This window comes from Pantoea sp. S62 (genome assembly GCF_016658625.1).
Taxonomy (GTDB): domain Bacteria; phylum Pseudomonadota; class Gammaproteobacteria; order Enterobacterales; family Enterobacteriaceae; genus Pantoea; species Pantoea vagans.
This window is the reverse complement of the sequence record NZ_JACVVI010000012.1, coordinates 1-57,671: the sequence shown is the minus strand read 5'-3', so window position 1 is coordinate 57,671 and position 57,671 is coordinate 1. Positions and strand designations below refer to the sequence as shown.

Sequence of the window (57,671 nt, the reverse complement as noted above, 5' to 3'; positions counted from 1 at the left end):
CGGATGTCACATTATGCAGGGCAATGGCCTGTGCCGGCCACTGACACCAGCGGACTTTGAAGCAATGCTGTGCGGCGAGGAGCATTCTGCGCCTGCTGTTGCCAGCGGTTACGATGTCACATCACCCTGAACACTCTGACCCTGGCAGCAGAAGAGAGGGGACAATCGACGCCTGTCAGTCTGGCTGTCCGGGTCGGTAATCCTGTTTCAGCAATCCGAAAATCCAGTCATCGTGCCACTGGCCATCGAGGAAGAAATTCTGCCGCAGAGTGCCTTCCTGAATAAAGCCCGCGGAGATCAGCGTACGTCGCGAGGCGACATTGCCTGCCGTCACCGTTGCGGTCATTTTGCGGTAACCCTGTTGCTCAAAGCAGATGGCGATAGTGGCATGCAGCGACTCGCTGCCGTAGCCTTTGCCCTGCGCGTGGGCAGCCAGAATAAAACCAAATTCCGCAATGCCCTCTCCGCGATCAATAAACCCGCAGAAGCCAGCCGGAAGACCCGTCGCTTTTTCCTCAATGACCAGGCACAGCCAGTGTGTGCAGCCTTTGTACCAGGCTGGCAGGCGCACGTCGAATGACCGGGTTCGGATCTCTTCAGCGCTGCGCGGATCGCTGATGTAATTCATCACCGATCTGTCCTGACTGACCGCAAGATAAAAAGGCCAGTCTTCCTGACTCAGTGGCCGATAGGTCAGGCGCGGCGAGGTGACTTTAACGGGCATTTCTGGCCGGACTTCAGCGGGCTTTTCATCAGACATAGTGCCATTTCCTGCGGACAAGACGGTAAGGTGATGGCGCAAAAATAGCACAGAGCGGCAGACTGGCGGGACGCGCGTTCGCGACTTTGCGAGGCGTTCCGCAATCCCGCGACTGTCTCACTCTTCCGCGGTATCGCACGGCGAGTCGCGGATCATATTTCCCTGCCAGACCGGAGCTGACAGGCCATCTGCTCACATCATTGCTACGCTTTTAGCCAGATGGCTGACATTGTCCCTGATGAGAGTAATTTCCAATGGATCTGAAAACCTTTGAAACAGCCAGCTGGGCAGCACTGGCAGAGGCTGCCGCCGATCCGCAGGCCGGATTTCGTTATCTGACGCTCGCTACCGTGGATGCTGCACAACGGCCTCAGGCGCGCACGGTGGTCCTGCGCGAGTGCCATGACGTCCGCCGGATGCTGACCTTTCATACCGATGTGCGTAGTCCGAAGTGGCTTGAAATGGCGGCGAACCCCCAGGTTACCGTGCTGGGATATTGCCATGAGCGTCGCCTGCAGCTCCGGCTGGTGGGACAGGCTGAATGTTATGCCGCGGGAAGTGCAGTTACCCGTGACGCCTGGCGCGCGTTACCGCAGCACACGCGCCAGACGTACATCGGCGGGCCGCCAGGAGAAGCGCTGGCTCCCGCTCACGAGACACCGGACGCGACGGCAACAGAAGCGGGCGAATCGCGTTTTGGCGTAGTGATTGTGCAGGTCAGCGTGCTGGATGCGTATCAGCTTCAGCGCAATGAGAATCAGCGCGCACTGTTTCACTATTCCGCCCATGGAGCACGGCAGGAAAGCGGATGGATCAACCCGTGACATTAGGCACGTCAGGCGAGCTCACTGCCCGATCTCTTCTCTTTGACTCATCTGAAAACAGAGATTTCACTGCTATTCACCCTTTGATCCTCTTTTTATCTGCCGAATCGCTTATCCGATTTTAGCGCCATGTTATCTTCACATCGCGGCATATTTCTGCTTTTTTCTTTCCATTATCATTCTTTGTGCCAGGCTTTAACTAACCCAAAAGCAGTCACTTATGCTCAAGGCCAGGGAAAGTACCAATGATCGCTCTGTATCACAGGCAGGTTAACCATGAACAATCAACCTCCTGAAAAACCAGGGCCAGAGGGTAGCGAACAGGTCTTAAGTCTGGCGGAGGAAACCGTTGAGATCTCGAAACAGCGGGTCATCGACGGTCATGTCAGGGTTACCCGGCAGGTCACTGAACATCAGCAGCAAATTGCGCTGATGCTCCGGCAGCAGACGGCGGATATTCAACGCATTCCTAAATCGGAGCGGCTGACTGAGATGCCGGCGATTCGTGAAGAAAATGGCGTCCTGATTATTCCGATTGTCGAAGAAGAGGTCGAGATCGTCCGTCATCTGGTGCTGAAAGAGGAGTGGCACATTCGCAAAGTCGTCAGCGAGGTGGAGACAGAACAGATTGTCTCCCTGCGCCGACAGCAGGCTCATCTGACCCGAATACCCTATTCAGAGCCGTCCGAATCCATCACCGAGGAACACAACATGGCGCGTGAAACAATCGTAACAATGTTCAGCAATATCTCACTGGCAGAAGGTGCAAAGCGTAACCTGATTAAGGCCGGGTTCCTGGATGATGACATTGATATCATCTCCGGTGAACGGCTGCGTACTGAAGGTCATGAAGCCCGTCATCCGGGATTCTGGCAGCGCCTGTTTGGCAACACGCTGGAAGAGGATCAGGCCGAAGTCTATGAAGATGCGATGCGTACCGGCGGTGTGGTGCTGTCGCTGCGGGCCGATGAGGATGAGTTGCCGCGCGCACTGGGTATTCTGGATGCACATGAAGAGCTGACTGAACGCAGTGCCGCGCTGCCTGATGACTATGCGCCCGATGATGGTCTGACTGCGCCCGCCAGCGGTACGCTTCAGGAAAACGGTGCCATCGATCCGCTGCAAACCGATTCTGCCCATCGCGGCGCGGCGCGTACTGCCCTGACCGGTGATGAGAGTGACGAGGATGTGCTGCGTCTGGCCGAAGAGCGACTGGAAGTAGGTAAACGACTGGTCAGCGAAGGATCAACCCGCGTGCGCCGCTACACTGTTACGGATCGGGTGTCTGAAAACGTCTCTCTGCATGAGCAACATGCGGAAATATTCCGTCGTCCGGTGAGCGAAACGGGCTCACCGGACCAGGTTGACTGGTCCGAGAAAACGGTTGAAGTGGAAGAGACGCATGAGCAGCCGGTCGTCAATAAGACTGCGCAGATCATCGAAGAAGTGGTGCTGCGTAAAGAGGCAAGCGATCGGGTCGAAACCATCAATGACTCGGTGCGTCGTCAGGAAGTGGATATTGATCATGCTCGTGCCGACCATCTCAATGCAGATCCGGTGACCGGTAATCCTGCCGCGACCGATCCGCTGCTGGAAAGCACGCGTCAGGCGCGCGCTGACCACGACAGCCGTCCGGTAACGCCAGGCAGCGAACCCGCCCATAAAGAGGGTTTCGTGGAAAAAGCCGGCGATAAAATTGCTGAAGCAAAAGATAAGGTCGAAGACAAGTTTAAAAAGCCGTAACGCTGACTTTCATCTTTCAGGCCTGAAAAAACCCGTCGCTGACGGGTTTTTTTTTGCGTGCAGAGCACGTTTTGAATGAAATCTGCGGCGCGGGATCGCCTTTCAGTTTTTTTCGCCCGGAATGGCACTTATCTGTGCCGACCTGCCAGCGTAACGTTCATAAATGGATCTGAACACATGGACGCCATTTTTATGCTCATGTGCTTTGTTTCTGCTAAGCACGCAATGACATAGCCATCAACTTGAGATAAAACGACGTACGACAGGGTAAATGCAAATACGGTGGAAATGTGATGACTTATAAAATCAAACCGATTCACAGTGAAGCAGATTATCAAGCCGCCCTAACCGCCGTATCTCCCCTGTTCGACAATGAGCCAGAACCGGGAAGTGAAGCCGGTGACTTTCTGGAAGTCATGATCCTGCTTATTGAAAAATATGAACAGGAACATTATCCGATTGAGGCACCTGATCCGGTGGAGGCGATTAAATTCCGCATGGAGCAGATGGGGCTGACAGCGAAAGACCTGGTGCCGGCAATTGGACGCCCGAACCGCGTCTATGAGGTACTGAATCATAAGCGTGCGCTGACGCTGCCCATGATCCGGAACCTGCATAAAATGTTCAATATTCCGCTCGCATCACTCGTAGGTGCAGCTCAATCCGAAAGGATAAGCGCCCGGTAACTAAAGCCCACCTTGTGTGGGCTTTTTTATGTGCTGTTCTTTTTACTGTCCTGAATCAGCTGCCCCCGCGTTGTGCAGACTAAAATCCCTGACTACCCTTGCTGGTGTTTCTGTCCCGTAATGGGCCGGATAGCCCGAAAGCCGGGTCAGCCTCTGCAATTTTCAGTCATTAACGGCAGTTGATCGTTAATCTGCCGTGCATCATCAAACAGGGACATCATGACAGAACAAGATAACGCCCAAACTTATCGCGCTGATGAGCACATCGATCCTTATGTCTCGGTGCAGGGTGCAAGAACACATAATCTCAAAGATGTATCGCTGCGGTTTCCCCGTAATGCCATGGTGGTGTTCACCGGGGTTTCAGGGTCCGGGAAATCCTCACTCGCCTTTGATACGCTTTATGCAGAAGCCCAGCGCCGGTTTATTGAGTCGGTTTCACCCCATGCCCGTCGCCTGATCGATCAGGCCGCTGCGCCGGATGTGGATAACATTGACGGACTGCCGCCTGCGGTGGCGCTTCAGCAGAGCCGGGCTGGCGCGCAGGAGCGTTCAACGGTAGGCAGCCTGACCCGAATTTCCGTCACGCTGCGCCTGCTGTTTTCCCGTGCGGGCACAAGGCCTGACGGTGTGCCGTTTATGACCGCCGATTATTTCTCGCCTAACAATCCTGAAGGTGCCTGTCCGCATTGCCAGGGGCTGGGACGGGTCCATACCGTCAGAACCGAGGCGATGGTGCCGGACAGGTCACTGAGCATCCGGCAGGGCGCCATAGCTTCATGGCCGCGGGGCTGGCATAACAAAAATCTGCGCAGCATCCTTGAGACGCTCGGCTACGATGTCGATGCCCCCTGGGATACGCTTTCAGCCCGCGACCAGCAGTGGATACTGCTGACTGACGAGCAGCCATCAGTGCCGATTTTTATGGGTCTGAACGCTGAACAGCGTGAAAAAGCCCTGGCGGCTGGCGAAGAGCCCGCTTATACCGGCACCTACACCAGCGCAGCAAAAATCGTATTGCAGAGCTATTCCGGTGGCAGCGAGACGACGAAAAAACGGCTGGCGCGCTTTGTCACGGTCACGCCCTGTTCAGTGTGTCATGGCAAAAGGTTAAACCGGAACGCACTGTCCGTGACCTTTGCCGGTTATGACATTGCCAGTCTGAGTGAGCTGTCGGTTTCTGAACTTGCTGAACGGCTGAGGCCTTATGCAGACGGTTCATCATCAGATCTGCCTGCCGAGGCGGCGCTGCGGGAAGCCGTCATCCGGATGGCGTCAGATATCTGCATGCGGCTTGAACAGCTTGAGACGCTGGGACTTGGGCATCTGGCACCGGGACGCCGCACCACGCTGCTCTCCTCCGGCGAGTTGCAGCGCGTACGTCTGGCTACCCAGCTGATATCGCGGCTGTTTGGCGTGCTTTACGTGCTGGATGAGCCTTCAGCTGGTCTGCATCCTGAGGATGTCAAAGCGCTGCTCGCATCCCTCAGGAATCTTGTGCGTGCAGGTAACTCGCTGGTGGTCGTCGAACATAACCTCGACCTCATCGCCGAGGCTGACTGGCTCATCGAAGTCGGTCCCGGCCCGGGAACGCATGGCGGTGAGATCGTCTATAACGGTGAACCGGCAGGCCTTAAAGACGTCAGTGCCTCACCGACATCAGGCTATCTCTTCTCCCGCAGCTATACCGGGCTGCGCCAGCGCCAGCCCGCGGAGAGCTGGCTCAGGCTTGAGCAGGTCCATTGCAACAATATTACCGGCGTGGATATCGCCATCCCGCTGGCGAGAATGACGGCGGTTACCGGTGTTTCCGGCTCCGGCAAATCGACGCTGCTGAATCGCGTACTTCTGGAAATGCTCGGACGTTTTGACAAAACATCTGACAGTGAAGAGGGTGAGGAAGAGGACCTGGTGCCGGACGTTAAGGGTCAGGTTGTCAGCGGAAATGACGCCATTGGCCGTCTGGTCAGAATCGATCAGCGTCCTATCGGGCGGACGCCACGCTCCAATCTGGCCACCTATACCGGCTTTTTCGATATCGTCCGCCGGCTGTTTGCAGAGACCCCCAAGGCCAAAGCCCGAGGTTTCAGCGCCAGCCGGTTTTCCTTCAATCTGCCTGCGGGGCGCTGTCCTGCGTGCGAGGGACAGGGCCAGATTTCGATTGAGCTGCTCTTTATGCCCAGCGCCACCGCAACCTGCTCGGTCTGTGCGGGAAGCCGTTACAACCCCGAAACGCTGGAGGTGAAGTGGAACGACCTGACCATAGCGGATGTGCTTGATCTTACCGTAGATGATGCCACCAGGGTGTTTGACGGGTACGACGGGATCCAGCGTTCACTGTCGGCACTGCGATCTCTGGGGCTGGGATACCTGACGCTGGGTCAGCCCGCCACGGAGCTCTCTGGCGGTGAGTGTCAGCGCATCAAGCTCGCCTGGGAGCTGCAACGCGTCCAGCGCACAGCCACGCTCTATCTGCTTGATGAACCGTCAACCGGGTTGCACCCATCCGACATGGACAAACTGCTGATTGTGCTGAATGAACTGGTGACGCGCGGTCACACCGTCGTGCTGGCGGAACACACAATGCGCATTGTGGCAGAGGCGGACTGGGTGATTGATCTGGGGCCCGGTTCGGGGCTGAAGGGCGGAAGGATTGTTTCGTCCGGTACGCCGGAAGCGGTCAGCACATCCGCAGAGAGTCTGACTGCGCCATGGCTTTCCGCACAGCTTAAAAAGAGGGCGGGCGATCCGGCGTAACAGGATTGCGGTAGATGAAGCCGCCGCTGAAACAGGCGCACGATAAGGGCTCAGGGGTAAACTCCTGAGCCCGTCAATAATGATAGTGGCTTAAGGCGATTGACAGAGCATCCCCACTGACGGCACAGATCCGCCGGGCTTCTGCGGACCTGGACAGTTTTACGCAATCACATTCCTGTCAGTCCCGTCACCGCTTCGCAGGCTTTCGATAGCATCCATCAATCTGCGGGCATTCCTGGGCGATCGCAGTAGCCAGTCCGTCTCTTCCAGTGAGTTATATTCTTCAGTCGACATCAGCACGCAGGACTCACCGTTCCGGCGAATGATCATTACTGGCGCTTTATCTTCTGCCGTCTGAATCATCGTGGCAGAAAGATTCCGTCGGGCTTCGCCGAAAATGATGGCTTTCATAAAGACCTCCGCAGTGAATAAAACAAACCATTGTACAATGAAAAGCCGGGCTTTCGCTTTCACCCAGGCACGGGGAAAGGAAGAACGTCTATGCAGTTCCGGTCAGAGCAAACTGGCGCATCACATTCGGATTCACGAACGTCGACGCATTCATTCTCAACCTCGGGGGTTATCATTGATGGTAATGTTTAAACCGCCACACCCAGGCAGCCTGATAGCGGAATATCTGGAAGATAATGACATCAGTCTGCGCAGTCTGGCTAAACAGCTGGGCGTTTCGGCGGCATCGCTGAGCAAAGTGGCAGGCGGAAAAGCTTCCGTCAGCCCGGAAATGGCTGTATGTCTGGAAGCAGGCCTGGGTATTGCGGCGCGGCTCTGGTTATCCATGCAGGCTGCATGCTATCTGCACAAGACACGAGAAACGACAGACGTTTCCGGCGTGCCTCTGCATCCGGGGCTCGTGACGTTCCTGAGGCGCAACGGGACGGCTTAATCCTCGCTCTTAGGTGGCTGTCCTCATCACCATTACGGAGTTTATCGCATCAGCGCAGCGGCGCATTTACCTGCAACGCATCCAACTCGCGCGCATCGTGACTGCAGAAAAAGGTGATTTCGCCGCCGCGCTGGCAGGAGAGCTCGCGCAGTCGCTGCTGGTTGTGCCGTCTGGTCTCGTTATCCATGCCCATCATCCACTGGTAAAAGCGCAGTCCCGGCGTGCAGTGGCGCGTCGGCTGTCGCATTTCGCTGCGGTAAAACCAGGCGTCGCCGCCGTGCAGCAGCCAGCCATCGGGTTGCTGAATCGCAATGCCCGCGTGACCCGGCGTATGGCCCGCCAGCGGCACCAGCAAAATCTCCGGTGGTAAATCCCGCAGGCGATTTACCGCCTCAAAACCAAACCATGTTTCCCCCTGCGGCTGATAGGTTTCCCAGTTGCCGATCCCGCCCCATTGTCCGGGACGATAGCGCTCGCGCGACAGCCAGCTATGACGCTGGTGGGCGGTATCGACCTCCTGCTGCAACAGATGGATGCGCGCCTGCGGAAAATCGGTCAGTCCGCCAGCATGATCAAAATCAAGATGGGTCAGAATAATATGCCGCACATCGTCAGCCCGAAAGCCCAGTGCCTTCACCTGTGACAAGGCGGTGAGATCGTCACGCCACTGAATATTGTTTAAGGCGCGGAAAAAGCCCGAGAGGCGACTGCCGGGCGTATGGATATCCTGCCGCCCAAAGCCAGTATCGACCAGCACCAGCCCGTCGCGATCTGTCTCAATCAGCAGGCAGTGACAGACCAGGTGCGCTTTCAGGCCTTTACTGAATCCATCATAGAACGCGCCGCCCAGCGGGCACATACAGCCACAGTTAAGGTGGTGAATTTTCATCGGGCCTCCATAGGGTCATCGGCAAAATCTCTGAGAGACTACGGCCTGTCTGGCGCGCAGCACATCAGCCTGGCTATAGAGTGTAGAGCGGGTTGCAACAACAGGCGGAGCGGTGAAGCGGATAACCGGGCAAAAAAAGCCGGTTATCCGCCAGAAAGCAGAGAATTAACTGTGGAACAGCGGGAAAGCACCGGTCAGCAGACCGCCTGCCATCAATACCAGACTGACCAGAATGCCCCACTTGATGGCAAAACGCTGGTGGTCGCCGATATCGACTTTTGCCAGGCCCACCAGCAGGTAGACCGACGGCACCAGCGGGCTCAGCAGGTGGAACGGCTGACCGACAATGGAAGCACGGGCAATCTCTTCGGCGGTAATGCCGTAGCTGGCCGCCGTCTGCGCGATAACCGGCAGGATGCCGAAGTAAAACGCATCATTCGACATAAAGAAGGTGAACGGCAGGCTGACCAGCGCGGTAAACACCGCCAGGTAAGGTCCGAAGCTGGTTGGGATTACGGCCAGCAGACTCTTCGCCATGGCATCCACCATGCCGGTGCCGGAGAGAATACCGGTGAAGATACCGGCGGCAAAAATCAGCGCGGTCACCGCCAGCACGTTACCGGCATGCGAGCTGATACGCGCTTTCTGCTCTTCCAGCGTGGGATAGTTGAGCATCACCGCAATGGCAAACGCCAGCATAAACAGGATCTGAATCGGCATTAAACCAATTACCAGCAGCACCAGCAGCACGGTGGTCAGGATAAAGTTAGGCCAGAACATCTTCGGACGGCGGTTGGCAGCGCACTCTTCGGCATCGCCCAGACCCAGCTCGATGTTGTCGAGATGGTGATCTTTCATGGTCATCACGCCTAACCGTTTACGCTCACGCAGGCCAAACAGCACCGCCATCGCGACCAGGCTGACGCAGGCGAGCAGCATCGCGGGCAGCATCGGAATAAAGATGTCGAGCGCATCAATGCGCAGTGCCGCAGCGGCACGTGCCGTCGGGCCACCCCAGGGTGAAAGGTTCATGATGCCGCTGGCGAGGTTGACCAGACAGGTCATCATCAGCACGTTCATGCCCAGCCGATGGTAGAGCGGCAGGAACGCTGCGATAGCGATCATGTAAGTGGTGGAGCTGTCACCATCCAGCGAAACCAGCAGTGTCAGCACCGCGGTGCCGACCAGTACTTTCAGGGGATCGCCACGCACCAGCCGGAGAATAAAGCGTACCAGCGGATCAAACAGGCCGGCATCGATCATCAGACCAAAATAGAGAATGGAGAAGGTCAGCATCACACCGGTCGGAGCCAGCTTTTTGACGCCATCCAGCATCATGGCACCCAGTCCGGCATAAAATCCGCCAATCAGCGCAAATATGGTTGGTATCAGGATCAGCGCAATTAAGGCTGACATGCGTTTGGTCATGATCAGATACATGAAGCAAACAACCATGGAAAAACCCAGTATCGTCAGCAAAATAGCAGCCCTCACATTGGCGTAAAAGTAATGAAAAAGTTACATGAAGCCAGGAAAATTCAGGTAATTAGTTAGCGTGGTAACAATTAACCTGTTGTTTTATTTAACCCTGCACTGCAGGATGATAGTAAATAGTTGTCAGGATTTAGCATTTCTTTAACAAGGAAGGGTGATCGCGATCATCTTTAAACGAATCTTAAACGAGTTTGTGTGACTGGGATCAAAGGGTGACGAGGTGTAATCGCGAATGTCGGGCCAGCAGGGTGCGGAATCAGGCGGTTCAGATGGTGAAGAAACAGGATAAACGGCTGAGTCAGGATGCTCAGCCGGATAAGGTATTAGCTGCCTAATAGCTGGATGATCATTTCAGGTGTTTTGTTCGCCATTTTGCTGACGGCAGTCTGGCCCTGCTGAATAATCTGGCTGCGCGCCAGCTGACTCGCTTCTTCAGCATAGTCTGCATCCTGAATGCGGCTGCGAGCCGTAGAGGTATCCACACCCTGTTGTGACAGCACATTACGGTTTGACTCGTAACGATTTATCTTAGCGCCATAGAGCGACTGATAGCCGCTGATCTTCTCCAGCGCCTTATCCAGCGCCTTCATGGTGGTGGAGATGTCACCACTGGTCAGCAGGGTGGTGTTGTTCAGTCCCAGCGTTTTAGTATCTGACGGCGTAGCGGGGATGCTATCCGACTGTATCGGCTGACCATAGTCGGCGCTGGTGATCACTTCGAGAGGACGACTCTCATGTGGCGGCGTTGCAGGCACGCCCTTGGGCTCCGGCAGGATTCCCCAGGTCAGACTACCGGTGAAGGAGCCGTTGCCCACCACCACCACAATCAAATCTTCGCTGACGGTGTCCAGCGAGATGCGCTCCAGCCGGGTGCCGGTATTGGTGCCGTTATTGAAATCGCCGCTGGCGACATCTTCATAGCGGTCGCCGTCACCGCTGTAGGTGATGGTCATCCCGTTGTAGCTGCTGCTGTTACTGCCCGCCAGCGCCCAGCTCGGGCCGCCTTCCAGCAGCTGAGAGCTGTCATAAGTTGCGCCAGTAGCAAAACCGTTTTTACTGGTCAGCAGGCGCGAATCTGCGGTCGCTGCATCCGTAATGCCTTTGCTGGTCCAGGTGTAATCAGGTGCACTGCCGTCCAGCGGTGTTCCCGCCAGATGTTTACCGTCGCGGGTAAACAACTGGAGATCGTCATCCTGACCCAGTGAGTCAATGGTAATGCTTATCGATGTTGAGCCTGCCGGGATATAGGCCAGCGGTATCACACCCGAGGTAAACGAGTAACTCTTGCCCGGCACCGGGAACTTAACGTTGATAGGGTCAACGTTACCCAGTTTCGCAGGCGGCAGATCGGGATTATCCGTTGCCAGCGGGTAACGCCCGAAAATCTCGGTGTGATCCGCGACTTCGTTGATGCCGGCCAGAATCTGCTGATATGCACCGTTGACGCTCTGCCGATCCGCGTCTGACAGCGTGCCGTTAGCGGCCTGCACCGACAGCGTACGCGCCTGGATCAGCAGATCGACGATGGTGCCCAGACCGCCACTGGCAGTCTGGGAATAGCTGATGGCATCATTAAGGCCGCGTGCCACTACCGCGTCGGCGTTGACATTGGCCGTCATACGGTTGGCAATCGCCTGACCTGCCGCATCGTCTTTGGCACTGTTAATCCGCATCCCTGATGATAGCCGTTCAACCGTTCGTCCCAGAACGGAGTCAGTACCGTACCGCAATTTGTTCGTAATGGCGGCGGTTTCGTTATGGTTGATCGTTAACATGGTCGCTTCGAACAGGGAGAGGAGTCTCTGTTTTATCGGCAGGGTGATAAGCAGCTTTAATCTCTGCGGCGACAAAAACTGAGCAAAAACGGGGTCAGGAGGGCAACCGGCTGATGGGTAACCGCTTTTCAGATAAAATAAATTAACGGTTCAATCCGGTCTTGAGAAAAGCCTGCTGCGCAGAGACGCAGCAGGCGAGAGCAGATCAGTTAAATACCATGCCGCCGTCAATCAACAGAGACTGACCGGTCATATAATCGGAGTCGGGGCTGGCGAGGTAAGCGACGCAGGCGGCTACATCTTCCGGCTCGGAAAGCCGTCCGAGCGTAATGCGTTTTGCAAACTCTTCGGTGCCGTAACCGGCGGGTTTTCCGGCGGCTTCAGAGATCTGCCGGTCGATCTCTTCCCACATCGGGGTTCTGACAATGCCCGGGCAGAAAGCGTTGACCGTGATACCGGCGGGTGCCAGATCGCGCGCGGCGGTCTGCGTCAGACCGCGCACGGCAAACTTACTCGAGCTGTAAACCGCCAGCTCCGGATTGCCGACGTGACCCGCCTGTGAACAGGCGTTGATGATTTTGCCGCCGTGGCCTTCTGCAGCGAACGCTTTAATTGCGGCCTGCATGCCCCAGATGACCCCTTTGACATTGACGTTATAGACCTTGTCGACCACCGCTTCGGTGATCTCAGCAATCGGCGTGGAGGGTGCAATACCGGCGTTATTGACGATGACGTCAAAACCGCCCAGCGTACGACGCGCCTCTTCTACGACATCCATCACCTGATCGCGCTGTGAGACATCGACTTTCAGGGCAATCGCTTTGCCTCCCTGCTGGTTAATCTTCTCCGCAACCTGGCGGGCGGTCTCCTGATTGAAATCGGCGACGGCCACCGCCAGTCCATCTTTTGCCAGACGCAGGGCGATCGCTTCACCAATGCCCTGGCCTGCGCCGGTTACCAATGCCACTCTGTTTTTCATCATGATCTCCTTATTACGAAATTAAAGAAGCTGGCTCAGATGCAGCTGACCCATCAGCAGCGGGTTGTCGGCGTAATCGACCGGCACAGCCACCACGGCAGGACCCTGAACATCCATCGCTTTACGCAGCGTCGGCTCCAGCTCTGCCGCGCTGGTCACCGCAAAGCCCGCAGCGCCAAACGCTTCGGCGTAGGCTTTGAAATCGACCGGGCCAAAATTGACACCTGAGACGCGGTGATACTTTTTCTCTTCCTGCATTGCCACCATGTTGTAGGCGTTATCGACCCAGACGATGTGCAGGATATTGGCTTTTAACCGGACGGCTGTTTCCAGCTCCATGCTGGACTGCAGGAAGCCACCATCCCCTGAAACCGATACCACTTTGCGCTGCGGATCGACCAGCCAGGCACCAATCGCCCACGGCAGCGCCACGCCCATGGTCTGCTGACCGTTGGAGATCATGATCTGGCGGGCACGGAAGCTGTAAAGATAACGGGCGATCCAGATGTGGAAGCTGCCCATATCAACGGTGAGGCTGACGTCGCTGTTAATGATGTCCTGCATAGCGCGCACGATGCGCAGCGGATGCAGGGCAAACTGATTGAGACTGGCACCCTGCATCGCCAGCAGTTTGCGCTGCTGCTGACGATCGTCAAGAATGCTGGCGGCTTCCGCTGTCAGCTGCAGCGGCGCGGTAATGCGTGCTGCCAGTTTACGCACGGTTGCGGCGATATCGCCCACCAGCTCGGCGTCCGGCAGGTAGCGGTTGTCGGTCTCTGCCGGAATCACGTCGATGTGAATCAGGGTGGCGTTACCGCTGTTCCACATCGCCGGTTCATATTCTACCGGGCTATAACCGATGGTGATGATCAGGTCAGCCTGTTGCAGCAGCCGGTCACCCGCCTGGTTGTTAAACAGCCCGACGCGACCGGCGAAGCGTGAGAAGTGATCCTGTCTGATCGCGCCTGCAGCCTGATAGGTGCTGGTGACCGGAATATGACTGCGGCTCAGCAGATCGTGAATCGCTTCGCTGTTTTCCGGCTGGCTCGCCATTAATCCCAGCAGGATGACCGGATTTTTCGCCCCGGCAATCGCCTGGCTGACCGTGTCGATCATCGCGTCTGGCGCGGCACCCAGCACCGGACGGCCCTTGCTGCTCAGTGCTTTGCCGGTCACCGGCTGGTCGACAATATCCTGCGGCAGGCTGATAAAGGCGCCGCCGCCGCGGCCATGCTCGGCGTGACGAAAAGCATTCGACAGGCATTCAGAGAGCGCAGAGGGATCGGTCACTTCAACCGCATATTTGGTGACCGGGCGAAACATGGACACCGTATCCATGCTCTGGTGAACCTGCTTGGCGCTGTCCGAGCGTTTCACCTGACCGCCGATGGCGACCACCGGATCGCCTTCGCTGGTAGCGGTGGCCATGCCGGTGATCAGGTTAGAGCAGCCCGGCCCGGACGTAACCAGTGCCACACCGGCATTGCCGGTCAGCCGGCCCACTGCGGCGGCCATAAAGGCGGCATTGGCTTCATGACGAACCGGGATAGTCTGGATGGAGGAATCCAGCAGGGAGTCAAAAACCTTGTCGATCTTTGCGCCAGGGATGCCAAAAACATGCTGCACGCCCTGTGCCTCAAGCTGTGCGACCACCAGGTCAGCGCCGCAGGTCCAGAGTGTGGTATCGGTTGGAGTTTTCATCGTCATTCCTCTGATTAGCTTTCTACCGCACGGATCGCGGCGTCAAGATTGGCGGGGTTCAGGTCGGCATTGAGAAAGTCACTGTCCTGCGGTAAATCCACGACCAGCTTGCTGATGGCACCAAAGGTCAGGGTGCCCTGTTCCAGCGCATAATCGAGAATGTGGCCGCCGCCTTCGCGGTCGTCGGTAATAAAGTGTTCGTGATAGCCCGCTACGTTAATGCCCTGCATATACTGTGGCGTGCGGAAGCCAATCAGCTCGCCCGCGCGCTGGCTGAAGGCAAAGGTCGGCTGATCGCCCAGAACTTCCGGCATGGAGCGGTAGGGACGGCACTGACACGGCACGGTGCGGGTGTCGACGCGGCTGAAACGACCGCTGATGCGCAGCGCGCAGAACTGGTTATCGGAGGTGATTTCGCTGTCGATCACCCGATGGATATCCTCGCGCGACATGGGCCGGTCAAACTCAAACAGGTGCTGCGGCCTGAAAAAGGTCATCACCGCAAACGGGGTTTTCTGTGCCGGATCGGCCGGATGCGCGCTGCCATCTGAGTGCAGCTGATAGACCTTGCTGTCGAACGCAATCATCTCGCCATCCAGCCGGTTAAACGTGCCCAGGCCGAAATCCCCTTTGCGCAGCAGGTCGGCGATGCGGACGTTGCCGTCGTAGACGCCGCTCAGCAGCGCACTCATTAAAGAGGTCTGATAGATAACGCTTTCTGGTGCATCCTGGGAAAGCGTTAAGACAGTATGTTTTAGTTGATCCTCACAGGAACAATCAGTTACACAATTGCTCATTTCATGCCTCATCGATTAACCGTTAAGCCGTGTTAACCTAATGGTGAACCGATTCAGTCGGTGGGTCCAATAGCGAAACCTGTTAACTTTGAGACGTTTTTGATATGGAACTGCGCCACCTGCGTTATTTTGTTGCCGTAGCCGAGACGCTTCACTTCACCCGGGCCGCTGAAATGCTGGGGATTTCTCAGCCGCCGCTGAGCCAGCAGATACTGCGGCTGGAGCAGGAAATTGGCACACCGCTGCTGAAGCGACTGACGCGCGGCGTGGAACTTACTGAAGCGGGGGAAGCGTTTCTGGCCGATGCCCGGCAAATTGTCCAACTGGCCGATCAGGCACTGGAGAACGCGCGTGGGATTGCCCGCGGGATCAGTGGCCAGCTGTCGCTTGGGTTTGCCAGCTCGGTGGCGTTTAATCCGCGCATCTTCACCCTGATCCGTCAGTTTACGGAACGCTATCCGGCGATGGAGCTGCTGACGCGTGAAGAGAATATGTCGTTGCTGATGCAGGATCTGCAGGAGGGATTGCTGGATGCTGCCTTTATCCGGCTGCCGTGCGAAAGCAGCAAGGCGTTTAATCTGCGCGTGATCTCCACCGAAAAGATGCTGATTGCGCTGCCGCGCTGCCATCCCCTCAGCGGCACGCCGACAGTCTCGTTGTCCGCGCTGGCGGATGAAACCCTGATAATCTTCCCGCGCGACGTTTCGCCCAGTCTCTATGAGCTGATTGTTACGGCCTGTCTGCGGGCGGGCTTTTCACGCCACACCTTCCAGCAGGCGCCACAGATCACCACCTCATTGGGCATGGTGGCTGCAGGCTGCGGGATTGCGCTGGTGCCGGAGTCGCTGCGCTGCGTCGATAATCCCGAAGTCAGCTTCTGCGATATCGAGAACAACACGCTGTTTACCGACGTGGCGTTTGCCTGGCGTCGGCATCATCCATCAAAAGCGGTGCTGCATCTGCTGGCGCTGCTGGCCGACCCGCCTGCGACACCAGGCGAAGCGGGTTGATAAGCGCCAGCTATTGAACTGAAAACAACAACCAACTGGCGGCGGCGGGGCCGGGATGCCAATAATCACTGCATGACTACATACCGCGTAAGAGTCGGGTATCACAACCCGTCAGCCCTGACATTCAGGCAACTGGATGAAATTCTGGAGCCGCAGCGATTCTGGAGAACAGATTCGGCGGGCGGCCAGTTCCGCTATTTCATGGAGTATGAGTACCAGTCTGACGTGCGCGACCTCTGTTCGGTCTGCTCGCTGGCCTACAGTCAGGCCTGCAAAGTCAGAAAGTGCCCGCTGATTCTGGTCGAGGTGATGAACTGAACGCGTCCGGCGATCCCGCTGTTCTCAGCACGGGATCGCCGGGCGTTTTAATACGAACTGCTTTAACCTAAACGTCGCTGCATCAGCAGACTTAACGCGGCGGGCAGCACCGTGAGCGTCACCAGCGTGCCGCTGACCAGACCACCAATAATCGCCAGTGCCATCGGCCCCCAGAACACCTGATGGGCGATAGGGATCATGCCAAGTATCGCGGCACAGGCGGTCAGCAGGATGGGACGCGCCCGGTGATGGGCGGCCTGCCGTATAGCGTCACCGGCAGGCAGTCCGGCGCGGCTGTACGCATCCACTTCACTGATCATAATCACCGCGTTGCGGATGATGATCCCCGCCAGCGCAATAATCCCCAGCAGCGCCACAAACCCCAGCGGTGTGCCTGCCGGCAGCATCGCGGAGACGACGCCGGGCAGGCCAAACGGGGCCATGCTCAGCGCCAGCAGCATACCGAAGAAGCGTTGCAGCTGAATCATCAGCAGGACCAGCATGGCGCAGATCGTCACCGGCAGCAGAGCAAACACCGAACCATTGCCTTTGTCCGATTCCGCCACTACGCCACCTTCTTCAATACCGTACCCGGCAGGCAGTGAGGCGCGCAGGGCGGCGACATCAGGTGCGAGCTGTTGCGAGACCTGCTCAGCCCGCTGACCCGGCGCAATATCGGTCTGCACGGTAATGTATGAGAGTCGCTGACGGCGCCAGATCACCGGATCATCCACGCCCCAGTTCAGGGTCGCTACCTGGCGCAGCGGAATTTTCTGTCCGCTGGCATTGGTGATCATCAATCCTTCCAGCGTCTCCGTGTTCTGCCGCTCGGCGTCATTACTGCGTAGCACCACGTCAATCAGCCGGTTGCGATCGCGCAGAGTCGTCACCACGCTGCCGGACATCAGGGTGTTCAGCGCAGAGGCGATGGTGTCGGACGACAGTCCGGCGGCACGGGCGGCGGTCTGGTTTACGGCCAGCGTCATGACCCGTTCCGGCTCCCCGGCGGTGAGATTCACCTCGCGGGTCAGTGGAGAGCGGGCGATCAGCGCTGCCAGCTCACCGGCAGCCTGCCGCACCCGGCCATTGTCCGGGCCGGTGATACGATATTTCAGCGGCCAGCCCACCGGCGGACCCAGCTCCAGCGGCGAAACCCGCGTCGTGATATCACTGAAATCCGCGGCCAGTTTCTTCTCCAGCCTGCTGCGCAGCCGATCGCGTACCGCCAGATTCTTCGCCACCACCACCAGCTGTGCGATGTTTTCATTATCCAGCAATACATCCATCGGCAGATAGAAGCGTATTGCGCCAGAGCCGACGTAACTGGTGAAGTTCGCCACATCCCGATCGTTGCGCAGCATCTGTTCCAGCTGTGCGGTACGGCGCGTGGTTTCCGCCTGGGATGCGCTGGCGGGCAGCGTCAGGCTGACCAGCAGTTCAGGGCGGTCTGACGCCGGGAAAAATTCACCCTGCATAAAGGTGGTGGCGTACAGGCTGGCCAGCAGCACCGTCAGCGCTGCGCCAATCGTCATCAGCCGGTGGCGCAGAATGACCTCCAGCAGCCCATGATAGCCGCGCGTCAGTAAGCCCGGTGGCTGGTGGGCTTTGATGCGCTTCGCTGACAGCAGCCAGCAGCCGGTGAGCGGCGAGAAGATGACCGCCACCACCCATGAGCAGAGCAGCGCCAGCGTAATCACCACAAACAGTGAGTAGCAATACTCCCCGGCACTGGAGGCGGCGAATCCGACCGGGATGAACCCGGCGATCATCACCAGCGTACCGGTCAGCATCGGAAAGGCGGTGGTTCTGAATGCATACGTCGCGGCCTGCCACTTACTGTCGCCCGCTTCGAGCCGTGCGACCATCGCCTCGACGGTGATCATGGCGTCATCCACCAGCAGCCCGAGCGCAATAATCAGCGCGCCCAGTGAGATGCGCTGCAGTCCGATGTCCGCCAGCAACATGCCGGTAAAGGTCATCGCCAGTACCAGCGGAATAGCCGCCGCCACCACCAGACCGGCACGCAGTCCCAGCGAAACAAAGGAGACGGCTAACACGATGACAACCGCTTCGCCCAGTATCCGCACAAAGCCGCTGACCGCTTGTTTCACCACCGAAGATTGATCGGCGACGCGGGTCATGGTGATGCCGTGCGGTAACTGACCGGCCAGTATCTGCATGCGCTGGTTAAGCTGTTTACCGAAATCGAGCATGTTGCCGCTGGCGGCCATGGAGATTGCCAGCCCGATAGCTGGCACGCCGTTAACCCGAAAGGTGGGTGCCGGCGGTTCAGCAGGTTGCAGGCTGATGGTCGCCAGATCGGTCAGTGGGATGAAACGCTCCCCAATATGCAGGGTAATCGCCTGCAGGCTTTCGACCGAGGTCAGCGTACCGCTCACCCGCAGCGCGATATTTTCGCGGTCGGTGCGCAGGCTGCCAGCGGGCACCACATCGTTCTGCGCTTTGATGGCGTCGCTGACCTGCTGTAAATCGAGCCCCATGCCGTTCAGCTTGCGTGGGGAAAAGGCAATAACCACCTGCTGCTCCTGCACGCCCAGCAGACTGGTTTTACCAATGTCGGGCAGACTGGCCAGGCTGCGGCGCAGGTTATCAACCCGATCGCGCAGCTCTCTGGCGGTAAAGCCATCCGCCGTGAAGCCGTAAATTGTGCCGAAGGTGTCATCAAACTCGTCGTTAACCGCCGGACCCTGCACGCCCTGCGGCAGGGAAGACGTCACATCATGCATTTTTTTCCGCAGCTGATACCAGATACCGGCCACCTCAGAAGGTGGCGTGTCATCGCGCAGGTTGACATAAATGACCGTCTCTCCGGCGCGGGTTTCGCTCTCAACCGCATCCAGCGACGGGATCTCCTGCACCTTCTGTTCCAGCACGTCCGTCAGCAGTTGTACGGTGGAGTTTACGTCAGCTCCGGGCCACCGGGCAGAGATCACGGCGGTCTTGATGGTGAACGCCGGGTCTTCATTACGTGACAGGCGTTCATAACTCAGCACACCCGCCGCCATTACCAGCAGCATGAAAAAGATGACCAGCTGCTGATGCGCCAGCGCCCAGCCGGAAAGGTTAAAGCCAGTAATTTTTTTCATGAGCCCTCCTGCGCCAGTGTCACTTTTTCACCGGGTTGCAGGGTGCCGACACCGGCGGTAACCACGCGCTCGCCTGGCCGGATCCCGGCAGAGACAAAGATTTGCTGTGCGCTGAAGCGGGCCAGCACCACCGGACGAAGCTGTAAGCGTGATGCCGCATCAACCACCAGCAGCGCGGGCTTGTCTGCAAAGCGGGTCAGGGCGCTGGCGGGCAGGGCGATGACTGGCGGTTGCGCATCGGGAAGCGTGACGGTGACGGTGGCACCCAGTGCCATCGCCTCGGGTGGCTGATGAATTGAGATGCGCAGCCGCCAGGTACGGGTCTGTGAATCGGCCTGTGGGTTGATGTCACGTATCGTGCCACTGGCCTGGATGTCCGGGTCGGCGAGCAGCGTCACCTTCAGCGGAGTCTGGTCGTCAGCTCGCAGCAAAGCAGGCGTTGTCAGATCAAACACCGCATCGCGTGCATCACCGGCTGCCAGCGTCATCACAGTCTGTCCGGCGCTGACCACCTGGCCGGGCTGAACCGGGAGGGCGGTAATCCGGCCTGCGGCGGGCGCAGTGAGCCGGGTCCAGCTGAGATTATCCTGGGCATTTTTCAGTGCTGCTTCGCTGCTGAGACGGCGGGACTGCGCGCTCTGCCAGTCTCCCTCGGCACTGTCCAGCTGGCTGCGGGCGATGGCTCCGCCGGGCATCAGCAGCCGCATCCGGTGGAGGTTAAGCGCGGCGACGCGTTCGGCGGCGCGGGCGCTGTCGAGATCGGCTTGCGCGCTGCTCAGCTGATTACGTGACTGATCGTTTTCCAGCGCGGCCAGGGGTTGCCCGGCGGTGACGCGATCGCCCAGCTCAACCGCGCGGCTCACCACCCGGCCATCCAGCCTGAAGGCCAGTGCAACCTCTTCATGGGCGCGAATTTCACCGGTCAGCACGCGTGACGCGTCGCCGCTGAGCGGCGGGGCAATCACCGTTTTGACCGGGCGGAGTGGGGCGGCTGGCGGGGCAGCATTGTTGTCGCGGCAGCCGGTCATGATGAATACGCCGAGCAGCACGAACACGATCGGCGCGAAAATATGTACACTGAAGAGATGACGCCACACCTGGCGGGCAGCATCCGATAAGAAGTCTGTCATAACCGGGTTCCTTTAATGAGTTGTGCTCATTGAACCCGGCCTGTGTCCAGAAACGTTCCATGAACCATCAAGAAATGGTCAAGTCAGAACAATTTATCCTGCCGGTAGCGTTATCCCAATCAGCAGACCGCCGTCGGCAGGCAGCGTGGCGTGCAGCGACCCGCCGTGCGCCTCGATAATCGCTTTGGCGATCGACAGCCCCAGCCCGCTGCCGCCGGAGTGGCGAGCGCGTGAGGAGTCAGCCCGGGTAAAGCGGTCAAACAGCTGCGGCAGGAAGTCTGGCTCTACGCCCTGACCGTAATCACGGAAAGTCAGCGTGGTCGCCTTATCGTTCTGGCTGGCGGTGATCAACAATGCGCCACCATCGGCGGCGTAGCGCAGCGCATTTTCACAGATGATGGTTATGACCTGACCCAGGCGAAAGGTATCGGCGCAGAGCAGCAGATCGCCGGGTGCCATTACGCTGATGACGACACCCGACTCTTCTGCCTGTGGCAGCAGCCAGCCTGAACGCTCGCGCAGTAACTCAGAGAGATTAAATCGCTCGCGGTTGAGGGTAAGCTGCCCTGCATCTGCCAGTGACAGCAGATGCAGTTCATCGGTCAGTCGGCTAAGCTGTGTCAGTTGCTTCATGATCATCGCCAGCTGCTGCGGCTCGGCAGGGAAGACGCCGTCCAGAATGCCCTGCAGGCGGCCCATCGCTGCTGTCAATGGTGAGCGGAGTTCGTGTGCCATCGCCACATGCGAGGTGCGCAACTCACGATCGTAGCGCGCCAGCTGTTGTGTCATCTGGTTAAAATCTTCGGTAAAGCGCACCAGCTCCTGCGGGGCTTCTTTCACCACCGCCGCCGTCCGGCCAAATTCCCCTTTCGACACCGCACGCGCCGCCGTCGCCAGCTGGCTGAACTGCGCCGACAGCGGACGGGCGAAACGCAGCGCCATCATCACCATAAACGGGATGGTGACCACTACCAGGACCAGCACGGTCAGCCAGTCAGAGGATGCCAGCGAGGGATCGGAAAATTTGATCCCCCACCACTGATCGACAATCTGATGAAAGCGCGCCGGATCGCTGGCGGGATGATGGCGCAGCTGCGTGAACTCATCGAGCAGCGCATGCGGCATCCGGTAGTAGACCCAGAACGCCTGCACCGCAAAGCGCAGCCACATACAGGCGGCGATGAGGATCACGCTGCCGATAGCCAGTAACAGCACCCGGATGCAGATCCAGCGCCACAGTGAAGTGTGCGTATCGTTCTTCATGGCTGTCTGAACCGGTAACCGACGCTGCGTACTGCCGGTAAGACGTCAGAGATGCCTGCAGCCTCCAGTTTACGGCGCAGGTTATAGACGTGGGTATCGACTACACGCTCCAGAGCATCGCTTTCCGGCAGGCAGTGCTCCAGCAAAAACAGGCGGGTAAAAGGCCGCGTCGGGGCACGCATCAGCGTGACCAGCAGAGAAAATTCGGTGGGCGTCAGATCCAGGCGGCGCGGTGCATCACTGTCACTATCAACCACGGCGGTAAGTGCCAGTGGATCAACCACCAGACCCGCCCAGCGCAGCGATTCTGCGGCGGGCGCGTGACTCTGGCTGCGGCGCAGCACGGCCTGAACGCGCGCCACGACTTCGCCCGGATGGTAGGGTTTGACCACGTAGTCATCAGCACCATAACGTAGCGCGCCGATGCGGTCCGGCGCGTCACCCATCGCCGTCACCATAATTACCGGGGTATCGTCACGCCGACGCAGCGCGGCCAGCACTTCGGTGCCGTTCATGCCAGGCAGCATGATGTCCAGCAGGATCAGATCGGGCTGCCAGCGTCCTGCGGTTTCCAGCCCGCTGGATCCGTCACCGGCAATCATGACCTCATAATTTTCACGTTTCAGGTAGGCCTCAAGTACACCCGCCGCATCTGCGTCATCTTCAATAATCAGTACACGTTTTGACTGCATTTTCGGATCACCTTGACTGTTTCTTCATAAATCCCTGGTCGTTCATTGACACTCGCCTCGCATACTCCGGCCAGTGACGCGGCACTGAATCCCTCAGCTCCGCACCTGATGTGATAATGAGGAAACGTGATGATAACCGGAAAAATAACGCTTCACATGGTCTGTTTTTCGCTGGGGTTGAGTGCCGCTGCTGCTATGGCTGATGAGAGTGCCACGCCACCGCCCAGCCTGACGCTGGGCATTGCGGGCATTAATGCCCCACGCTACAGCGGCGCAGATAAGCAGCACTGGCAGCTGATGCCGGTTATTCAGGCGCGCGACGGAGCATTCTTTTTCGACTCGCAAAAAGGCATTGGTTATGACCTGCAGGCGAATAACGGGCTGTATCTGGAACATACGCTGGGCTATGGGCTGGGCCGCTCTGACCGTAACTCATCGTGGCGCGACGGTGATGACCGGCTCAGAGGCATGGGGAATATCGACGCAACGGTTAACACCGCGCTGGCGGTGGGCTGGTCGGTTACCCCGTGGTTTGTGGTTGAGGAGAAAGCGACGCTGCCATTAAGTGACAGTCAGGGCGTGCAGTACCGGACGTCTGTAACCCTGATCCCCTGGCAGACCCAGGACGATACGGTAGCACTGCAGGTGGCAGGTCTGTCTGGCGATGCGCGTTATATGAATACCTGGTATGGCGTGAACAGCGAGCAGAGTGCTCGTAGCGGGTTTAAACGCTATAACGCTGCGGGTGGATTTTATGGCACAGACACCAGCCTGACATGGAGTCACCAGTTCACGCCCGCATGGGCTGCCAGCGTGATCGGCGATTACACCTGGCTGGATAAGCATGCTTCAGATAGCCCCATCGTCGCCCGGCACAATGGCGCTTCGGCCACGCTGGCATTGAGCTACACCTTCTGAATGGCACCATGAAGAAAAGTGAGATGCGTAGCCATCGACGGTTGCTGGCTGCGCTGATTCTGTTCTATCTGCTGGTTTATGCTCTTCTCATCGTGGCGCTGAGTCTGTTTGATGCGCCGATAAGGGGATAGGACATGAATAATATTCACTGCAGCGCTTACAGTTATTAAGTCATTCTGTTACCGAATAAATCAGTGCTGATATAGCGGCTGGCAGGAAATAGAAATACCTTGCTAGTGAATGTAATACTGCTGATTAACAGGCGTGGTTTATAAATTTAAACTGAGCCGGTTTATCATTGGTAGGTTGTGCTGAAAAAACAGGTGATTCAGGTAATGATCGTTTTTTTATAATTCATTATCTCTTATTTATTCCGGTTTAAATCTTGTTGGTGGATGTGGAGAATCATGGTTTTTTCAGTTCATAAGCGCCCATCCTACTGTTTTGTAATGATATTTATTTTTATATTAAGGGGTGGCTTATTTTTAATGCATTGATTTTACTTTTAAAAATTTCAGTTAATTCATCATGGATGTAGGCCATTTTAATTCACAGATAACACAACGATAATATTGCCGTCCGGCCTGGATAAACCACTTTTCCCTGAGCTGTCAGTATGTGAACCTTATAGAAAGTAAACCGATGAGAAAGAAAAAAATCCCTGTACCCCATGACGCGACATTCCGACAGTTTCTGGCAAATCCGGATGTTGCCAGAGATTTTATGCAGCTGCATCTTCCTGAAGAACTGCGTAAAATCTGCGATCTCGGCACACTTAAGCTTGAATCCGGCTCCTTTGTCGAAGACGATTTGCGGCAATATTTTAGTGATGTTCTGTACAGTCTTAAAACCTCAGCCGGGGACGGCTATATACACGTTCTGATTGAACATCAATCTACACGGGACAGGCATATGGCGTTTCGTCTGATGCGTTATGCGATTGCCGCTATGCAACAGCATCTTGCAGCGGGTCATAAAAAGCTGCCTCTGGTGATACCTGTATTGTTCTACACCGGTAAGCGCTCGCCCTATCCTTATTCGACCCGCTGGTTCGACGAATTTGATGATCCGGCTGTGGCAGAACAACTCTATGGAAGTGCTTTTCCGCTGGTGGGCGTCACGGTTATTCCTGATGACGAAATCATGAAGCACCGTAGCATGGCCGCACTGACACTGATGCAGAAGCATATTCATCAACGTGATATGGCTTCGATCATTGACCGTCTGAGTACCTTACTGATGGCCGATTATCTTTCTTCACCCCAGGTATTGGCGCTGATACACTATTTAATGCAGGCAGGTGAATCAGCTGATCACGAAGCTTTCGTTCGCGAACTGGCACAGCGGGTGCCGCAACACGGAGATGCACTGATGACTATTGCACAGCAGCTTGAGCAAAAAGGTATTGAAATAGGTCGCGCTGAAGGTATTGAGCTGGGCGAACAGCGGGGAATGGAGAAAGGCCGCAGTGAAGGTAAGCGCGAAGCCACTCTGGAAATCGCTCGCGTTATGTTACAGCGCGGCCTTGAACGTAAAACCATCATGGAAATGACAGGTCTTTCCTCAGACGATCTGGCTAACATCCAGCATTAAGTCTCTGCGGATAAGACCTGATGGCAATTTTTCACTTCAGGGAAAGTAAAGCTCTCAGGTCTTATTGCCCGCAGGCTGGCGCTGCAGGTAATTCCAGGTTGCGCCCAGCATGCCGGAGTCGTTACCGTAGGTTGCGGCATCTATGCGGATATCAGGATCATATTTTGCCAGCTGCTCTCCCAGTTCCTTGAGGAAGGGTTCGCGCTCAGTAATTCCCCCGCCAATAAATACCCTCTGCGGGTCGAACACGCTGAACAGGTTATATAAGCAGGCCGCAAGATCCGCATAAAATTTATTTACCACCTGCTGCGCGGCGTCTTCATTACGATCGTATGCGTCAAAGACATCTTTACCACTGACATCGTCGGCAGGCTTTTCAATAAGCTGGCTGTAATTCTCCCGCAGCGCCGTCATGGTACAGCTCTGGCTCATGGTGTGGCGTTCTATATTGCCGCTGGTGGGACGCGACGTCAGCAGGCAACCAAACTCGCCAGCCCGGTTGCGTCCACCCCGAATCAGTGCGCCATTGCAAAAGGCCGCTCCGCCTAACCCGGTGCCTATCGTCAGCATCAGGAAATCGTTGAGCTTTTTCGCTTTTCCCAGCCACTTTTCAGCCAGCAGTGCACAGTGTGCATCGTTTTCGACGGTAGCAGGCAGGGACGTTTTTTCTGTCAGCCACTGGCTCAGATGAAACTGGTCAAAGTCACGTATGGTGCCGCCCATGGCAATATAACCAGCGTCAGTATCAATATAACCGGGTGTGCTGACGGCAATACCAGCACAACCGGGATTTTTCTCCAGCCAGGCCAGGATTTCATCAAGTATTTTATCGCGTGCGTTATGGGAAATATCAGCACTATCGCTGGTCAGAATATTTCCCTGATCGTCAATCACACCCATTTTTAAAGAGGTACCACCAATATCGAAAGCTGCAATTTTCATCAACGTTCTCTGAAGTTGTTTTCATTCAATTAATTGTAGTGCTGAAAGAAAAGGGCAGACGGCCAGGCGACGGCAATTTTGTCAGGAAAGGTACAGATTTATAAAGCTGATGCTGAAGGGCTGAAGACTGGTGGCAGACAGGAAATAACAGAATGCGCTGTATAGGCTGGATGGTGATGTGATCAGCGACGCTGCCAGTATATCCGGCAGCGCCGATTGAGTCGTCAAAATGCCGACATTACCACTTACGTAGCAGAATACTGGCATTGACGCCGCCAAAACCAAATCCGTTCGACATGGCATAGTTCAGCGCGGCAGGTCGGGCTTTAAGCGCCACCAGGTCAAGACTGCCTGCTGCTTCATCGGGATGATAAAGATTCAGTGTTGGCGGAATAAGCTGATGGCGCAGGGCCAGCAGTGTGAATATCGCCTCAACGCCACCCGCCGCACCCAGCAGATGGCCGGTGGCGGATTTGGTTGATGAGATCGCGACCGGCGAATCATCGCCAAAAACGGCGCGAATAGCGGACAGCTCACCGTGATCGCCGACCTGAGTCGAGGTTGCGTGAGCATTGATATGCTGAACGTCATCCGGGCTGATCCCCGCCTGTCGCAGAGCTAACCTCATCGCCCGCGCAGCGCCACTGCCATCCTCCGGACCCGCCGTAAGATGGTAAGCATCGGCGCTGGTGCCGTAGCCGACAATCTCCGCCAGCGGCGTCGCTCCGCGTGCCTCTGCATGGGCCAGCGACTCAATGACCAGCAGGCCGGCGCCTTCGGCCATGACAAAGCCGCTTCTGTCCCGATCAAACGGACGTGAGGCGTGGTGCGGCTCATCTTCATATCCTGCGCATAGTGCGCGCGCGGCTGCGAAACAGCCCAGCGTCACGCGATCCAGCGCCGCTTCGGTGCCGCCACAAATCGCAATGTCCGCTTCACCACTTCTGATTAATCTTGCGGCGTCACCAATAGCCTGTACGCCTGCTGCACAGGCAGTAACAGGCGCGCCGAGCGGGCCGGTGAAACCGTGTTTAATTGAGATATGACCGGCTGCCATGTTCGCCAGAAACGAGGGAGCAGTAAAAGGTGAGAGCCTGCGCGGACCACGCGCGTCGGTCGTGCGCACTGCGTCGGCAATCGCACCAAAGCCGCCAACGCCAGAAGCAATGATCGTAGCCGTGCGTTCACGCGCAGACGCATCTTCAGGATGCCAGCCTGCCTGCTTCAGCGCTTCTTCCGCTGCCAGCAGCGCAAACTCAATAAACCGCGACATCTTTTTTCGCTCTTTTGGCGCAATGAACGACTCCGGGTCATATCCGGCCAGTGGATCGTCTTCAATGCCAGGCACGCTGCCCCCTACTGAAATACCGGTTCCTGAGGTGAGCATATCGGGCAGAACGCGAATACCCGATTCACCCGCCGTTAATCGCTGCCAGACGGTTTCAACGCCACAACCCAGCGGCGAGACGATACCCGCGCCGGTGATGACGATGCGTTGAGATGAGGTTGAATGACTCATGCGGTTGCTCCCGTAGTCAGTCCGGACAGCGAATAAAATACTGCCGCAGAAAGTTGATGCGCGCCTGAAGCGCGATTAGCGAGACCCTTAGCAAAAGGGTGCGATATGCGAATGCTGGTATGAAAGTGAACAGACAGAGATAAGCTTAGCAGCATCAGGATCCTGAGCGATAATCAGACAGGCCGTTATCTTTGCCTTTGTGACTAATTAAGTCAATAGTCACTTCGTTCAGGGGGCAAGACTGCGTAATACCAGTGCGGCCAGTTGCGTGGAAGCGGCCTCAGCCTCATCGAGGCTGTACTGCAGTAGCACAGGGCTGACATAGGGTCTGATTACCCGATAGATAGCTTCTGCCGCGTCGTCAGCCGGAGTTTTACGCTCAAACTCACCCATTTCACGACCCCTGCGCAGGATCTGCTGAATCAGATTCAGAATCCGCTTTTCGTAAGCCATGGCAGAGGGCCAGCGGTCGCGCGACGCGACAGCGGCAATGTCATAGAGTTTACGTTCGTGAAAAAATAGCTCAGTACTGGTGGCGGAAAGCGTCTGAAACAGCCGCCGCAGTTGTTCTGATGCACCTGGAGCATCGGCGATCGCGGTTTCAGCACGCGCCATGATCATCGCCAGTCGGTTTGAACAAATGACTTCGCCAATCGCCTGTTTCGATTCAAAAAACTTGTAGATATAGGCTTTGGAAAAACCAATAGCCCGGGCAAGATCGGAGACGGTGGTTTTTTCGTAGCCGTAATGCGCAAAGTGCTGCATGGCAGCCTCGACAATCTGGTCACGCACATTGTGATCGGCAGGACCGCGCGTTCCACTGTCCGTTACGGATTGGGTCATTGTGATAGCCTGACAAATTGAAGGTGGGTGATAAATTCAGTGACCACTGTTATGGGTGGTCACATTTTAAGTCCTGCTGCGGCGAAAAGCTATGAATTGCCGCGTAAGAATTATTCTTGCAGGCCGCCAGGCCAGTTACTGCGTTTTATGATTAATTTACTGACGCAGTGTGTCGATGTCGATGTTCCATTGATTGAGCTTGTTGTACAGCGCCGTACGTGAAATACCCAGTAGCTTAGCGGACTGGCGCATATTTCCGCCCTGAGCGCGCAGTATCTGCAGGATACAGGCTCGCTCATTATCCTGCAGCAGACTGCTGACAGACGTATGGTTTTCAGCATCACTGCGGGTCACCATCGCGGGCGGCAAATTGGCGAGGTCGATAATGTGGCTCTGGCAAAGATTGACGATTCGCTCCACCAGATTTTCCAGCTCACGCACGTTGCCAGGCCAGTGCCAGGCCTCAAGAGCGTTCATTGCTTCAGGACTGACCTGCGGAGGCAGTTTATTCAGCCGCTGACACAGCGTGCGGATAAAGGTATTCACCAGATCGGGAATATCGCTTTGCCGTTCACGCAAGGCGGGGATGGTCAGCGAAATGACATTCAGGCGATAGAACAGGTCACGCCGGAAGGCACCCTGTTCGACTGCGCTTTGCAGATCGCAGTGGGTCGCCGCGATAATACGGACATCCACTTTTACCGGATACGCTGCCCCGATGCGCAGTACTTCACTCTCCTGAAGCACGCGTAGCAGGCTGGTCTGTGCCTCCAGCGGCATCTCGCCAATCTCGTCCAGAAACAGTGTGCCCCCGTCGGCCAGTTCAAACTTGCCTGCCGACCCACCGCGCCGTGAACCGGTAAAGGCACCATCGACGTAGCCGAACAGCTCGCTCTGTACCAGATCACGCGGCAGCGCGCCGCAGTTGACGGCGACAAAGGACTCATTTGCCCGGCTACTGGCGTTGTGGATCGCCTGAGCAAACAGTTCTTTGCCGGTTCCGCTTTCACCGGTCAGCAGAACGGTGCTGTCACTGCGACTGCTGGCGCGGGCATCCTGAAGTGCCTGCTGAAGCGTGGGGGCCTGACCGCGTATCATATCAAAGGTATAACTGGCGCTGACGCCGAGAACCCGTCGCGTAATGGCGCGAATGCGCTGGTTTTCCCGAAGCGAGAGGATACGCCCGCCGTCCGGGGCCGGCATCAGCGAGACCAGACAGGAGACGCTGTGTCTGCCGTCAGGGCGGAAGATCATCTCACGGTCATTGCAGCAGGGCAGGGTAAGCAGCGAACCAGACTGAGGTTGCAGCAGCTGGTCAATCGAAGCGTTACCGGCATCAAGACCGGCAAAGATCTGACGCGCATAGCGATTCAGCGTTTTGATGCGTCCCTCGCGGTCGCAGACCACCACGCCTTCATTCAGGTTTTCCAGTATCGACTGCTGCTCGGCCAGCAGGCGGCGCAGCGTCAGCTGCTGGCCGATCGCTTCTGCGGCGGCCTGTACCGTTCCCAGCGTATGGGCATTGAAGTTATCAGGAGTGGCGGTCAGCGTCAGCACGCCAGTCATCTGACCGCTGGCATCCCGGATGGGCGCTGCGGCACACTGCCGGTTACGTTTACGCAGTGCGATTTTCCAGTTTTCCCCACTCAGCACGTATACCAGCCGCTGCTCGCGCAGGCAGCGCGCGGTGCAGTTCGTGCCCAGAATTTCCTCACGCAGAACGCTGCCAACCGGCGTCAGGTCGCTGCCGCAGAAGCTCAGCACAACGCCCTGAGCATCGGTCAGATTAATGTGTCCATCGGGATTATAGGCCAGCAGATTCTCCATCACGCTATGAGCCACGGCGATCAGCTCGCTGTGATGACTCAGGATAGCGGCCAGCTCTGACGGGGCGACCGGGGTGTAGCAGAAGTGCGTCGGATCGATGTGATGCTCGCGCGAGCGTGCCCAGGATTGCAGAATACTGCGGCGGATCCAGTGTGGCTTTTCACCCTGGATAAACGCCTGCCAGCCGCGCACCAGCTGTGTTTCCCACTGTGCCGCGTCACTGCCGTCCGGCAGGCTGAATATGGCGTCGCTCTCTTCTTTATTTGGCAATAAATCATGCAGCGATTGCATTCCACTCTCCCGACGTCGATGAAATGTCCATTTTAATGACATGTTAAGTTGACATGTACATTTTACTTTCAGTTATGAAGAGGCTTCTGCGAGCGCGTTCACAGAAACACCTGCTTAAAAACTGGCATCCGCTTTGCAACGCTGTTGATAACGCTCACCGGTTAAAAATAACCTGAAAGTTAAGCGGTTATGCGTGAACAAAATCTGAAGTTACTGCTGTTTATCTGACTTACGGCCTGACAGAACGGCACCACCTCCGGCTTTGATATCCCGATGTTGTCCGGCGTCACTAAGTCCTGAGCTGAGCATCCGGCACTGACGGGCCGGCAAAATGGATGGCGCGTTTTGCCGAAATATGCTGAGCCCATGATGCGTTCAGAATCCGGTCGTTTTGCTGCTGAAGTGCAGGCGAACTCCGAACCCTACCCAGCTCTGACGGGCTGACAATAAATGACAGGAGCAGTTATGAGTCTTAAAACGGTACGAGTGGGATTGATTGGCGCTGGCCGCATGGGCAGTTTTCATGCAGAAAACCTGGCGCTACGGGTGCCCGGCGCCCGGCTGACAGCCGTTGCCGATCTGCAGCCTGGCGCAGCGCAGCAACTGGCGGATCGGCTGGGAGTGGAGAAAGCCTATACCGATATCCAGGCGTTGCTTAATGACAGTGAAATAGATGCGGTTGCTATTGCTACACCCGCCCGCACGCATGCTGAACTGGTGATCGCCGCCGCGCAGGCGGGCAAACATATTTTCTGCGAAAAACCGATGGCGGTGACGCTGCAGGAAGCCGATCGGGCTATCGCTGCCGCTGAGGATGCAGGCGTCGTGTTACAGGTCGGGTTCAATCGTCGGTTCAGTACGGGCTTCGCCGCAGCCATTGAAGCGATCAGGGCGGGCAACAATGGCACCACCCAGTTAAGCCGCTCTGTGACCCGCGATCCAGGCCTGCGCGATCCGGCCCCGATCCCGCAATGGACCATCTTTCTTGAAACCCTGATCCATGATTTTGACACTCTGCTGCACTTTAATCCGGGGGCGCGACCTGTCGAAGTCTATGCGCTGGCTGATGCACTTGTACGGCCTGATTTTAAAGATAAAGGGTTACTTGATACCTCGGTGGTGACAATTCGCTTTGATAACGGAGCGATAGCCACGGCGGAAGCCAGCTTCCAGGCCGTTTACGGCTATGACGTTCGCGGCGAAGTGTTTGGCAGTAAAGGCATGCTGCAGACAGGCAATATCAATCAGGATAACTGTGTACGCTATCACGCCGACGGTATTGCAATCGCCACCTCCCGGCTGGATACCGATCTACTGCGTGAGGCATATGTTGCTGAAATAACAGAGTTTGCGCGCGCAATTCTGCACGGTGATAAACCGCGTGCGACCGGCACCGATGCGCGCAACGCGCTGGAAATTGCGCTGGCCTGCATTGAATCAGTCAGACAACGTAAACCCATTCTGCTGGGAGCACGCTAATGGCCGGTTATCAGCTGTCAGTCTGTGCCGAGATGGTGTTTCTCGATCTGCCCATTATCGCGCGTGTGGAAAAGATCCATGCGCTGGGATTTGGGGTGGAGATCTGGAACTGGGCTAATAAAGATATCGACGCGCTGGTGGCAACAGGCGCACGTTTTACCTCCATGACAGGCTACCTCAGCGGGAACCTGACCGATGATAATGAGATTGCGCAGCTACTGCAAAGCGCAGAAACCTCACTGGCGGTTGCAGAACGTCTGAACTGCCCGCGACTAAATCTGCATGGCACCGGACTGGATGCCAGCGGCCAGGCGGTTCGTCCGATTGAGTTGGTGACCGGCGAGATGTGGCTTAAAGCGGCCGATACCCTGCGCCGTGTGGCTGCACTGGGCGAACAAGCTGGTCGGGTTTTTACCCTCGAAAACCTCAATCTGGCGGTGGATCATCCGGGTACGCCATTTGCGCGAGCTGCCGATACGCTGGCTCTGGTCGAAGCGGTCAGCAGCCCGGCTCTGAAGATGAACCTTGACCTCTATCATGCGCAGATTGGAGAGGGAAATCTGATCGCACTTATCTGCCGCTGTGGTGACGCCATCGGGGAGATTCAGGTAGCCGATGTGCCGGGCCGGATGCAGCCGGGCACCGGAGAAATTAACTATCGTGCCATCGCCCGTACGCTGAATCACATGGGCTACAGCGGCGTTATTGCGCTGGAGGGCTGGGCCGCAGGTGACAGCGAAACCGCGCTGGCGCAGTTCCGCGATCATTTTACGTTATAAGCGATTCCACCGGGTATTTGCCTGTTGCCCGGTGGTTTACTCAATAAAAATTTCCCTACAGGAATACACGATGAAAACCAGAATGTTGTTAGCACTGCTGCTCAGCCTGCTGATTAGCGTTACTGCCTGGGCGAAAACACCAAAAATCGGGGTTGCACTGGCGAATTTCGACCTTAACTTCGTCTCAATTCTGCGAACACAGATGGTGGGTGAGATAAAGGCGCTGAATATGGAGGGGCAGTTTGTCGATGCCAAAGGTGATGTTGCGCTTCAGGTTCAGCAGGTTGAGGATTTTATCAATCAGGGCGTGGATGCAATTATTCTTAATCCGGTCGATACGCAGGGCGTACTGCCGATGGTGAAAGCGGCAGAAGCCGCAGGCATTCCGCTGGTGTTTGTTAACCGCAAGCCGGAAGTGAAACTGCCGGTCAATATGGCCTATGTCGGTTCGGACTCTGCTCTGGGAGGTGAGATGCAGATGGAGGCGCTGGCAAAACAGATGAACTACCGTGGCAATGTCGCTATTTTAATGGGTGCATTATCGAACGAAGAAGCGCGTGAACGGACACGCGCTGTTGAAGCCGTGATCGCTAAATATAAGCAGATGGCGGTGATTGAAAAACAGACCGCACGCTGGCAGCGCAATGAAGCGGTAGACGTGGTGTCGGGATGGCTGCTTAATCAGCGACCCATTGATGCGATTGCTGCAAATAATGATGAAATGGCCATCGGCGCGATCATGGCTCTGAGTCAGGCGAAAAACAGTCACATTCTGGTCGCCGGAATTGATGGTACGCCCGACGGTCAGCAGTTTGTTAAAAATGGAAAGATGACGCTGACAATTTTCCAGGATGCTAAGGGGCAGGCGACAGGAGCGGTTAAGATCGTTAAGGCGTTGCTGGATAAACAGAAAGTCGACCCGTTGAACTGGATCCCCTATAAGACCATCACGCAGGCTAATTACCCGGCGTTTGCCGCAGAGAATCAGCCCTGAAAGCCGGAATTAATCACGAGAACGATGCGGCAGGCTGCAGATCTTCATGCCTGTCGCATTTTAATGCCAGTTAAACGTCACCTCTATGCGTTGATTGATTCAGGACTCATTCGTGCTTCTTGAGATCAGCTGAATTATACTGTCGGAAATGAGCGCAAATTCAGTGATTTCTTAATGATTTACATTATCGATGACCAGATTACCTACAATTCAGATGATTGTACGCTGAGCCATATTCCTACTCAGGACACGCTGAGTCTGAGTATTTCATCGGGCCGGCTGTTTGAGCAGTTACTGAATTCCCAGGGAGAAATACTGGCGCGCGAAACCCTGCTGACCGAAGTCTGGGATAAATATGGGCTGCGCGGATCAAACAGTAATCTGAACCAGTATCTGAGTATTCTGCGCAGAGCGCTTGCGGCTTATGGTTGTGAAAATCTGATTATCACCATTCCGAAAATCGGCATCCGACTAAATACTGACATCAAAATTGAACATAAACACTCCCCGGCTGTGGTTGTGGGGAAGCTTCAGGCTGATGAAATGCATGAGGAAAATGTTGATTCCAGCCAGGATAGCTACTCACTATCATCCGATCCAGTTATCGCAAACAAGCCTGTTAAAAAATCTTTTTTCAACTTAAGACAGGTCATAGTCGTCCTTATCATGCTGATGTTGCTGGGAGGTGCTTTCAGGTACATCACTTCAGGGGATCCCGCTGCAAAGAATTCTGCTATGAGTACCATCAAACTGGAAGGTGGTTGCGAGGCGGTCATTATTCAGGGGCTGGATGTTTTTGAGCAAAAGTCACTGGATAAGCAGATTCTGGAAATCCTTAAAGAGAATAATCAATCCTGTGTATCAGGACGACGCATCTATTTCGATAAAAACACGGCATTCACAACTAAAGATTATGGCAGGACCATTCTTTCCGCCTGTAACCTAAACAGCAGTGGCCATATCGTTTCCTGCGATAACTTCTATTATCTTAACTGGAGACCGCTTTGAAACGGAACGCTACCCTCACGCTGACGATAACCCTGGCTGTGATGCTGCTGCTGGTCTTCGCGGGAATTAATTACGTAAAGCCCCGGCCTGACGATCTGCCTTTCCGCTGCTCAGCATTCAGCCGCTACGATCTTAGCCGTCATGATGATCAAAAGATTGAGTTTGTTGTTTCTCAGGATTTACGTTTTATTGATTCTAAGCTCGGCTATCTGTTAATGAATGGGCAGGTTACTTTTGGTGATAAGGTGACCATCCTTAATCGACGTATTGCATTGAGTGCCGGTAATAAAATCGATAGCGACACTTATCGCTACAAATTAAGAACGACCATTACTTCCACTAACGACACTACACCGGATGCTGTGTTTAATCTTCTCCTGGCAGAGATCACACTCGATCCTGGTTATCTGCAACTGGATATCACGCAAATTGATAAAAAAACTTATCTGGTCGGCGGGCCGCTCTCCTATCTTTTCACCTGCCAGCGTTACTAAACGCAGTAACTGATTACTAAACGCAGTAACTGATTACTGAAACGCAAACCGGAAGAGTTAACTCCCTTCCGGTTTTTTTATCTGTACACGACTGATTACCAGGTACGGAAACTCTTTAGCGTATCTGAGAACAACTGAAGATCTGCTGCGGTAATAGGACTCGCCTTCGACAGAGAGAAAATCAATATGTCTTCCATATTAAGCGTGAATAAAGCTTGTTTCTGATAAAGACGAAGATTATCTGGTCGCAGGAAATCATAACTGATCATGATTCCCGTAGTCAGGTTGTCCCCCAAAACTACTGGCTGATGGGCTTCCTGTTGCCAGTCTTTCATCTGCTTTTGCAGGATAGCGAGCTGGCTAAGGATATACTCTTCCGGGTTGTTATGGTCGCCTAACTTATCACGGGAAATAGTGATTGGTGGCAGAACAGATCGGGTATCAGCCAGCGTATTCAGTGTTCGTTCGCAGTAGCCTTCCGGCAAGGTAATTGTGCCTTCAGTGAAGCGGCAAATAGTCTTATCCATGGGTAATCTCCGTTTTATTATGGGTTGTTGTCTGGCCAAATAACTGCTCTGCCGTGACTTCGCTGAGCTTACCGTTATTTAACAGGACGATTTTATCGGCACTGCGGATAGTTTCCGGACGGTGTGCAATGATGATTCTGGTGATCTTCATCTGCTTAATTGCGTTGTTGATCTAGGCTTCGTTATAGATATCCAGATGACTGGTGGCCTCATCCAGTACCAGGATTTTAGGTTCGCGATAGAGTGCGCGCGCCAGCAGGATACGTTGTAGCTGGCCACCTGATAAAAACGAGCCCATATCACCTACAAGGCTTTGATAATTCATCGGCATTTTCATGATATCGCCATGAATCTGAGCCAGACGGGCCACGCGGGTAATTTTTGCGTGATCGGGTTCGTTATCAAAGAAGCTGATGTTCTCGCTGATTGAGCCTGAAAAGAGAATGTCATCCTGCATTACGCAGCCGATGCGATTACGGTGATGTTCAAGTCCGGTCTGAGTGATGTCCATGCCACCCACGGTGATGGTGCCTTCTTCCGGGTGTAGCAGGCCAAGAGTAAGTTTGGCCATCGTAGTTTTACCCTGGCCGGATGGCCCCACGATGGCAAGGCTTTCACCCGCTTTAATCTCCAGATTTGCACCATCGACAACCCAGGGTTCAGTCGGCGCATAACGAAAACGGAGATTGATAAGCTTGATATCCTGCGGTACGTCTGTCTCCTTGTCGGTTTCCTTACTAACCAGACCTGGATTGCCCTCAGAACTGACTTCTGTTTCAGACAGAACAATATCGGCAAGGCGTTCACCATGCATTCTCAGCATACGGAAATCGATGATGGCATTGATCAAACCTGAACCGCGACTCATGAATTGATCTGAAAAGCTGATAAAGGCGGTCAGCATACCGGCAGAGAAGTTGCCATCCAAAACTTGCAGGGCAGCAAGCCAGACCAGAACCACACGGCCCACTGAGGTTAGCAGTCCCTGAGCCGAACCGAACAGGATGTTGAGCTTCTGAATCACGATGCCTTTATTGGTGGTATCCACCAGAAAGTTCATGTAAGCCGAGAGTCGGGGTACCTGTTTATTATTGGTTTTAACCGCCTGGATCCCACGTAGCGTTTCAAGCAGAGACGACTGGGTACGGGCCGAGCTGATGATTTGTTCTTCATTGGCGCGGCGAACCGGATCGTAGGCCATAAAACGCAGCAGTGCATAGGCGAGAAAAAGTCCAATGACCAGCCACGCCAGTTGCGCGTTATAGATGAAAAGCATCACTACCGTAACGATTGACATGACACCGTCCAGTACGGTGCTGATAAAACGGGAAGTCAGCGTACTCTGAATTGTATTAAGCGAACCGTAACGAGAAAGAATGTCTCCAACGTGGCGTGATTCGAACCATTCCAGCGGCAGCTTTAACATATGGTGACAAACGTTTATGGTCCACTGCACACTAAGCTGGCTAGAGAACCAGCTCATTACCCATGAACGCAACGCTGTAACGATAGTCTGAAACAGCGCGATCATGATAAAGCCCACACCGAGCAGCGACAGTAACGAATAGTCAGCAGAAACCAGCACCATATCCATCACCCACTGCATAAAGAAGGGACCGAGGACACCGAATAGCTCCAGTGCGATTGAGAGGATGAGCACCTGAGCAAAGGCAGACTTTACCCCGGTCACGCTGCCCACCAGCTTCATCATTGAGATGCTTTCTTTCTCTTCTTTTACTTCAAAGGTGGAAGAGGGAACCAGCTCCAGCGCGACACCGGTAAAGGCGGTCGATGCTTCTTTAAAGGTCAGTTCGCGGATCCCACGCGCGGGATCGTGAATGGTGATTTTATTGCCGCGTACTTTCTTCAATACCACAAAGTGGTTCAGTTCCCAGTGAAGAATGCAGGGCATGCGCAGTTTAGACAGCTCTTCCATTTCCACTCGCAGTGCGCGGGAAGTCATATTGAGCTGTTGTGCCATAGCGATGACATCAGCCAGTGTGGCGCCTTTGAGCGATGTAGCGAACTGACGACGTAACGTGATCATGTCGATCTGATGGCCGTGATAATTAGCTATCATGCCAAGACAAGCCAGACCACACTCCGCTGCCTGTGACTGACGAATCATCGGTAAGCGGTTAAACCATTTGAAATTGAGTTTCTCTAATAACAACACAGAACAGACCTTATAAATCAGAGAGAAATTTTGTGTCCCAGCGCGAAAATCGGCTCCAGTACCCATTCATAGAGACGACGTTTGTCGACAATAAAGTCGGCATCCAGCGCCATACCTGGCTTCAGTTTTTCATTCTGCGAATAAGCAGAAATAGTTTGTTTATCCAGAGAGACCAGAACCCGGTACTGCTGTTCCTGAACATTGTTTTTACCGGTTAAGGTGGTGACTTCCTGAGGCGAGAGGGCGGTTCGAGAGACCTCGATCACCTTGCCATATTGTTGGCCAAACTTCTGATAAGGAAAGGCTTTATAGCGCAGCACGACACGCTGACCTGGCTGGATAAAGCCAATGGATTGCGTATTGACCATGATGCGGGCAACAAGGTTGGTATTGTTAGGCAGAATCGCGATGGCCGACTGACCGGCGTTCAGCATCTGACCATTTTTGACCATGATCATGCCGACATAACCACTCTTCGGCGCACGAAGCTCAATGGATCGGCGCGCTTCATTCTCTGCCATTGACTGACGGTTATCTGCCAGTTGCCGTTCGATGTCGTTGCGTTTTTTCTCATCATCCAGCGGCTTTTCATGCAGTTGCTGCTCCGCCTGAACAATTTTTTGCGACGTGTCCAGCAGCTGACGCTGGTACTCCTGGTAACGTGCCTGGCTGTCGAGCAGATTGGATTCCTGTTCTTCCAGCTGACGGTTTGAGGCGTACCCCTCCAGGTGCATAGCGTTGAGTTTATCCAGTTGCAATTTCGCTAACGCCACCTGTTTGCGGCGGTGTGACAGCTGAAGTCTCAGCTGTTCCTGCTGGAGTTTCAGACTGGCGATGGTGTCGGATAACCCTTTCATTTCGACGTCATGCAATTTGGCAAGCGTCTGAAGATCCTGCTGAAGTCGTTCCCGCTGAGCCACCAGATTTTCGGCGATAACCTGACGTGTCTGTCCCATCTGTGTTGAGACTTCGGATGACAACACCATAAGAACATCATCTTTTTTGACCAGTTGTCCCTCTTTAACCGGAATATCCACCACGGTTGCGCTTACAGGAGGAGGAACGACTAACATGCCATTCTCAGGCAGCAGTTCTCCGGTAGAAGATTCATATTTCGTATAGCTGCCGAAAATGAAAAACAGGGTTGTAACGGCAGTAATAAAAATCACCACAGAAATAACAAGCCAGCGATAGGGCGGACAATAAAGTGCTACGATGCCCAGGTTACCCCGATTAGCGGCATCAAGCGCCTCCTGACGAAAGAGTGATTGTTCCATTTATAGATTCATCATGATTAAGGGATTAACGGCACTGAAAAAAATTCAGCATGTCGAGCGATAACGATCCAGTGCTTTGCGCCAGATTGATTAGGGCATTGAGATAACTTAGGCGTGCTTCAGCCTGATCTTTGAGTGCGGTGTAATATTTTTGCTGAGCATCCAGTTCATCATTAACGGTGCGGAAGCCCATTTCACGGCCATACTGGACCGACACCACTTTTTCACGTGCTGAGTCGACGGCATTCTTTTGAGCACTGATTAAGGCTTTGCCATTGGTCAGACTAAGCCAGGCAGAACGGGTATCGGTTGCCGCTTTGCGTTGTGCTTCCATCGTGGAATACTTTGCTGCCTGACGACGATAAGCTGCTTCGAAGGATTGTGAAACCTGACTGCCGCCGGCAAACAATGGAACAGAAACGTTTACGCCATATTGGAGGTTATTACTCTTTGAGTTCGTCCCGAAGATTGCGTCATACAGGATATTGTCGTCGTCGTCATTACGACTCCAGTTCTTGCCGTATCGCGCATAGAGCGAGACCACTGGCATGTGTGCGCCGTCAGCCGCAAGAACATCTGCGTCTGCCTGATCATTCTGAAAAAGCGCAATTTTAATATCAGTATTACGCTGCTGGCTGGCATTAATTGCATCGGTCAGAGAAGAATAAGGCGATGCTTTCAGGCACTGAAAATTCACTGGTTCTACAGTGTCCGGGCTGATACCTGATAAACGGCGAAATGCCTCGCCTGCCAGCAATAGCTGATTGCCAGCTTCTATTTCCTTAGCCTGTGCCAGAGCGTAGTTAGCTTTTGCCTCGTCCAGTTCAGTGCGGGTATTCTGCCCATTGATTAACCCGGTCTGAAGTTTTTGCTCTTGTTGCCTAAAGTTATGGCTGGCGGCTTTGGCGGCCTGTAAAACTTCCTGCTGATAAAGCACTGTAAAATAAGCATTGCTAATAGCGCTAAGTAATTTCTCTTCAGCCTGTTTTGCCTGTGCTTCAGCAGTGTTGGCAATAGCAACACCTTTACGCCATCCGGCATATTTACTCATATCAAATAGCGGTTGTCTGACGCTGAGATCGTAACTGTGGTTGGTTACCCCACTCTGATATTTCTTATCAGGCTGTTCCTGACGATCCCAGTTTCCTTCCAGAGTTAATGTTGGCAACATTCCGGCCATGCCTTGCCAGTATTTTTGTTTATCTGCTGAACTGGTCATCTGACTGGATTGTAATGCTGAGTCATAGCTCAATGCAGCCTGAGCAGCTTGCTGCAGGTTGGTTGCAGATGTGAAAAATGGAGTACAGGTTAGTGCCAGTAATGCAATGTTCTGATTATGAAATTTCATGATTTTCGCTGTATATAAAAATTTTGTGCCAGGTGATTAAATGAGTTCCTGTGCAAAAACATACTTAATCAAATCTGTGTTTGATTGCAGCTGTAGCTTACGCATGGCGTTGTATTTCTGTGTTGCAACGGTGCTTATGCTACGTTTACGTGCTTTTGCTATCTCCATCAGGCTATATCCAATGGCGAATAATCGAATGACCTCTACTTCTGACGGCGACAAAAGTGTTTGTGCCGGATCTGCGGGTGCAGAGAGCATTAAATTCTTCATCTGTTCTGAGTAGTATATTCCTGTATTGGATGAGCAAACCCAATTGAATGCTTTGACCAAATCACGAATGTCGTCTCGCTTGTGTACGATGGCATTAACCGGGATTTGCAATATACTTTTCAAAATAGCCTGACTGTTTTGTGCAGTAAAAATAATAGTTTTTAAGTCCGGGTTTTTCTTATGTATCTGTTCTATTTTTTTTACGCCATTAACATCGTTACGCTCAAAATTAAAGCAGAAGTCCGTTATTAATATATCTGGCATATCCTCTCTGATAACAGACAGCAAATGATCAGCTTCAACAGGATAAGAAATAATATCAAGTTCTGAAAACTCCTTTACCAGTATGTTTTGGATGGAGTAAAAAATAAATGGACTTTCATCTGATACACCAAGCCTGAGCTTACTTTTTTCCTTAGGTTTATTCACAGATAATCCTTTTCTGTAGATAAATGTGAAGAAGGGCTCCGCAGAGCCCTGCTGATTACTGGTAACTAAGCGTATACGTTGCTACTGCATTGGCCGAGCCGGGATTTATTTTCGTCGCCGTCTGATAATAACGTGCATAGAGTGGCACTGTGATTAAGGCAGATGAGAGCGGGTAAGTCGCAATGTTAAACGGTGTAGCGAGTGCTATCGGCTGCTGATTTTCATTGAGGATTTGTACACCGACACCACTCGCTGTTGAGGCCGAGTTAAGTGCCACCACACCCAAATCCGATAATCCGCTAGACGCATCACCATCCAACTGCATCATCACATCAAACGAACCCGAAAGAAGTGCCTCACAGTTAAGCTGAATATTAAACGCGGTTGTAGCGCTAGTCTGGCCGATTCCTGATCCTAAACCGCTAGTAGGGTTCGTGGTGTAACTACCTAATGGCACAGGCAGATTGGTATCACCGGCGACTGAGCATGTCTGATCTTTAACTGTGATACCTGTTTTAATATTAGTGAAGTTGAATGATACATCTTTACCTGATACTAACGAACCAACGTCAAAAGCGTTTACATAGCTCTTTAGAGAAGTCGATGCTGACATAGAGTTGGAGGTCTTTACAATCTGATAGGGTACATTGAGAGAGACATCTGTATAGGTGCCCACGGTTCCGCCGCTGGTTAAGGCATAAGTACTAATCATGATACCGGTTGCAATACTTGCGGCATCGGTACTCATCTCTCCGCCATAGCCAGTATATAACGTCAATCCATAACCCAGGGCACTCGCGTCAATCGCCTTGCGCTTAAAATAGACCTCACCGCTTAATCCATCTAAGTACTGCTGCAAATTATCCAGAGCACATTTGAAGTTAGCAGTTGCCGTGCCGCTATAAACGATCGTACCCACTGGCACAGCTGCTGAAATATTAATGCCCAATGAGCTCACATCAACTAACGATGTACTTGATGTTATTTTACACGTCAGTGTCACATCCGTTGAGGTACCCGCTGCATTAACATTGAAAGCAGCTATCAGCATCAGACTTAATATTAATGAAACTGAGCCAATGAGGCGCATTACTTTCTTTCCTGAAATTAAAAACATGATGTTACCCCATTAACCCTGTGTATCTTTATTGTCGGTATTAGAAGCGTACTGTACCGGCTGCATTTGATCGCTACTGCAGGTTGTCGTTAATCTCGCCAGTGTCTGATTTTCACTGGACTGAACGGCACCAGATTCAAGGTTAACCAGGCACTTGTCATTTGCCGTTTTCCCCCATGAAACATGCAGGCGGCTGACATCTTTATTCAGCCTGACGTAAATCTGACCACCCTGTGAAACAGTAGTCACCAGATTGCCATTTTCATCATTAACTGATGCACCAAATGGTAAGGCATTGCCATTTGGCTGATTTGCCCTTATTAAAAGTGGTTTTCCCTTACTGGTTTTATAGTCCAGTCTGACTACAGCACCTTCAACAGGAATAACTCGCTGTTGAGTTGATTCCAGCTCAACATCAAGTGGAATACCTTTTGGATCAATCGCCAGTTCATTTATTCTGTACGGATTAAGATTAGGTACAATTGCTCTGCCGCTTCCGTCCAGCACTATGTTGGGATAACCGTACACGCGGGCACCTGCTGCATCATCGGCGCTTACTACAGCATACGTTGTCGACTGATAAGCACTAAAGTTAATGCTATCAGGTAACGCAATAACTGTTCCACTGGCGCCTGCCGAGGCTGAATAATAGTTTTCACCCTTAGTATATGCTGCTGTCAGCATGCTGTAAGGTGAGCGATATTGGCCACCGATCGAACCTGATTTTTTATTATCGATATCGCGTGCAGCACCTACGTTATAGCTAAATTGATCATTCTCACCTAGTACACCATTAAGTGCAGTTTGAGCAGTTACACCCTCTTTATTATGTGTGGCGCTTCCAGTTACATAATTTTTACTTTCACTACCAAGTGGTATAGAGAAGTCGAGTGAGAGTTGCGTGTCATGCCCGCCGGTTGAATATAATAATCGGTTTGCTGACAATGTATAGGACACGCGACCAATTCTATTATTATAGCCTAACTGAAATTGGGTGTTTGTACCGGTGCTGTTCCAGTAATTTTGAACGAAACCAGTAAGATAGATATTCCCATATGACTCCCCAAAATTTTGGCTGGCAGTCAGTGAAAAGCGTTGTTTAGGCCGGGAGAGATAATTTGTCCCGTTGGTTTTATTCTTTTTGTAATAGTTATTAATTTGCAGTGCATTGTCATAGCTGTAATAGCCTGATGACGAAAATCTATACGCTGCGAGGGTAAAGTTGGTGTCAGTCTGAGAAACTTTTTTACTGTAGGTCGCACGATAGCTCACACCCTGCTTTTTCTCATCGCCATATTTTGTCTGAGCACCAGTGATATCAAGAGAGATAGCGCCGATCGGTAACCCAAATGCACCGCCTAACAGCGCAGAGATATAGTTGTCTGATCCCAGCACACCGGTATAACCGGTCAGACTATTGGTAAAGCCATGCTGAATGGTGCCCTGATAAACAGAAGGCGTATAAGCCATGTTGTCTTTACGCGACACACCTCCCGTCACAGAGTAGAACGTCATACCCGGGCGCTTCAGTCTCGTCATGGCTGCATAAGGAACTGAAAAACGCGTTTCGCTGCCGTCAGCTTCTTTTACAGTGACATCTAAGTCGCCACCGTAGCCGGTAGGGTAGAGGTCGGAGATATTAAAGGGGCCTGGCGAAACGGTTGTCTCATAAATTTTACTACCGTTTTGCGATACAGTTACCTGAGCATTAGTACGTGCAACGCCACGAATTTCTGGTGCGTAACCACGTTGTGAATCAGGCCACATTTGATCGACAGTCGATATCTGCGCACCCCGGAAAGCGAGGGTATCAAAGAGCTCGCCACTCGTATTACCTTCACCTAACAGTAAGCGTGATTTCAGTTGCGGGATATCACGCTGAACATAGGTGTTGATGGCATTATAATGATGAGACTCCTTACCTTGCTGGCGTCGCCAGCTTAATGAGCCATCATGACGAAACATCCAGCCGCCAAGGTTAAAACCTGCCAGCGCCCTGCCATAAAAAGAGTCATATTCACGTCCGTCGTTAACAGAGCGATAATAGTTGGTGTCATAGTTAAGTGTTAACGCCGTTTCGCCCTTATCCCAGAATTCTGGAGCGACATAGCCACGTGCTGAGCGCAGCAAATAAATCTGTGGAATTGAGATGTCCATCTGCATATCAGCGGAGTTGATTGCGGCATGACTCTCCTTAACCACATCTTCCAGTGCTATACATTGCTTACCTGAACGTAACTCTTCAGCTTGCTCAGAGCTGAAGACTGTATCTTTAATGGAAAGGCTTTTTACCAGATCATAAGAAAGACAGGCTTTAGTACCTGCTCCCTCACGCACAACCTGAACATTCTCCCGACTAATCTGACGGCCATTCAAAAAGATATCCAGCGTGTAGACGCCGGGATCAATGGGGTTACCAGTTGCGTAGCGGGAAACGTCTACTTTTACACCAGCTAAATTTTTTACAAATGATTCATCGAAATCATAAGCAGTTTCAGCAATCGCTGACTGAGTTGCTGCGGTCAGGAACAGCGCCAAAAAAGAGCGATAAAAAGTTTTGCCAGTTGGTTTATTAAAAAATACCGTCCTTGCCATCATAATTTCCCCTGGATAATTATCAAAAGCTACTCGTTTATTTTGCTTTCAACCTTACGTGCTGCACCAAAGTCGTCCAGATACTGATAATTAAATGTTGTTTTTATTTGACTTGTGCCCATGCCTTTCAACGGGAACTCTTTTGTTTCGCCTGGTGCCAGCATTTCCCCTTTTTCACTGACTAATTTATGACCTGCGTTATCTTCTGCATTAATCTGTGAGACGTTAACGTAGAAAGGTGAGTTGTTAGTTGCGGAAAGAAAATTAGGTTTGTGACCGTGACGCCATACCAGTCCTGACGCAGCTTTATTGGCCTGGGCTGTATCAAACTGAACTGGACGATAAAAAATCTTGATGCGACTCCGGATTGCCATTTGCAGCTGGTTCTGATTAGCTAGACTTTTATCACGAGGAGGTATATCAAGGACATTAAGCCAGAAGATAGACTCTTTGTCGGTGGGCAGACTGGCGCCCGTAAAAACAATCCGTAACGTTTGTCCTTTATTCGCCTCCATACGGAAAACCGGAGGTAATAAAACGAAAGGAACATTTATTTTATCTACTGCTTCGTCAGGATTTCCGTCATCAACCCATGCCTGAACAAGCGCGGGATGATCGCCGCGATTATCCAGACGAACGGTAACCTCTTTCTCGGAAGCGGGGTAGATTACCCGGGTACCAATGATGGTCACACTGGCAAAGGCAGACGAAGTCATTGCGCAAGTGAGCAAACAGGAGATTAGAAATTTAAAACTTTTTTTTTTCATGATATTAACTGGAGTGATGAAAGGAGAAGAGTGGTGAGGGCATTGCCCTCACCATAATCAATTACAGGTAATTGATTGAATAGTTTACTGTTGACGCAACGGTACCCGCTTCTGCAGCAGCAGTTGCATAGTACTGAGCTGAGTAAGACAGGGTGCCAGCTCCTGCAGTCAGAGCGACAGTTGCAGGAGCGGTAGACTGTTCAGTGCTGCCTGCATTGATGGCGTTGTTAGCGCTGTCCAGAAGTTGCAGATCAACACCTGTAGCAGTACCCGTGTTAGTCAGGCGACCATTGGCGTTCACACCAGCGCCCTGCTCAAAGTAAGCGTAGACATCGCCAGTTGTTGCGGAGCAGTCGCTCAGCGCCAGAGTAAAGCGAGTGTTGCCCGCAACGGCACCTGCCGCATTTAATACACCGGCTGCTACTTTCGGCAGGGTAACGGTGGCAGTACTGCTTCCGCCGTTAACGCTTACGGTACAGGTCTGAGATGCAATGGTGCCGGTGAAGTTAATTGTGCCATCTGAAGCTTCTGCTGCACTAACCTGTGCCGCTGCCAGCAGCAGACCCATAGCAACCATGGATACCTTTTTCATATACTTTCCTTTGTATAAAATAGTGAACAACATTTAATTATGAGCGATTGATTTTTATGACAAGCGCTCATTCCTTCCCGGAAGTCTGTCGCCTTCCTGGTAAATCAGAACATCAGCAGGCCGAAAACTACGGCCGCAGCAACACCGACAATACCCATGCCAAAAGCAGTACCGCTAACTGGGTTAGCTTCTGGTATTGATTCCGGACGTACCCACTCAGTTTTTTCTTTGGAGCTTCCGCCAATCTGTTTAAAGAAATCTAAAATGACGGAAGTTAATGAGCCGCCACTAACGCCGTCAATTTCATTTTTTTTCAATTCACGCATGATTTTTCCTTATGCAGTAATTACACCTGTTCCCAGGTCAAGCTGGTTTTCAACAATATTATTGAACCAGCCTGCAGTTGTTTCCCAGCCATTCATCGCGCCATAAAGTGCGCCATCGACCAGCCCCACAACGGCACCCACGATCAGACCAACACCGCCAGAGATAATACCAACGCCCAGGACGCCGCCCGCGCTACCGCCGCTCATGGCCCATTTAAGACCGAAAGCAGTAATACCTGCAGCTGCACCTACAACGACTGAACCGATGAAATCAAAAAAACCTGCGCCTGAAACGTTCTGCATTTCAACAGATGTTAACTCTCTCATTTATATCTCCAGGATTAATCAGTTGTTCAATTATTCAGTAATGAATTTTTTAAAATGCCGCTTCAAGCGAACGGCGCTATTAGATTCTTAGGCCATAAAAAATAAAATAGCAAAATATCCATAATTGATATTTGGTGCGGTTTTTACTGGCTATAGAAGTTATGGTTTCATTACATTTTTTTTACATGCATTATGATTTGGTTGGGTGGATTGAGGTTATTCAGCTTATCGATAAGTTATTTCTGTTCATATTTTTATGGTTGTCTTTCGTTGAGGTGGAACTATCAATTTCAGACGGTGAGAATGGTACGCATTCTGCGATGTAAAGGCTTTGAAAATAATCTATGGGCTTTTCTTAAATCAGTCTGATTCGGAGTAGGCTAGCTTCATATGAAGTGTAAAGTAAAATCCGGGTGCTTAAAGGTATGTCCTGTGTTGGCTTAAAATTCTTATTAATTATTAAAAATTAGAATATAAATCTATATATATATCATTTGTCGATTTAAATGTCTGTTATGACAATACTATGGTTTAATTTATGCCATCAGGAGCTTTGTTGTTTTTTTTATTTTTACGGGGGAATTAACAATCATTATATTATGAGTAAACATGTGAAGATTATTACAGTTTTTTAAAATGCTAATGCGTACTTGTTTGTTTTAATACAGTGATTTTATAACATTAATGTTCATATGGTTATGATTGATTCCTTTTTTAAGAAAAAAGTTATAACCCCATCAGTAAGTCTCTACTTGTTAGTTTGAACTACTGATAAAATGGCTTTAAAGCGGTGAAATATCTGGTTGTGATGCCATTCTCTGGCTTAATTATCTTTCTTTTTGCATGTTTGTGGTGTTGAATTTTATCGCAATGGTTTTACTATAGTGAAACCAATAACGACCTCTTCTATGGCTTATAATGGGGGGGGCAGAGATAAGAAATACACCAGGCGAAATAAAGAGACTATAACAAACGGATTTTTACTAATTTTTCTACTAATCACTAACTTCGTGTTAGTTAGATTGAGTTAATTATTATGTATAGAGTGACTGAGAATCATGAGCGGATCATCGATGCGCTAGCCGGGTACACCCAGGTTGCTAATCCAGATGAGATTTCACGTGGTAAACGTCGTTATCATCTCACTAAAGATAATGTACGCCGGGTAATGTTCATTCTTGATGGTGACTTCCTGCTGAAATTAAAGAGTGAAAATAAGGTCTTAAATATCCTGTCTGCTCCCTTTGTTGTCGGTGTCACACCGGCACTCGATGAACCTCCTGTCTATCTGGAAAGAATCGATTATGGGAAGGTCAGTTTCATCGATTACGATGTGTTCTGGCGACTGGTATTTGAGAAGGACCTCTTTAACGATGCCATGTCCATTCTTTCTGGCCAGTACTCAGACCTGATGAACTACATTCAGCTACCCAAGAATAACTCACATGATGAAGTGATTTCTTTAATTGGCCGCTGGGAAAAATTGCCACCGCATCTTAAGAAGCGCTTTTCGGCACTTTACCTGATTGAAAACAGTTCTCATCTTTCAAAAAGCTCCATTTGCAGAGTTTTGAAAGAATTAAAAGAGAAAGGTGAGCTGACCCTGGTTAACGGCAAGTTTACCTGAGTCTATTTTTATTTAACTTTTGGGATGCTTAAGGGAAAATGGATTTTAAAGTCGTTTGTACAAATGAGAACTACTTCTTTCGTCTGGGCATCTCCAAAATTATTGAGGAGGCACTGTTATCAGATACGCCAGTAGAATTCTTACCCGCCTATGACGCAAAAAATTTATGTCAGGCGGACTTTATACTCATTAGTGTTGCACAGTGGCGCCTTTATATGTGTCAGCCTGCCTACCGGGATAGGAAACCCGGTAGCATTTTAATAGTCTTTGTTGACGATATTGAAGACATCATTACTGAGCATTTGCCTCTTTGCTATCGTTCTTTGATTATCATTTCGCACAGGGATTCTGTTCGCGATATTGCTGATAAAATCATCCGGTTCTGGCTGGGAAATCAGGGAAGGGCCAAAGGATTTGTACCCACGGATTGCTCGCATTGCGATTTCGCGCGTATTACAGTAGTCCAGCTGCAGGTGCTAAGTTTTCTCAAGAAAGGGTATAGCGTGGGGCAGACAGCTAAACGCCTGAATCTGTCCGCTAAAACAATTTATGCACATAAATACAATGTCATGAAGAAGTTTTCGCTAAGTGGTGATATGGCCTTTAACGCCTTCATCAATGATCTGACACTGCTTGAACTTTATAAGGGTGTTATTGAGTCTGGAAGATTTTAATTTCTTATGCATCCCATAGGTGAGTGGTCCTGCGAATTAAAGATTTAATTCTGATGCCCGGATTTTTTGTGATGCATAACGGCATTCACAGGTAGCCTTAAGGCCGTTAAGGGTTGATAAGTTTATGTAAGAAAAGAACCACGAAAATAATCAATCCCTGGCCATCCCCTTTAAAAGGGTAACGGCAATCATGTCAGGGGTGGTTATTTATATTTACAGTAACTATGCGGTTGCTGCACCCGTACTTCAACTCTCGATGCGTTTCAGTCAGGCGTGGGTACTCGTTATCCTTCTCAGTCTGCGCCGAGACTCAAAGAAACGCACATAAGTATGCAGAAATCTCCCTGACAAACTCGTGAATACTCATCCGGTTTGCTAAACAGTATTTGAAATTAACACTGTTGAAAGATAATGACTTTCAGCCATTATCCGTGCAGGGGTATAACCTTTGTACCATTTATTCCTGCAAATGGTAGGTTAACAGAGACTTCTGATACGTTAAAACAAGTAAAAAAGCCAGCGTCACCGCTGGCTTTTTTATATTTACAGATAATTATTTCAGGATATAAACATGATCTACGTTGATTTCGCTGTAGCCATCATCCCTATCAACTTCACCGCTGACCCGTACCTTTTTACCAATCAGATAGCGATCATCATCATCATCGTCTATATCGACACGGATGCGGCCAGTCGGATCTTTTAACCAGTAGTGATCATCATCGGCCCTGCAAGTGATCGTTCCCGTGAGCGTAACCTGACGATCGTCGCGCAGGGTTTTCGCCTCTGCAACCGTGACCTCCTGCCGGGCATATACCGAGCCTGAGCTGATGAGGGCCACTATCATCCATAATATTTTCTTCATTTACACGTTTCCTTTAACACCCATCCTTTGTCGGTTTATTTATTAAAAACTAAAACGATAGCCGGCGTTGACCTGGCGCTGGTTGAAGCGATTTCCATTCACCATATCTCCTTCGATAAAAAGGGTATGGTTACTGATTTGCGCACTGACACCGATACCGTTATTCCAGCCATTACCTTTAAACGAGAGACGCTCATCTGAACCATTCAGAGCATAAGCAGCATCCCCGTCAAACTCGCGCAAAACACCTGTTTTGACATAAGTATTGAGTTTGTAGTTGTTCTGATTGACTTCATAACCTGCCAGTACGCTGGCTCTTCCCATCATCGATTTGTAACTTGAGAGATTAATGTTGAGGCCATTCGACGCCTGCAAAGAGGTTCCATCCTGATGACCGGCAGTCAGCTGAAGCTGTGGTTCCAGGTAGAAGCCAGTAAGTTCGTCAGAGAAGCTGAACTTCTTCCCGGCTTCGAGTGATCCACTCAGGCCTGATGAGACACCCTGTCCGGATACGCGATTATTCTGGGTATCGCTGACATCGAATTGATTTCTCAGGCGGTTGAATTTCAGTACGCCATCCAGGTAGAAGCCCGCGTCATTCAGCCATGTGCCGTAGATACCAAAATGTTCAGATTTGGTAGTCCCATCGCCAGTACGATAATGAGGCGAGCCCTCTGTTGCTCCCATGAACAAGCCCAGATAGATCGGCAGATCATCGGACAGGCGTTTATCTACCCCAAACTGATAGCCTGTATAATTCATGCTGAAGTTGCTCAGCTTGCCATTGGCAAAACCACTGAAACGCCCATCCATTCCGCGCAGCCAGACATTGCCGCCCGTCTTTCCCTGGCGCACATCATCCATGCGCTGCATCAGAGTCTGCATTTCGGCATAATTCATCAGATAACCGATGTTAAGGAAGTTGGCACCTGCATTCGCTGTGCTGGTGATGGTTGAATTATTTTGTCCTGATGGCGTCGTGGGTGTCGTGGCATCCGAAGCGGAGGCGGGCTGAACAGGGGGATTCTCTGCTGGTATTACAGCCTGTTCGTCCGCTGCGGGCGTTTCAGGTGTTTTTGGCGATGAGAGAACCCAGTTAGTACCCTGTTTGTTAACCGAATAGACATAGCCGCCCAGTTCAACGTCGGTGTTGCCCCTGAAAGTCGCGATACCATCGGTAGTCTCAACAACGGTTAGTACTTCATTACCTGTGGTAATGGCACTGCCGCGGTTCAGAATATTCAGACCGTACTCACCTGCGCTGCTTTTGGTCACCACGATTTTGTCGCCAGTATTATTTACCCCTTCACCATTGCCGACCAGATTGGTACGAAGGGTAAAGTTGCCGCTACCGCTCAGGTTAGCAATGGTCAGAGTGGAGTAGGTCGCATCGTCTGTTGCTGCAGAAAGGTCTGTCAGTGAGTTATTTAATGTCAGGTTATCAAGATTTGATGTTTGACTAACGTTCCATGTGCTGTTGGTGAGGCTGACGTTTAAATGACCGCCATTCACATTATCGCTGGCAGCACTACCGGACCACAGTGAACCCGGCTCTAAATTAATGTCAATCAGACCTCCCAGCGATACCACGCTGCCGGTGATATCCGCTTTACCCTGAGAAGTAATAATGCCCGGTTCAAACCCTTCGGCGTAAAGTGTTGCTATTGCTACTCCGTCCGGAGAGGCCATATCGATAGAGAGATCGCCTGTCAGATTGGTCTGGCCACCATTCCAGGCGACAACACCTATTCCTGTATCAGGCCCGGTGATGCTGATGTCTTCGCCATTAATCACGCCTCCCCCCAGAGACCATAGGCCTCTGCTGACCATATCTGATTGTTTGAGAACAATATCTGTGTTTGCCAGATTGATCACTGCACCTGTCGATTGGGCGGATGCGCCATAACCACCAGACTGAATGGTGTTGCGTTCCTCTTCACTACCTGAAAAGTTGAGGGTGGCATTATTATCCATCGCAACAAGGCCGCCAGTCTGTGCTGAAGAGATCACGCTGCCTGCGCCGACATTTATCAGGCTATTTTCTCTGGCTGAAATGCCAGGAGAAGTCGTGCCAGATGTGCTGATTGTCAGATGATCGGCAGTCAGTTCACCCAGGCTCCAGATGCCTGCAGAAGTCTTACCTGTGGTGATAATGGTTGAGTGGCTGCCCAAATCAACCGAGCCATTATCCTGAATATTGATGCCCTGCGAGGCATCGCCCAGAGTATTAATGGTCAGCGCTTCCGCTTTAAGCGTTGCGGCACCATTAATCGCATCACCGGTCAATGTGTCCACCTGTACACCATGACTGTTGGTCCCGTTGGTCTGTATACTACTGTCACTGCCTAGATCAACGTTTGAGCCGTAACCGCTGACGCGCAGTGCAATACCGTTGGTGCCCTGGGTACTGATACTTGATGCTTCTGCCTGCAACGAGGATTGATTGCTTACAACCACCCCCTCTGCGTAAGCAATACCTGATCCAATCGATGTGACGGAGCTACCTGATCCCAGATTGGCAGTAACCTGCTTTCCACTGAGCTCCATCGCCACTGCGGATATTCCTGAAACATTGAGAATTAATTTATCAGCAGTAAAGTGACTGTTCGCAGCCTGGATGAAAATTCCCTTAGCGTAATGTTCAGGGTCTTTCACCGTAACTGTGCTGCCCGAACCGGCTGTCACTTCAGCAGCGGTTGCACCTGTTACAAGAATGCCATAATAACCATCGCCAGATGACTGATCGGCGATTAATGTGGTGCCATCTGCCAGCGTAATATCTCCGCCTCTCTGGCTTCCGACAACTGCAGCTGAACTGACCAGAGGCAACATACCCATTCCACCGGCCAGTATCATCGCTTTTACGCGTTTATTTAAGTCAGTATTATTATTCATATCTGTGACTCTTCCTTAAGGTTTTATTAAAGGGCCTGGGGGGCTGTGAAAATGTTAAACAGGCATGCCATTTCGCACTTCATACGCTCTTTTGGCCCGATACGAATTAAACGTCTTGTTAATTAAATCCATTAATTACAGCATATTTACTAAGGGCGGCAGGATTATGCAGGTCAGGCGTTAATTATGTAAAGAGAGTGAAAGCATGCATCTTTTGACAAGAGGTTAAAAGAACCGAAGTGTCATAAAGGAATTTTCATTTAAAATTAAGCTTATGTGTTAGCTGTCACTCGGGAAGTCTTGTTATTTATTATTACAGTCATTCTCATTTGAGGTTTGTTTATTGGTTCTCGCAGGTCAGTAATGAGAGTGCTGGTAGCAATAGGTGTTGTTAAGAGAGGGTTTAGCGCGTAGGTGCTATCATTATTACATGCTCAGATACACACCAGATTTTTCCATAAACGGGCAAGAAAGGACTCTGAAGCGATGGCCTATGAAAAACGTATGACGGCGAGCGTATTAATTAATGCGCTAATGCGCTAATGCGCTTTGTGCCATAGCCTTGTGAGCATAAGAAATGAAGTCTCACCTACCTGAAATTGATCCTGAGAGAGGGTTATATGAAAATCATGAAAAGAATAACAGTCTGCTCCCTGATGCTGGCCACGCTACAAATTAGTGCCTGCATGCCCCATCATGCCGAGCCACAGCGCCTGGCAATGCGGAATCCTGCAAGTCAATGGTGCCTGCAGCGTGGCGGCCAGCAGGTAAAGGATGAATCATTGAGCACCAGCACACTCTACTGTCTGTTACCTTCAGGAGAGAGGATTGAGCAGTGGGCATTGTATCATCGCGATCACCCGCAATAATCACTTTTCAATTTCCCTGCCAGCAGGATTATCAAACGCCATTGAAATGCATAGATAATGCCAAAGAGGCTTTGTCTAAACTCAATCCTGGCTAAATCTTTGCAAGACACCCGATCATTTATCGCAGTCCTTTTTCTGGACTACTACGGATTTCTGGTGTCGCTCTTACACTATAAATGGGTTAACCGCGTGTTTTATGTGTACCAGACACTGGATGGGTTAATCCCATGAATGATATTGACCATTATTTCCACAAAGTATTATTAGCTTTTTTTAGATAAGAATTAACTTCCCGGTAGATAAAAAATTTTATTCTGAATTAACAAATTATTTTTTATCAGGAAGTGTTTTTTTATATCTATTTTGATCTCATTTGGCAATTGTCCCGACATGATTTTTAATAAATATATTAAATGAAAAACTTTAATCCAATTTGGTAATGGGTTTTTATAGCCTTTTAATACAATGGGTTAACGCAGATTTTACGCTAATCTGGCTTCTTACTTTGATCTGAATCAATATCTATATAAAACTCAGATTCTGTTGCCGATTGTCATAATGATACTATTTCATTAATTAAGGTGTTTTTCTTAAATAATAATAGCCTCATGAGGATAATCCATTGAAATATTTTGGAAGCGCAGCGTTATGTTGCACCTTCTTTATCTGCACAAAATCTTATGCAGGCATCATGCGACACGATGTTGATGTGCAGGAATATCGTGATTTCGCTGAAAACCTGGGGAATTATTCTGTTGGTTTGACGAATATACCGGTCTATAAAATGGATGGTACTTTATCGGGGTATCTTGATTTCGCTATGCCCGATTTCGGCATGGTCGCTAATTATGGTTATAGTACCTTGGTTGCGCCTTCCTATGTTGCCAGTGCACGCCATAATACCGGTTATCAGTCAGTGGGTTTTGGTAAAGGTGCGCAGTATGGCGCAACTTACAAGCTGATTAATCGTAATGAAACACCATCTGATTCAGACGTCGATTTTCATTTGCCACGTCTGAATAAAGTGGTTATCGATGCCGGACCAATTGAAACCGTAGAGAAGTCTGAGATCCGTAAAGGGGATACTTCGCGCTACTCCTGGTATACCCGTATCGGTGGTGGTACACAAAGCCAGGTCAGCGAAGATCAGACACAGCAGATTACCCTGAGTGGTGCTTATAACTGGGTTAGTGGGGGAACGATCAATGCCGGTACAGTTACCACGCCATCCGGGAGTTTGCGTGCGATCGACTATGGTCCAGATAATCCCCTGACTTCACCATTGGCGATCGGGACTATGGCTGGTGACAGTGGCAGCCCAATCATGGTCTATGACGAAACAGATAAGGTCTGGAAGATTGCAGGGGTGTTACACGGTGCGTTTGTTAATGATCAGCCTTACGGCACCGAGAGTATCTGGGAATATATTCCGGATGGTTACATTCAAAGCACTATTGCCACTAACACCTCTCCTGATGTTGTCGATGTCGCAGGTAACGGCACGATTTTCTGGGACAACACCGCGATCACACAATACGGTTCCTCCTGGTCATGGGCAGGCCTGGATTCGGCCTATGCGTCAGCGGCGCCCTCTACCGCCACCAATGCAGAACTTGATGCCACCAAAGATCTTCGCTTCAACGGTGCTGGCGGGCTGATCACGCTAAATACGCCGATCAACATGGGCGCTGGCAAACTTCAGTTTTCCAATAACTACACTGTCTCGTCTGCCGACGGCGTCAATGCGACCTGGGCTGGCGGCGGCATTGAGGTTGACGCGGACAAAGAGGTTCTGTGGCAGGTCAATGGCGTGGCAAGCGATGCGCTGCATAAAATCGGCGCAGGTACACTGCATATCAATGCCATTGGCACAAACCCGGGTTCACTGAATGTGGGAGAGGGTACCGTTATCCTCGATCAACAAGCTGATGCCTCAGGCAATAAACAGGCGTTTTCGTCAGTCACTTTAGTGAGTGGTCGGCCAACCGTGGTACTGAATGATGAAAGTCAGGTTGCGACTGATCAGATCTACTTTGGCTATCGTGGGGGCCGTTTAGATTTGAATGGAAACGCGCTGAGTTTTAAAAAGATCAACCATACCGACAGCGGTGCAACGCTGGTTAACCACAGTGATAAAGACGCAACACTCAACATCACGGGTTACACCGCTGCCGACGTTCCCTTTTACACCTTCACGGGAAGTAACCCAAAAGGTACACCTGGCACGATCTATGAGTATAAAAATCCCTATACCAAAGATACGGAATATTTTCAGTTAAACACCACATCGTACTGGTATTTTCCCACGGATAAATCTTCAACGTCGACCTGGACCTATCTGGGTACCGATGCGGATGAAGCCATCAATCATCGCCTGACACAGCTCAACGTTCAGGTTTTCCGCGGTTTTCTGGGGGAAACACTGGGAAATGCGCTGAATGGTGTGATGAACGTGAATATCCTGCCGCGTAATGCCACGGCTATTACCGCACTGACCGGAGGGATGAATCTTAACGGCAATCTGGAGGTTGCTGGCGGTACCGTCGTTCTCTCTGGTCAGCCGGTTCCACATGCGGGAGGCGTTATCGTTGATGACGACTGGAACACTTCACTGTTTAAAGCCGATCAGATCAATGTAGGTACTGGTGCGAATTTCCAGGTGGGAGAATATGCTGGAGTGAAAGCCAACATTGTTGCTGCTGATTCGTCAACACTCTCTTTTGGCTACAACGATAGCGAGCTTGCAGGCGAGAAAAGCTGGCGTTGCTATTCTGCCATCTATTCTGATGATGTTTCCTGCAGTCAGCCAGTGCGAAGCGCGGATGCACTGGCAATGCTGCCCGCCAGCGAAGTGGAAGGCGATGCTCAGTTGGCTAACAATGCCTCACTTTATCTTGGTAAGGTTAACTATCAGGGGGCCGTGACATCAACAGGCAGCAGCCTTATGACGATGGATGCCAATGCGAACTGGACGATGACCGGCAACAGTAATATCAGTTCACTTCTGGCGAGACGTGGTTCGACACTTTCAATGGTGCCTTCAGGCCGCTGGAGCGCCAAAACACTGAATGTCGATACGCTGGATGCGACCGGGTTAAATCTGATGTTAGGCGTTAAACCCTCCACACTGGAAAGCGACAAACTGATTGTAAAAAATTCGGTGAGTGGTGGCGACAACCTGCTGGACGTAAGTCTGCTAATCGGAAGTGAAGACGAAGTTGCGCTGACCCAGGATCTGGTAATGGTTGATGCACCTGCTGGCACGTCGCACAGCTATTTCTCTTTTGCAGACAGCTACAGCGGATTTAGCGTTTACACCCCCAATTATCAGGTGAAAGACAATAACGACCGTGTTCTGTGGGTGCTGGAAAGTAATAAGTCGGCTGAGCCGGAAGTCACGCCTGAGCCGGAACCGACGCCAGTACCGGAAGTCACGCCTGAGCCGGAACCGACGCCAGCACCGGAAGTCACGCC

The 57,671-nt window shown here is 52.2% G+C and carries 50 protein-coding genes (1 of these 50 running past the window's edge); 20 read left to right on the top strand and 30 right to left on the bottom strand.

Going from position 1 to position 57,671, the window contains the following annotated elements; genetic code table 11:
- Nucleotides 1-130, top strand: partial view of a bifunctional diguanylate cyclase/phosphodiesterase gene (locus IBT54_RS16875; RefSeq protein ID WP_201252510.1) — the 3' portion only. The gene continues 2,000 nt to the left of window position 1, outside the view; only the last 130 of its 2,130 coding nucleotides appear in the window; its start codon lies beyond the left edge, outside the window; it ends in the stop codon at nt 128-130.
- Between the two features lie 45 nt (nt 131-175).
- Here the strand turns inward: IBT54_RS16875 and IBT54_RS16870 are convergent, their stop codons facing one another.
- Complete coding sequence (locus tag IBT54_RS16870; protein ID WP_013356624.1) at nt 176-760, bottom strand: GNAT family N-acetyltransferase; 585 nt, start codon at nt 758-760, stop codon at nt 176-178.
- Nucleotides 761-1,014: 254 nt separating this feature from the next.
- On the opposite strand from IBT54_RS16870, the gene IBT54_RS16865 reads away from it, so the two are divergent.
- The 4 genes from IBT54_RS16865 (at nt 1,015) to IBT54_RS16850 (ending at nt 6,770) form a co-directional block, all read left to right on the top strand.
- Nucleotides 1,015-1,584: a pyridoxamine 5'-phosphate oxidase family protein gene (locus tag IBT54_RS16865; RefSeq protein WP_201252509.1), complete on the top strand. Its 570-nt coding sequence runs from the start codon at nt 1,015-1,017 to the stop codon at nt 1,582-1,584.
- A 276-nt stretch (nt 1,585-1,860) separates the two neighbouring features.
- Nucleotides 1,861-3,327 carry a YsnF/AvaK domain-containing protein gene (locus IBT54_RS16860; protein WP_013356622.1) on the top strand — a complete coding sequence of 489 codons (1,467 nt, stop codon included), beginning with the start codon at nt 1,861-1,863 and terminating at the stop codon, nt 3,325-3,327.
- Nucleotides 3,328-3,620: 293 nt separating this feature from the next.
- Nucleotides 3,621-4,013 (top strand): type II toxin-antitoxin system HigA family antitoxin, encoded by a 393-nt coding sequence (locus tag IBT54_RS16855; RefSeq protein ID WP_033785220.1) that lies wholly within the window; start codon nt 3,621-3,623, stop codon nt 4,011-4,013.
- Between the two features lie 219 nt (nt 4,014-4,232).
- Complete coding sequence (locus IBT54_RS16850; protein WP_201252508.1) at nt 4,233-6,770, top strand: excinuclease ABC subunit UvrA; 2,538 nt, start codon at nt 4,233-4,235, stop codon at nt 6,768-6,770.
- A gap of 159 nt (nt 6,771-6,929) precedes the next feature.
- Here the strand turns inward: IBT54_RS16850 and yefM are convergent, their stop codons facing one another.
- Nucleotides 6,930-7,181 carry a YoeB-YefM toxin-antitoxin system antitoxin YefM gene (gene yefM, locus IBT54_RS16845; protein ID WP_013356618.1) on the bottom strand — a complete coding sequence of 84 codons (252 nt, stop codon included), beginning with the start codon at nt 7,179-7,181 and terminating at the stop codon, nt 6,930-6,932.
- A 178-nt stretch (nt 7,182-7,359) separates the two neighbouring features.
- On the opposite strand from yefM, the gene IBT54_RS16840 reads away from it, so the two are divergent.
- A complete protein-coding gene (locus tag IBT54_RS16840) occupies nt 7,360-7,674 on the top strand; it encodes a HigA family addiction module antitoxin (protein WP_201252507.1) in 315 nt (104 codons plus the stop codon).
- 49 nt (nt 7,675-7,723) lie between these two features.
- Here the strand turns inward: IBT54_RS16840 and IBT54_RS16835 are convergent, their stop codons facing one another.
- The 6 genes from IBT54_RS16835 to budA form a co-directional block, all read right to left on the bottom strand.
- Entirely contained in the window at nt 7,724-8,563 is an 840-nt protein-coding gene (locus IBT54_RS16835) for an MBL fold metallo-hydrolase (protein ID WP_201252506.1), read from the bottom strand.
- Between the two features lie 165 nt (nt 8,564-8,728).
- On the bottom strand, nt 8,729-10,042 hold the full coding sequence (locus tag IBT54_RS16830; RefSeq protein WP_033785223.1) for a CitMHS family transporter: 1,314 nt from the start codon (nt 10,040-10,042) through the stop codon (nt 8,729-8,731).
- A 338-nt stretch (nt 10,043-10,380) separates the two neighbouring features.
- Nucleotides 10,381-11,832, bottom strand: a complete 1,452-nt coding sequence (locus IBT54_RS16825) for a flagellin (RefSeq protein WP_201252505.1) — start codon at nt 11,830-11,832, stop codon at nt 10,381-10,383.
- Nucleotides 11,833-12,037: 205 nt separating this feature from the next.
- Nucleotides 12,038-12,811, bottom strand: a complete 774-nt coding sequence (locus IBT54_RS16820) for a (S)-acetoin forming diacetyl reductase (protein ID WP_013356613.1) — start codon at nt 12,809-12,811, stop codon at nt 12,038-12,040.
- A gap of 21 nt (nt 12,812-12,832) precedes the next feature.
- Complete coding sequence (gene alsS, locus IBT54_RS16815; RefSeq protein WP_095708295.1) at nt 12,833-14,512, bottom strand: acetolactate synthase AlsS; 1,680 nt, start codon at nt 14,510-14,512, stop codon at nt 12,833-12,835.
- Between the two features lie 14 nt (nt 14,513-14,526).
- Nucleotides 14,527-15,309: an acetolactate decarboxylase gene (gene budA, locus IBT54_RS16810; protein WP_013356611.1), complete on the bottom strand. Its 783-nt coding sequence runs from the start codon at nt 15,307-15,309 to the stop codon at nt 14,527-14,529.
- 104 nt (nt 15,310-15,413) lie between these two features.
- On the opposite strand from budA, the gene IBT54_RS16805 reads away from it, so the two are divergent.
- Together IBT54_RS16805 and IBT54_RS16800 are read left to right on the top strand one after the other, a co-directional pair.
- Nucleotides 15,414-16,319, top strand: a complete 906-nt coding sequence (locus tag IBT54_RS16805) for a LysR family transcriptional regulator (RefSeq protein ID WP_110332310.1) — start codon at nt 15,414-15,416, stop codon at nt 16,317-16,319.
- A gap of 72 nt (nt 16,320-16,391) precedes the next feature.
- A complete protein-coding gene (locus tag IBT54_RS16800) occupies nt 16,392-16,637 on the top strand; it encodes a hypothetical protein (protein WP_013356609.1) in 246 nt (81 codons plus the stop codon).
- Nucleotides 16,638-16,699: 62 nt separating this feature from the next.
- Here the strand turns inward: IBT54_RS16800 and IBT54_RS16795 are convergent, their stop codons facing one another.
- From IBT54_RS16795 to IBT54_RS16780, 4 genes are all read right to left on the bottom strand, one after another.
- The gene (locus tag IBT54_RS16795) at nt 16,700-19,744 is read right to left on the bottom strand and encodes an efflux RND transporter permease subunit (protein WP_201252504.1); all 3,045 of its coding nucleotides are present in this window, start codon (nt 19,742-19,744) and stop codon (nt 16,700-16,702) included.
- Entirely contained in the window at nt 19,741-20,874 is a 1,134-nt protein-coding gene (locus IBT54_RS16790; protein WP_095708292.1) for an efflux RND transporter periplasmic adaptor subunit, read from the bottom strand. The genes IBT54_RS16795 and IBT54_RS16790 overlap by 4 nt, the downstream gene beginning before the upstream one ends.
- A 93-nt stretch (nt 20,875-20,967) precedes the next feature.
- Nucleotides 20,968-22,137, bottom strand: a complete 1,170-nt coding sequence (locus IBT54_RS16785) for a cell wall metabolism sensor histidine kinase WalK (protein ID WP_013356606.1) — start codon at nt 22,135-22,137, stop codon at nt 20,968-20,970.
- Nucleotides 22,134-22,829, bottom strand: coding sequence for a response regulator (locus IBT54_RS16780; RefSeq protein WP_095708290.1), 696 nt, complete (start codon nt 22,827-22,829; stop codon nt 22,134-22,136). The genes IBT54_RS16785 and IBT54_RS16780 overlap by 4 nt, the downstream gene beginning before the upstream one ends.
- A 129-nt stretch (nt 22,830-22,958) precedes the next feature.
- Between IBT54_RS16780 and IBT54_RS16775 the strand changes: the two genes are divergently transcribed.
- The 3 genes from IBT54_RS16775 (at nt 22,959) to IBT54_RS16770 (ending at nt 25,340) form a co-directional block, all read left to right on the top strand.
- Nucleotides 22,959-23,747, top strand: coding sequence for a MipA/OmpV family protein (locus IBT54_RS16775; protein WP_201252503.1), 789 nt, complete (start codon nt 22,959-22,961; stop codon nt 23,745-23,747).
- A gap of 8 nt (nt 23,748-23,755) precedes the next feature.
- Nucleotides 23,756-23,878, top strand: coding sequence for a hypothetical protein (locus tag IBT54_RS25380; RefSeq protein ID WP_013356603.1), 123 nt, complete (start codon nt 23,756-23,758; stop codon nt 23,876-23,878).
- A 511-nt stretch (nt 23,879-24,389) separates the two neighbouring features.
- The gene (locus IBT54_RS16770; protein ID WP_201252502.1) at nt 24,390-25,340 is read left to right on the top strand and encodes an Rpn family recombination-promoting nuclease/putative transposase; all 951 of its coding nucleotides are present in this window, start codon (nt 24,390-24,392) and stop codon (nt 25,338-25,340) included.
- Between the two features lie 54 nt (nt 25,341-25,394).
- On the opposite strand, the gene IBT54_RS16765 is transcribed toward IBT54_RS16770, so the two are convergent.
- From IBT54_RS16765 to IBT54_RS16750, 4 genes are all read right to left on the bottom strand, one after another.
- Nucleotides 25,395-26,282, bottom strand: a complete 888-nt coding sequence (locus tag IBT54_RS16765) for an ROK family protein (protein ID WP_095708287.1) — start codon at nt 26,280-26,282, stop codon at nt 25,395-25,397.
- Nucleotides 26,283-26,520: 238 nt separating this feature from the next.
- Nucleotides 26,521-27,801, bottom strand: coding sequence for a beta-ketoacyl-ACP synthase II (gene fabF, locus IBT54_RS16760; protein ID WP_095708286.1), 1,281 nt, complete (start codon nt 27,799-27,801; stop codon nt 26,521-26,523).
- 228 nt (nt 27,802-28,029) lie between these two features.
- Nucleotides 28,030-28,644, bottom strand: coding sequence for a TetR/AcrR family transcriptional regulator (locus IBT54_RS16755; RefSeq protein ID WP_095708285.1), 615 nt, complete (start codon nt 28,642-28,644; stop codon nt 28,030-28,032).
- 156 nt (nt 28,645-28,800) lie between these two features.
- A complete protein-coding gene (locus IBT54_RS16750) occupies nt 28,801-30,762 on the bottom strand; it encodes a sigma-54-dependent Fis family transcriptional regulator (protein ID WP_201252501.1) in 1,962 nt (653 codons plus the stop codon).
- Between the two features lie 465 nt (nt 30,763-31,227).
- On the opposite strand from IBT54_RS16750, the gene IBT54_RS16745 reads away from it, so the two are divergent.
- The 5 genes from IBT54_RS16745 (at nt 31,228) to IBT54_RS16725 (ending at nt 35,516) form a co-directional block, all read left to right on the top strand.
- Complete coding sequence (locus tag IBT54_RS16745; RefSeq protein WP_095708283.1) at nt 31,228-32,241, top strand: Gfo/Idh/MocA family oxidoreductase; 1,014 nt, start codon at nt 31,228-31,230, stop codon at nt 32,239-32,241.
- Nucleotides 32,241-33,020 (top strand): TIM barrel protein, encoded by a 780-nt coding sequence (locus tag IBT54_RS16740; protein WP_147789903.1) that lies wholly within the window; start codon nt 32,241-32,243, stop codon nt 33,018-33,020. The genes IBT54_RS16745 and IBT54_RS16740 overlap by 1 nt, the downstream gene beginning before the upstream one ends.
- 70 nt (nt 33,021-33,090) lie before the next feature.
- Nucleotides 33,091-34,014 (top strand): substrate-binding domain-containing protein, encoded by a 924-nt coding sequence (locus tag IBT54_RS16735; protein WP_013356593.1) that lies wholly within the window; start codon nt 33,091-33,093, stop codon nt 34,012-34,014.
- Nucleotides 34,015-34,188: 174 nt separating this feature from the next.
- Nucleotides 34,189-35,022 (top strand): winged helix-turn-helix domain-containing protein, encoded by an 834-nt coding sequence (locus IBT54_RS16730; protein WP_201252500.1) that lies wholly within the window; start codon nt 34,189-34,191, stop codon nt 35,020-35,022.
- Nucleotides 35,023-35,063: 41 nt separating this feature from the next.
- Nucleotides 35,064-35,516 (top strand): FidL-like protein, encoded by a 453-nt coding sequence (locus IBT54_RS16725; protein ID WP_234366600.1) that lies wholly within the window; start codon nt 35,064-35,066, stop codon nt 35,514-35,516.
- A 95-nt stretch (nt 35,517-35,611) separates the two neighbouring features.
- On the opposite strand, the gene IBT54_RS16720 is transcribed toward IBT54_RS16725, so the two are convergent.
- The 12 genes from IBT54_RS16720 to IBT54_RS16670 form a co-directional block, all read right to left on the bottom strand.
- A complete protein-coding gene (locus tag IBT54_RS16720; protein ID WP_013356589.1) occupies nt 35,612-36,043 on the bottom strand; it encodes a DcrB-related protein in 432 nt (143 codons plus the stop codon).
- Nucleotides 36,036-36,194, bottom strand: a complete 159-nt coding sequence (locus IBT54_RS25490) for a hypothetical protein (protein ID WP_370585117.1) — start codon at nt 36,192-36,194, stop codon at nt 36,036-36,038. The genes IBT54_RS16720 and IBT54_RS25490 overlap by 8 nt, the downstream gene beginning before the upstream one ends.
- 21 nt (nt 36,195-36,215) lie before the next feature.
- A complete protein-coding gene (locus tag IBT54_RS16715) occupies nt 36,216-38,219 on the bottom strand; it encodes a peptidase domain-containing ABC transporter (RefSeq protein ID WP_370585116.1) in 2,004 nt (667 codons plus the stop codon).
- 17 nt (nt 38,220-38,236) lie between these two features.
- Nucleotides 38,237-39,496, bottom strand: coding sequence for an HlyD family secretion protein (locus IBT54_RS16710; RefSeq protein ID WP_013356587.1), 1,260 nt, complete (start codon nt 39,494-39,496; stop codon nt 38,237-38,239).
- Between the two features lie 25 nt (nt 39,497-39,521).
- Nucleotides 39,522-40,844 (bottom strand): TolC family outer membrane protein, encoded by a 1,323-nt coding sequence (locus IBT54_RS16705; protein ID WP_033785248.1) that lies wholly within the window; start codon nt 40,842-40,844, stop codon nt 39,522-39,524.
- A gap of 36 nt (nt 40,845-40,880) precedes the next feature.
- Entirely contained in the window at nt 40,881-41,543 is a 663-nt protein-coding gene (locus IBT54_RS25485; protein ID WP_033785249.1) for a response regulator transcription factor, read from the bottom strand.
- Between the two features lie 55 nt (nt 41,544-41,598).
- On the bottom strand, nt 41,599-42,660 hold the full coding sequence (locus tag IBT54_RS16695) for a fimbrial protein (protein WP_201252499.1): 1,062 nt from the start codon (nt 42,658-42,660) through the stop codon (nt 41,599-41,601).
- A 12-nt stretch (nt 42,661-42,672) separates the two neighbouring features.
- Nucleotides 42,673-45,258, bottom strand: coding sequence for a fimbria/pilus outer membrane usher protein (locus tag IBT54_RS16690; RefSeq protein ID WP_201252498.1), 2,586 nt, complete (start codon nt 45,256-45,258; stop codon nt 42,673-42,675).
- Between the two features lie 26 nt (nt 45,259-45,284).
- Nucleotides 45,285-46,022: a molecular chaperone gene (locus IBT54_RS16685; protein WP_201252497.1), complete on the bottom strand. Its 738-nt coding sequence runs from the start codon at nt 46,020-46,022 to the stop codon at nt 45,285-45,287.
- A 61-nt stretch (nt 46,023-46,083) separates the two neighbouring features.
- Nucleotides 46,084-46,614, bottom strand: coding sequence for a fimbrial protein (locus tag IBT54_RS16680; protein WP_033785251.1), 531 nt, complete (start codon nt 46,612-46,614; stop codon nt 46,084-46,086).
- A gap of 104 nt (nt 46,615-46,718) precedes the next feature.
- Nucleotides 46,719-46,940 (bottom strand): hypothetical protein, encoded by a 222-nt coding sequence (locus IBT54_RS16675; protein WP_201252496.1) that lies wholly within the window; start codon nt 46,938-46,940, stop codon nt 46,719-46,721.
- A gap of 9 nt (nt 46,941-46,949) precedes the next feature.
- Nucleotides 46,950-47,267, bottom strand: coding sequence for a hypothetical protein (locus IBT54_RS16670; RefSeq protein WP_013356579.1), 318 nt, complete (start codon nt 47,265-47,267; stop codon nt 46,950-46,952).
- Nucleotides 47,268-48,303: 1,036 nt separating this feature from the next.
- Here IBT54_RS16670 and IBT54_RS16665 point away from each other — a divergent pair.
- Both IBT54_RS16665 and IBT54_RS16660 read left to right on the top strand, forming a co-directional pair.
- A complete protein-coding gene (locus IBT54_RS16665) occupies nt 48,304-48,894 on the top strand; it encodes a helix-turn-helix domain-containing protein (RefSeq protein WP_013356578.1) in 591 nt (196 codons plus the stop codon).
- 38 nt (nt 48,895-48,932) lie between these two features.
- Nucleotides 48,933-49,568, top strand: coding sequence for a LuxR family transcriptional regulator (locus tag IBT54_RS16660; protein WP_147789898.1), 636 nt, complete (start codon nt 48,933-48,935; stop codon nt 49,566-49,568).
- 553 nt (nt 49,569-50,121) lie between these two features.
- Here the strand turns inward: IBT54_RS16660 and IBT54_RS16655 are convergent.
- Both IBT54_RS16655 and IBT54_RS16650 read right to left on the bottom strand, forming a co-directional pair.
- Nucleotides 50,122-50,433, bottom strand: coding sequence for a NirD/YgiW/YdeI family stress tolerance protein (locus tag IBT54_RS16655; RefSeq protein WP_201252495.1), 312 nt, complete (start codon nt 50,431-50,433; stop codon nt 50,122-50,124).
- Nucleotides 50,434-50,475: 42 nt separating this feature from the next.
- Nucleotides 50,476-53,328, bottom strand: a complete 2,853-nt coding sequence (locus IBT54_RS16650) for an autotransporter outer membrane beta-barrel domain-containing protein (protein WP_201252494.1) — start codon at nt 53,326-53,328, stop codon at nt 50,476-50,478.
- Between the two features lie 620 nt (nt 53,329-53,948).
- Here IBT54_RS16650 and IBT54_RS16645 point away from each other — a divergent pair.
- Both IBT54_RS16645 and IBT54_RS16640 read left to right on the top strand, forming a co-directional pair.
- Nucleotides 53,949-54,197: a DUF333 domain-containing protein gene (locus IBT54_RS16645; RefSeq protein ID WP_201252493.1), complete on the top strand. Its 249-nt coding sequence runs from the start codon at nt 53,949-53,951 to the stop codon at nt 54,195-54,197.
- A gap of 691 nt (nt 54,198-54,888) precedes the next feature.
- Nucleotides 54,889-57,671: S6 family peptidase (locus tag IBT54_RS16640; protein ID WP_201252492.1), on the top strand; the 2,783-nt coding region annotated here is incomplete at its 3' end.

Bases quoted from the DNA above. Each gene is read 5' to 3' on its own strand.
- IBT54_RS16870 (WP_013356624.1), bottom strand. From the start codon at position 760: ATGTCTGATGAAAAGCCCGCTGAAGTCCGGCCAGAAATGCCCGTTAAA.
- IBT54_RS16865 (WP_201252509.1), top strand. From the start codon at position 1,015: ATGGATCTGAAAACCTTTGAAACAGCCAGCTGGGCAGCACTGGCAGAG.
- IBT54_RS16860 (WP_013356622.1), top strand. From the start codon at position 1,861: ATGAACAATCAACCTCCTGAAAAACCAGGGCCAGAGGGTAGCGAACAG.
- IBT54_RS16855 (WP_033785220.1), top strand. From the start codon at position 3,621: ATGACTTATAAAATCAAACCGATTCACAGTGAAGCAGATTATCAAGCC.
- IBT54_RS16850 (WP_201252508.1), top strand. From the start codon at position 4,233: ATGACAGAACAAGATAACGCCCAAACTTATCGCGCTGATGAGCACATC.
- yefM (WP_013356618.1), bottom strand. From the start codon at position 7,181: ATGAAAGCCATCATTTTCGGCGAAGCCCGACGGAATCTTTCTGCCACG.
- IBT54_RS16840 (WP_201252507.1), top strand. From the start codon at position 7,360: ATGGTAATGTTTAAACCGCCACACCCAGGCAGCCTGATAGCGGAATAT.
- IBT54_RS16835 (WP_201252506.1), bottom strand. From the start codon at position 8,563: ATGAAAATTCACCACCTTAACTGTGGCTGTATGTGCCCGCTGGGCGGC.
- IBT54_RS16825 (WP_201252505.1), bottom strand. From the start codon at position 11,832: ATGTTAACGATCAACCATAACGAAACCGCCGCCATTACGAACAAATTG.
- IBT54_RS16820 (WP_013356613.1), bottom strand. From the start codon at position 12,811: ATGAAAAACAGAGTGGCATTGGTAACCGGCGCAGGCCAGGGCATTGGT.
- alsS (WP_095708295.1), bottom strand. From the start codon at position 14,512: ATGAAAACTCCAACCGATACCACACTCTGGACCTGCGGCGCTGACCTG.
- budA (WP_013356611.1), bottom strand. From the start codon at position 15,309: ATGAGCAATTGTGTAACTGATTGTTCCTGTGAGGATCAACTAAAACAT.
- IBT54_RS16805 (WP_110332310.1), top strand. From the start codon at position 15,414: ATGGAACTGCGCCACCTGCGTTATTTTGTTGCCGTAGCCGAGACGCTT.
- IBT54_RS16800 (WP_013356609.1), top strand. From the start codon at position 16,392: ATGACTACATACCGCGTAAGAGTCGGGTATCACAACCCGTCAGCCCTG.
- IBT54_RS16795 (WP_201252504.1), bottom strand. From the start codon at position 19,744: ATGAAAAAAATTACTGGCTTTAACCTTTCCGGCTGGGCGCTGGCGCAT.
- IBT54_RS16790 (WP_095708292.1), bottom strand. From the start codon at position 20,874: ATGACAGACTTCTTATCGGATGCTGCCCGCCAGGTGTGGCGTCATCTC.
- IBT54_RS16785 (WP_013356606.1), bottom strand. From the start codon at position 22,137: ATGAAGAACGATACGCACACTTCACTGTGGCGCTGGATCTGCATCCGG.
- IBT54_RS16780 (WP_095708290.1), bottom strand. From the start codon at position 22,829: ATGCAGTCAAAACGTGTACTGATTATTGAAGATGACGCAGATGCGGCG.
- IBT54_RS16775 (WP_201252503.1), top strand. From the start codon at position 22,959: ATGATAACCGGAAAAATAACGCTTCACATGGTCTGTTTTTCGCTGGGG.
- IBT54_RS25380 (WP_013356603.1), top strand. From the start codon at position 23,756: ATGAAGAAAAGTGAGATGCGTAGCCATCGACGGTTGCTGGCTGCGCTG.
- IBT54_RS16770 (WP_201252502.1), top strand. From the start codon at position 24,390: ATGAGAAAGAAAAAAATCCCTGTACCCCATGACGCGACATTCCGACAG.
- IBT54_RS16765 (WP_095708287.1), bottom strand. From the start codon at position 26,282: ATGAAAATTGCAGCTTTCGATATTGGTGGTACCTCTTTAAAAATGGGT.
- fabF (WP_095708286.1), bottom strand. From the start codon at position 27,801: ATGAGTCATTCAACCTCATCTCAACGCATCGTCATCACCGGCGCGGGT.
- IBT54_RS16755 (WP_095708285.1), bottom strand. From the start codon at position 28,644: ATGACCCAATCCGTAACGGACAGTGGAACGCGCGGTCCTGCCGATCAC.
- IBT54_RS16750 (WP_201252501.1), bottom strand. From the start codon at position 30,762: ATGCAATCGCTGCATGATTTATTGCCAAATAAAGAAGAGAGCGACGCC.
- IBT54_RS16745 (WP_095708283.1), top strand. From the start codon at position 31,228: ATGAGTCTTAAAACGGTACGAGTGGGATTGATTGGCGCTGGCCGCATG.
- IBT54_RS16740 (WP_147789903.1), top strand. From the start codon at position 32,241: ATGGCCGGTTATCAGCTGTCAGTCTGTGCCGAGATGGTGTTTCTCGAT.
- IBT54_RS16735 (WP_013356593.1), top strand. From the start codon at position 33,091: ATGAAAACCAGAATGTTGTTAGCACTGCTGCTCAGCCTGCTGATTAGC.
- IBT54_RS16730 (WP_201252500.1), top strand. From the start codon at position 34,189: ATGATTTACATTATCGATGACCAGATTACCTACAATTCAGATGATTGT.
- IBT54_RS16725 (WP_234366600.1), top strand. From the start codon at position 35,064: ATGCTGCTGCTGGTCTTCGCGGGAATTAATTACGTAAAGCCCCGGCCT.
- IBT54_RS16720 (WP_013356589.1), bottom strand. From the start codon at position 36,043: ATGGATAAGACTATTTGCCGCTTCACTGAAGGCACAATTACCTTGCCG.
- IBT54_RS25490 (WP_370585117.1), bottom strand. From the start codon at position 36,194: ATGAAGATCACCAGAATCATCATTGCACACCGTCCGGAAACTATCCGC.
- IBT54_RS16710 (WP_013356587.1), bottom strand. From the start codon at position 39,496: ATGGAACAATCACTCTTTCGTCAGGAGGCGCTTGATGCCGCTAATCGG.
- IBT54_RS16705 (WP_033785248.1), bottom strand. From the start codon at position 40,844: ATGAAATTTCATAATCAGAACATTGCATTACTGGCACTAACCTGTACT.
- IBT54_RS16695 (WP_201252499.1), bottom strand. From the start codon at position 42,660: ATGTTTTTAATTTCAGGAAAGAAAGTAATGCGCCTCATTGGCTCAGTT.
- IBT54_RS16690 (WP_201252498.1), bottom strand. From the start codon at position 45,258: ATGATGGCAAGGACGGTATTTTTTAATAAACCAACTGGCAAAACTTTT.
- IBT54_RS16685 (WP_201252497.1), bottom strand. From the start codon at position 46,022: ATGAAAAAAAAAAGTTTTAAATTTCTAATCTCCTGTTTGCTCACTTGC.
- IBT54_RS16680 (WP_033785251.1), bottom strand. From the start codon at position 46,614: ATGAAAAAGGTATCCATGGTTGCTATGGGTCTGCTGCTGGCAGCGGCA.
- IBT54_RS16675 (WP_201252496.1), bottom strand. From the start codon at position 46,940: ATGCGTGAATTGAAAAAAAATGAAATTGACGGCGTTAGTGGCGGCTCA.
- IBT54_RS16670 (WP_013356579.1), bottom strand. From the start codon at position 47,267: ATGAGAGAGTTAACATCTGTTGAAATGCAGAACGTTTCAGGCGCAGGT.
- IBT54_RS16665 (WP_013356578.1), top strand. From the start codon at position 48,304: ATGTATAGAGTGACTGAGAATCATGAGCGGATCATCGATGCGCTAGCC.
- IBT54_RS16660 (WP_147789898.1), top strand. From the start codon at position 48,933: ATGGATTTTAAAGTCGTTTGTACAAATGAGAACTACTTCTTTCGTCTG.
- IBT54_RS16655 (WP_201252495.1), bottom strand. From the start codon at position 50,433: ATGAAGAAAATATTATGGATGATAGTGGCCCTCATCAGCTCAGGCTCG.
- IBT54_RS16650 (WP_201252494.1), bottom strand. From the start codon at position 53,328: ATGAATAATAATACTGACTTAAATAAACGCGTAAAAGCGATGATACTG.
- IBT54_RS16645 (WP_201252493.1), top strand. From the start codon at position 53,949: ATGAAAATCATGAAAAGAATAACAGTCTGCTCCCTGATGCTGGCCACG.